Raw genomic sequence first — 52,243 nt, forward strand, 5'->3', positions numbered from 1 at the left:
GCGACTAAGCAGGCTAGCTTTGTATATCAAATATTGAACATTTCCTTTTTGCCTTCTGGAAGTATCATGGTAACTTCTGTTCCAAAACCAAGTTTACTTTTATAAGATACCTTCCCCTTCATTGTTTCGATAATTCTTAAGGATACCGATGTTCCTAAACCTGTTCCCTTATCCTTTGTCGTATAAAACAATGTTCCTATGCGGGCAAGCTGTTCAGGATTCATCCCTTTACCAGTATCGGTAATATAAATATATGCCTGGTGTTCCTTAAGCTTGTAGGTTATGGTTACGTTTCCACCTTCAAGGGTTGCTTCAATCGCATTTTTTATCAAATTCACAAGTGCTTGTTTCAACTGATTCCGGTCAGTCGTAAGGTGAAAATTACTTGGATCAAAGCTGCTTTCTAATTGTACTCCTTGCTTTACAGCAAGAGGTTCAAGAAGAATTTTGACCTCTGATAGCACTTCAACCAAGGGAAATTCCTCTAATTTTTCAAATTGAGGTTTCGCAAAGTTCAAGTAATCGTTTATGAGTGACTCTGCACGGCCCAATTCACTTAATACAAGAGATAAATATTCGTAATTCCTCCCTTTTTCATTCTGCTGCATAAGCTGTAAAAATCCTTTAACAACGGTTAGAGGATTTCGCACCTCATGGGCAATTGAAGCAGCAAGTTCACCTAATGTATTAAGCTTTTCTGCTCTTTGTATTTCTTCCTTCATCCTTACTTTTTCCACTAATCCTTCATTCAGCTTAGCTGCAATCGCAATCGCTATCGTATCGATCATTCCAACGATTAATAAATCTGGAATTTTCGTATTAATGGTAAATGACTGACCTTCGACGCTGTGGAACGCAGTTAAGGATAAAAAGCAAACAAGCAAGGACCAGGCGCCGATTGCTGCGGTGATAAGTACTCTTTTATTTGGGGTGAATTTCCAAAATCTATTCATGATAAAGAAGGGAACAGCTGCAATTAAAACAGTATTCACAAGACCAAATAGAACGGTTTCTCCTCCCATGATGATTCGCGCCGTAAAAACAGTCGTGAAAACCATTCCTCCGGCAACAGGACCTGCATATAAAAAAGCTATGATTAGGGGAACATATCGCAAATCCCAACTAAAACCATAATTAGCATATGAAAAAATCATACAGGTAAGAGCGGATATACTTTGTAATAAGCCGCAAACAACAGGAGAATCGAGTTCTCTTTTATTATCAGTGAGAACACTATAAAGCAGAACTGGTGAGATTGTAATAAGCATATTCAAAAGAAGTTTTTCCGCTAACATTTAATTGCCTCCAAGAAACATCTCTATGATAAAAAATACGACAAAAAACCTCAGTATCCTTCAATCATATTTATATTTCTTGTAATTTTTTATCGATTTTTCCCAGAAAATATTCCATAAAAAACGTAACATCTTCGGTCTTCATCTATCTCTCTTGAGTCAAGTTCAAACTCCATAAATTTACCGTCCTTTTGAAGGTAGATAAAGTCTGAATGAAGCGTAGCCAGTATCTCTTCGTGATCCCAAACATCTTTTCCTTCCAGTAATATAGATCTTGTACCATTCAGTTCCCTGACTTCAAAACCAATATGAGAATAGATCGTATTGGAGGAATCATTGGTGTAGCTTTCTTTTGTTACATACAAAACTGCCGTTCCATCCGGGTCCATAGCAGTTGCGTTTACCGCGTATGTCTCGCCTTCTTTTACGAAGAATTCGCATGTCATTCTTGCCACTGCTTCAACATGAGTAATATTTTGATAATTCCATAAGGCAGGATAGTTTTTTATCTCGTCATCAAGTCGATACTCCAACCTCATTTACCATCCCTCTTTTCTTTTTCTTTTTATCTTACCATTGTTTTCCTGAAATTTACTTTTATAATGTAATTATAACGAAGAAAAGCATAGGCGCCTTGCCCAGGGGCGACAGGCATAAGACGGGCCGGCGAGAAGGTTGGTCTTTACCTTCTTGACGGATTGGCTTATGACCCCGAGCCCCTAGGCGCTGAAGCTAGACATTAAAAAGGAGTGTGAGAAGGTGAAGAAAACCCAATGGTTAATCACTGGCGTTCTTACTTCTCTTATGGCTGGAACCACCTTGTCCGGGTGTTCCCAGGCACAGGACCTACCCCCAGTACCAGAAGACACAGACTGTGCTGATTGGGAATGGGATGATGATGAAGGAGTTTGGCAATGTGATGATACCCGCTCGAGTCACTATGGCCACTTCTTTTACGGGGGATTGTTTTTCCACAGTAGATCGGCATTATTAAATTCGTCTGCTTACAAGTCTTATAAGTCTTCCTCTAGCTTTAAGGGCGGATTTGGGAGCGGATCAAAAGGTGGATTTGGAGGTTAATCACACATGTCCACGTACACAAAGGACCGAAAGCATTTTTACTCCCAATTTCCTGACTTTTGGTCAAACTTATACGGAAGTGAATACAGTCTATACCATGTTTATAGTATTACAGAACAGACACACACCCTTTTGAAGGATGCAACGGAACGAATGGGCAGGGTATTTTTTAAAACAGCAGGTCTCCTGCGCAGTCTTGAAGACGAACAGCTTCTTGAACTTGGTTTTCCTGCCGCAAGTCTTCCATTTCTACGGATAAAAAGTCTTTTTCCTGAATCGGTTATCTCTCGATTTGATTTTGCTTTGACAAGTAATGGTGTAAAAATGCTTGAGTTTAATGCTGACACACCTACTTTTATCGTAGAATGTTTTCAAATCAACGGGAAAGCTTGTTCAGAATTCGGCTTATGTAATCCCAATGAAAATCAAGAACGGCTTCTTGCTTCAGGTATTACAAAGGCTGTCCTTGAATCCGCAAAGGGCTATGAGTCTCCTAATGTGGTGTTCACCGCCCACCGCGACCATATAGAGGATTGGAATACAACGGCGTATCTGAGTCAGTTATGTAATGTTCCTAATCAAATCATTCCCCTATCAAACCTGCATATTACGGACGGTGCACTTTTAGACTCTAATGGTGTACCCATCGATGTTTTATATCGGCAGACCTATCCTCTTGAACATTTACTGGAGGATCGAGATCCAACTTCAGGGGATCTCGTAGGAGTTGAATTATTACGACTTGCGAAGGACCGAAAATTATCAATAGTAAATCCTGTTTCAGCATTTCTGCTGCAGCCAAAATCCATTCAGTGTCTGATATGGGGCTTGGCAGAAAATGATGGATTTTATACGAAGGAAGAACAAGATTGGATAAAAACATATATGCTGCCGACCTATCTCGAAGCAGATGGATTTTCAGGTACTGCTGCCTATGTCCAGAAACCCTCATTCGGCAGGGAGGGAGATACCATTACCATATGGGATACATACAGCAAAGTTGATGCTCAAAATCCCTTCCAAACATACAATCATGAACTGCCTGTTTATCAATCGTATGTACCTCTTCCTGTTGTTGCACTCGAAACGGAAAAAGGTATCGAGGAACTTTCTCTGGTATTTGGTTCGTTCCTTATTGCCGGGAAACCGAGCAGTATTGGAATCCGTGCTGGCGGAAAAATCACAGGCAATGAATCTTATTTCTTACCAGTTGGAATCGAAAAGCGGAGGTGCCTTGTTCAGGGGCGACAGGCATAAGGCGCGCTGGCGAGAAGGTTGTTCTTTAACCTTCTTGACAGATTGTATGACATGTGGAGGCGACTGCCATGGGACGAAGGCATAAGACGACCCCTACAAGAAGGCGCTTTTTGCCTTTTTCAGGGGGATGGCTTATGACTCGAGTCCCAAGGAGCCGCAACTAGACACACTTATGACCCGAGCCCCTAGGCGCCGGAGCTAGACAGTAATCTAAGTTCAAATTGATAGTCCTAATTATTTTTAAAAAGGAGGAGTTTAATTGTTAGATTTCATAATATATTTGGCTGTTTCATTAGCTTTGTTACTGGTTGGACTCTTTTTAATGGAAATCACCACAAAGGTAAAGGAATTCGCCTTAATGGCGAAAGGAAATAAAGCAGCAAGCTATGTACTAGGAGGAAGACTACTTGGACTGGCGATTGTTTTATATTCGGCACTTGCCAACTCCATCTCGCTAGTAGATATGGTCATTTGGGGAGCAGTTGGAATCGCGGCACAGATTATTGTCTTCTATCTTACTGAATGGCTGACCCCCCGCCGTTTTAATGTATCCCAGAGCATTGAAGAAAATAACACGGCAGTCGGTCTTTTTCTCCTATTATTGTCCGTATCTATCGGAATTGTTATTGCTGGTTGTTTGACATATTGAAAAAACGCATCCTCTTAGATGCGTTTTTTCATAGCTTTTGATATGTATTTTTATCACATATGATAAATAATCTAGCTTCCTTTGGGATCGGGTCATTCCATTTCTTGAGGATGTTCAAATCATTCCTGTCAGCTATTAGCTGTGCCCCTTTTTCTTTAAGTTGTTCATATGCCGTGCCATACGTTTTCCACTGAGGACTTACGCTGACTTCCCAAAGATCACTCCCGCCATCTCCATCCTGTCTGCTTAACAATTGCGTAAATAGATGACTGGCTCCCTTCATTTGGGCAGACTTCGCCATTAGGTTAGACACAGACCCATTTGATAAAATAAACTCATCAATCTTAACATGCTTAAAATTATCGACATGCTTTTCGTTTACGATTTCTGCGATCGTATAAATACTTTTTTCCGTTCCGTCATCATAACGTTCAATAGATGAAGCCACTAAAAGAGTCTTTCCATCCACTAAGTCAGGATTAGCAATACCTTCTGCTGCAAACAGTAAAACCGCTTGGGAATTTTCAATTCTTGCCTTTCTTAATGTCTCTGCATCTGTCGGACTTCCTTGAATATAATGAAACCGTTCATGCTCAAAAGGAGTCTTTTCTAATTCATCTATCAATACGATATCCGTTTTTTCATCACATAGTATTAGTTCTTTAATCGTACTCTTACTTTTTGCAGTCCATCCGATGATGACAAAATGATTTTCACCTTTATAAAACAATTTCCCCTCCTCCTTTCTCCTTTTGTACTGTGAGACACCTTCTACAATCACCCCAATGACCGTACCAAATAGTCCGATACCTAATGTATAGACGACAATCATCGCCCAGGTTCTTCCTGCTTCTGTAGTAGGATATACATCACCATAGCCTACCGTAGTCATCGTAGTAAGAATCCACCACACTGCATGCAAGCTGCTTTCAAAGGTCTTAGGTTCTAATACTCGCATAATTTCTGCATTTACAATAATAAAAAGCAAGGTAAACAGAATGATTGTTCGATAACGATAGCGCGAGACTGTATGGAATAATTTTCGAAAAAAGAGCATTTTACCCCTCCCTTCCTTTTCTATCACTATAATTTCTACTTACGGCTCACTATTTCCTTTTTTTGAAAGAAAGGCACTATTATGGTCATGCCAAATTTTCATATTGACATATTACACAACAGGGTGTAATATTATTAATTGTGCTTTAGATTTTATGTAACTTGTAATAGATAGATAACGCAATGTAAGAATTTTTTCTGGCATTCTGCTTATGTTTTAAAAGTAAAACTTATTCACGCTGGATCGGCTTCGGAGCCGTAAGGACGTAAGAGAGGCAGGGCTTACGTCGTTTAGGTATAAAACCATCAGGTGGAAGAGTAACCGCGGCAAATTGGTCTTTTAATACCATTTATTATATATAAATACTTACCTTGCGATGGCTGACAATCAGAAACAACCATTCACAAGTTACAATAGTGGTCCATCTAGGATCAAAGCAAAAGAAGGCAGAGGATATGATTCCTCTGCCTTCGTCCAATTTTATTAATTATAACCTCACTCCCTTAATTTTCCGTACCACTTGATTGATAACTTCTGAAAAAACAAGACCAAATGCGATTGAGCCTGATAATAACGTTACTTTTGCAGCTAATGCCATGGCTTGAAAATAATCGTCCTCGACAAAATTCCTCATTGTATCATATGCCAGACCACCAGGAACTAATGGAATGATTCCCGCAACGCTAAAAATAATGACCGGTGTTTTATAGAATTTAGCTAACTCCTGACTGACTATCCCTACAAAAAGAGTGGCTCCAAGTGTGGCTAAAACAGAATCACCTGTATACTTTTCCGCTATATAATAAATAATCCATCCACCCATTCCAACAAGTCCGCATTTTACTAACGTCTCCTTCGGTGCATTAAAAATGACTCCGAAAGCAGCTGTTGCAATAAAGCTTGTGATTAATTGTCCAATGATATCCACATTAAGCCTCCATTTACAAAAAAGATAACACTACTGCTATTCCCGATCCGATAGCAAATGCTGTTAACAATGCTTCCGCACCTTTAGATAATCCCGAAACTAAATGTCCTGCCATTAAATCTCTTACCGCATTAGTGACTAAAAGACCAGGTACTAACGTCATGACGGACCCGATAATAATTTTATCCAGCTGCTGTCCTGCTCCTATTTTTACAAGGAAAAAGGATAGTAATCCAATAATGAATGAGGCCAAAAATTCCGAGAAAAACTTCACTGGTATGTAGCGGTGAATGTATAAAAAGCCGAAATATCCTACTCCTCCAGATAACATCGCTGGGATAAAATCAATCCACTCACCCATAAACATAATCATAAAACAGCCGCTGGCAATGGAGGCAGCCGCAACCTGAACCATAAACGGAAAGGTAACATTTAAGGCGTCAAGCTCTTTTAGAAGTGTTAAAGCTGATTCGAGATTTAATTCGCCGCTAGTAATCCTTCGTGAAATACTATTTACCATAGCTACCTTTTTCAAGTCAGTAGACCTTGTTGATATTCGTATCAACTTTGTTTTGGTTGGTTCAGTACCTTCAGCTGAAAAAATAATCCCTGTTGGAGTTACATAACTATGTGAATTTTCAATTCCAAAAGCAGCAGCGATCCTCATCATCGTATCCTCTACCCGATAGGTTTCTCCACCGCTTTGGAGCATTATTTTTCCGGCAAGCAAACATACTTCCATTATTTCATATGTACGTGTTTTTTCATTTTCCATCTAACCTTCACCACAATTACTCTTTCTTTTTATGATTTCCTAAGTTTAATCAAAAACTTTATTTTTATCAATAAAATAGACGCCAACCGTATAGGCAGGCGTCTATTTTATGTTATTTTTTATAATGTTCTTTTAACTTCTTCATCCATTCTTCTTCAAAGGCAGTTGATTGACCCCAGCCTGGAATAATATCAGCAAGGTTCACCATATTAACCGGTTCTGTTGACTTTTGAAGGTCTTCTTGTGAGATTAATGACGCTTCAAGATCAAATGTCTGCGGCGTTTCTTCACCTGCTAGTTTCTTTGCTAATAGTCTCATATTAACCGCACCAATGACCTTTGGATCCACTGCAGCAGTATACTTCCAAGCACTGCCTTTTCTTTGAATTTCTTGTAAATCCGCATTCGAAACATCGATACCATAAAGCTTAACTTCTTCTCTTCCAGCTTCCTTAAGTGCACGTGCAGCACCAATCGCAAAAGCATCCCATGTGGCAAAAATCGCATCCAGTTCACCTTTTGGATATTTGTTCAACATAGCCGCAACTGCATTCTGTGTTTGTACGCTTGTGTCAGCAGAAGCAACACCAAAACGCTCCACTTCCTTGATTCCTGGGTTCTTTTCTAAAACATCCTGGTAAACTTTATTCCTGCGAACCATTGGCGGGAATCCATCCACCCATAAATAAGCGATATTGGCTTCACCATTTGTTTCTTTCACTAATTGCTCTAATGCCAGCGTGGCCAACGCTTCATCATCCTGTGAAGTAAGCGTAACTCCATCCACTTTTGTCAGGTTCGCATTGGAGTCAAATGCAACAATGCTTTTTCCAGCATCGACGATTTTTTTGACATCATTGATAGTCGCATCATCGTCACCATGGGAAATAATAAATCCATCATAGTCTTGGTTTAAAGCTTGGTTAATTGCGTCATGAAATTTTGCTGTATCTCCATTCGCCGTAAACACATCTACTTTGAACCCTAGCGCTTCACCCTCTTGCTTGGCACCAGCTAGGAATTGGGCAGTATGATCGTCCCCGCCGATTTTTCGAATTACCTTAATTTTTGGCTGTTCCCCTTTTGCAAAACGCTCCGGAACTCCCTCAATTGTTGTATTTCCAGTTGCTTGCTTTGTTTCTCCTCCAGAAGCACAGCCTGTAAGCAATAGTGTTGCTGCAATCGCAGATACAAATGTGCTCTTAAAAAAATTCTTTTTCATGTTAAAAGCTCCCCTTTTTTGTTTTACGTGCGTTCCTACCAACGTTGCTCCTAGGAGGGTCTTTGAAAAAACAAAAAACCTCTCCAGAAAAGAGAGGTTTCATCACAAAATAAGGACTACTCCTCTCTTATCTCTCAAAACAATTCCTTGTTTTGCAGGATTTAGCACCAATTCCTTCCGGAACGGTTGCTGGGCGTCATCGGGCCAGTCCCTCTGCCACTCTTGATAAGAGAACGTATTATTTACTTGTTTAAAGTATTAAACTAAATTTAATCTCCTATTAACAATTTGTCAATAGTATTATCTAAATATTTTTAATTGAAAAACTTATTGGTAGTCATCACATTATCCTTTCCACTTGCCAAAAGATAGGTGTTTTACTTTCTTTAATTTGAAAATTCGGTATTATTATAGAAAAAAGCAGGGAGCTCCTGCTTTTTTTATTTGCTGATATTATTTTGGAGATTGGAAAAATCCAAATCCTGATAATAACTATTTTTAACTAAAATATTAGGACCAAGACATGACACAGCAGGACAATGACAACTCAATTCCTTAGCAATCGCAGAGGATTGCCAGTTTTCATACGCATCCGTCAGCTTGGTATTTTGAACATTCCCTAATGGCGGGGTATCACCAAAATCCGTTACGATTATATCTCCATTAAAAATGTTAACATTTAGTCGCGAACGGCCATCAGGATCATTTCTTACCGTTACATTTCTACTTTGAAAAAGTCTAGTTAACAGTTCTAAATCCTCTGTTTTATGGCTACATGCATAAAAAGGAAGCGTTCCAAAAAGCATCCATACATTTTCATCACGAACGTCTAATAAATGATGAATAGCTTCCCTAATTTCAATCAGGGATAACGTTTCCAGATTACTTGCAAAATCACTTGGATACATAGGGTGAATCTCATGCCGCTGACAGAGCATCTCATCGACAATTTGGCGATGTATTTTCTCCAGATGAGGTAATGTTCGTTTGTTAAGCATTGTTTCCGCGGATACCATTACACCAGCCTTCACTAATTCCCTGCTGTTTTCTATCATTCTAGTAAAATACTTTTCACGCTGCTTGTAATCAGGCTTGTTTGCCATCCTAGCAAATCCACCCTCAACAAAATCATCTGCCGTTCCCCAATTATGCGAGATATGTAAAACATCTAAATAAGGAATAATTAATTCATAGCGTGCTAAATCGAGTGTTAAATTCGAATTAATTTGCGTCCGAACACCGTTTTCATGAGCATACTTTAATATTGGCACCACGTAATTTTTTATAGAAGACAGGGAAAGCATCGGCTCGCCGCCTGTGATACTAAGCGACCGGAGGGTTGGAATTTCATTTAACCTATGCAAAAGCAAATCCACCGGAAGTGCTTCGGGGTCTTTTGTTTGAAGGGTGTACCCTACTGCACAATGCTCACAGCGCATATTACATAAGGTTGTAGTCGTGAATTCAATATTGGTAAGCTGAGGTTTTCCGTATTGCTTTATATCATTATAAGCTTCCCACGGATCATTTTCAGGGGTTATTTTTTTCAAATCGGACATAGTAAACTCCTTAAAATCAGTATTAGAAAAACCACTTCATTATAGCTGAAATATGGATATTATGGTAATTTAAAGTCTTTCAGAAAAACTTATGTTATTATTTAATCTATTATTCTATTCATGCATAATTTACTGTTCCTTTATTAAAGCTAAAGAGATAGTATTTTTTAAACAGTGGATGGTGATGTACATATGGAAATGCCACTCTTAAGTGAAGTCGAAAAGCTGGCTTTAAAGAAGGTAAAAGTCTTTAGACAAAGCCTGTTACGGTATATTTTAAGAGCTATGCTTGCAAGTATGTTTATCGGTTTTGGTGTAATTGTTGCTTTTAAGACTGGTAACTACTTTTATTTGGAACATTCCCCTTTTGCCTACCCGATGGCTGCCCTCACCTTTGGGTCTGCGATTATATTAATTGCCTACGGCGGAGGAGATTTGTTTACTGGTAATACCTTTTATTACACCTATGCAGCACTAAGAGGCAAAATGGCCTGGTTAGTAGTTACCCAGCTCTGGGTTAGCAGCTACATTGGAAATATTTTAGGGGCAGCAGTTTTCGCACTTTTAATTTTTACAACAGGTCTTTATGAAGAATCATCGGTTAACGGCTTTTTATTGAGTGTTGTGGAAAAGAAAATGCAAGTTCCCACAATGGAATTGTTCTTTCGAGCAATTCTATGTAATTGGCTCGTTTGTCTAGCTTTCTTTATCCCAATGGGTCTAAAAGGCGACGGACCAAAAATGTTTTCGATGATGCTTTTTGTGTTCTGTTTTTTCATTTCCGGCTATGAGCACAGCATTGCCAATATGTGTACATTTGCCATTGCGTTAGTGTTAAATCATCCAGGCACCATCTCCTGGGACGGCGTTGTCCATAACCTAGTTCCCGTTACAATTGGTAACTTGATTGGCGGAGGTATATTAATGGCCTGGATGTATCATTTTGTGAATAAACCTTTTTTGGATGAGTATAAGGAATAATAACAGCCGTATGATTTTCATACGGCTGTTTCTTTATCGACAAATTCCCGGGAAATATCAACAAATTAACACGGCAGACGACAATTTATATAACTATTTTCTTTTACTTAAAAAATATAGATAACCCTTAATCATAAAATAACTTATTTCCTCAGGTAATTGTTCTTTAATTGGTTTTAAACGATCTCTGCCCGCCTCTTCAACTGCTGTATGCAGCAATGGAATGTACTCCGCCGGAATAAGACGGGTGAAATCTACTTCCATTCCTTGTTGAGCACATTGAATTAAATGATTCTCAACTGTGCTAAGCGCCAACTCTCGTTTTTCGGCTATTTCCTCTATGGATAAGTTTTGCTGGTGCAACTGAAAAGTCTCTAAGTGTGAATCGCCAACAGCCTTTTTTGAGATTTTTTTGGGGGCAGCTGCTATATTCCTCTCTGGCTTTCGGTCAGGGTTTGTTTCGCAAAAAGAACGAATTGCTTTTATAAAATCAAGCCCATATTTTTTTAATTTGTGTTCCCCAACACCGCTTACCGTTAGAAATTCTTCATTTGTTGTTGGCAATTTGGCACACATGTCCTTAAGAGCAGCATCAGAAAAAATCACAAAAGGCGGCACATTTTCCGTTTCCGCGATTGCTCTTCTTACCTCTCGTAAGGCTTCAAATAACGGGTCATCCTTTGAAATTTCTCTGACTTTAACCGTTTCCCTGCGATGAACAGTGTCCTTTCCCAGCAAAACGTCTTTCCCTTTAGGAGAAACATATAAGGTTGGGAATTGTCCTTGTTCAATCGCGATTATTTCTTGTGAGATTAAGAACTCAATAAAGTCACTGACTTCTTTCGTACTTTTTTCCTTCATGATTCCATAAGTGGTTAATTTATCAAAACCCATTTCCGTAACTTTTTTATTTTTTGAACCGGTTAATACTTGAGCTGTAAGTGTTTTACCAAATCGCTGTCCCATCCGGATCAGACAAGACATCACCATTTGTGCTTCTTTCGTTACGTCGATGCTCGAGCGCGAATCAAGGCAATTACCGCACCGTCCGCATGACTCTGTTTCTATTTCACCAAAATATTTTAAAATAAACTCTTGTAAACAGTTTTCTGTATGGCAATAATCAACCATCTGCTGCAGCTTCTCTAATTCAGCATGAATGCGTGACCGGTCGCTGGATTGATCAATTAAGAAGCGCTGTACCTGCACATCCTGGGAGGAATAAAGGAGAAAACATTCACTATCAAGTCCGTCTCGTCCCGCACGCCCTGCCTCTTGATAATAGCTCTCCATATTTTTCGGAAGTTGAAAATGGAGGACATATCGAATGTTTGACTTATCTATTCCCATCCCAAAAGCTGATGTTGCAACCATAACAGAGGCTTCATCTTTTAAAAATCGATCCTGCTCACGAATCCTCTCGGCGTCCCCCATTCCTGCATGATAACGGGCGACATTGATATTTTCTTTTTTAAGTCTTTCATAAAGCTGGTCAACGTTCTTCCGAGTCGCTGCATATATGATGCCTGCTTCTCTTTCATTCTTTTTCAAATAATCCCTTATAAAGTGAAGCCTGTCTTGACCTTTAATCACAGCAAAAGTTAGATTCTCTCGTTCGAAACCAGTTATGATTGAATTTTCTTCATCGATATCAAGTGTTGCGCAGATATCATCTCGAACCCTTGGTGTTGCGGTTGCAGTTAGCGCTAATACATTGGGTTTTTGCGGAAGACTATCAACCATGTGCTGGATATGGCGGTAGCTTGGGCGAAAATCATGTCCCCATTGTGAAATACAATGAGCTTCATCGACTGCAACCAATGGAATGTCCATTTGTTTTAGATCCTCGATAAATTCACGTGATTCTAATCTCTCTGGGGCTATGTAAAGGAGCTTGTACATTCCTTGTTTTGCTTCACGAATTCGTTCATTTGCTTCGTTGTAACTTAGTGAACTATTGATAAAAGCTGCTGGAATTCCTACTTGTACGAGGGCATCGACTTGATCCTTCATCAGTGAGATTAACGGGGATATGACAATCGTGGTACCTGGTAAAACAAGTGCAGGAATTTGATAACAGATCGATTTTCCTCCGCCAGTTGGCATAACACAAATTGTATTTTCTCCAGCTAAAACGGATTGGATGGCACGCTCCTGCCCATTTCGAAAGGATGAATAACCAAAATGAGATTCTAATAATCGTTGAGCTTTTTCAAACAACAAATATGTCTCCCCCTTCTACTATTTAGTCTTCTATCATTATACCTCTTTTTAGATGTATCCGAGAGTATTTTCTGTTATCCGCAACTAATCTCCGCTATCAGCAACTAATCTCCGCTATCAGCAACTAATCTCCGCTATCAGCAACTAATCTCCGCCATCCGCTAGTATTTCTCGCCATCCGCCAGTATTTCCCGCCATCCGCCAGTAAATTGCAAAGAAAAGGCCGCTGAGGTAAACTCTACGACCTTTTTTCATTATCATCCCTGTGTAAACAGCTCTTCTAACTGCTTCCGCAATACAAATTTTTGAATCTTCCCGCTTGCATTTCTCGGCAAGGCTTCACAAAATACATATTTACGCGGGCGTTTATAGTTTGCAAGACTATCACTGTTTTTACAATAGTCTTCAAGGTCCTGCTCAGTCAGCTGAGGGTCTTTTTTCACCACGAAAGCGGTAACTGTTTCACCCCAGCGGTCATCTGGCTGGCCGACGATCGCCACATCCAATACACCTTCATGTGCATGTAGTACATCCTCGACCTCACGCGGATAAATATTCTCTCCTCCGCTGATGATCATGTCATCCACTCGGTCATTGACATAGAGGAAGCCCTCTTCGTCTAGATAACCGATATCGCCTGAATGATACCATCCTTTATACATCGATTTTTCTGTCGCCTCTTCACGATTAAAGTAGCCAATCATCATACATGGACCTTTAACAATAATCTCCCCTGTCTCCCCAACTGGTACTAAGTCATCCGGATCTGATGGTCCATCCTCTCTGGTACGAACTACGCGAATATCATGATTAAAAGCAGCTTGCCCAGCTGATCCTGCCTTTCTAAGCTGATCCTTCTCAGATAAGAAGGTGATAGCAGGGCCCATTTCTGTCATCCCATAGGCCTGAACCAGTCCGATACCGAATCGGTCATGGAGAGCGCGAACAAGGGACGGCGCCATTGGAGCAGCACCATATAAACCTAGCTTTAGACTTTCCGTATTAAACTGGCTTAAATCTTCTTGCAATAGCATGTTCCACATAGTTGGCGCGGCAAAAAATTTCGTAATTTTCTCTTGCTGAATTAATTGTAAGATGACTTTTGGATTAAATTGATGAAGTATGACGTTTCGTGCTCCAGCCTGAATTCTTGGCAAAAAGGCACAGTGAAGCTCGGCACAATGGAACATTGGTGCGGTAACAAGTCCAACATCCTCCGGATCCAGCTTTTGAGCAGCAATACACAGCATACTTTGGTCGACCATATTTCGGTGACTATGCATGACGCCTTTTGGTCTGCCAGTGGTCCCGCTTGTATAAATAAACGCATAAATGTCATTTTCGTTTACTTCAACTTGAATGTCTCCGCATGAAGCTGAAGCTATTTTTTCCTGATAACTCGCTGCATAGGCTGGTGTTTCCTCGTCAATGAACCAAAAGGAAGTGGTATTAAAACGATTTTCTATCGCCGAGATTACAGATTCCAGCGCCTTTTCAAAAAGAACGACCTTAGGCGTCGCATCTGAAATAATAAAGGCCACTTCCTCAGGTGTTAAGCGGAAGTTGATCGGATTGAAGATTGCACCAAGTTTTGCACAGGCAAAGAATGCTGTCCCTAATTCTTCAGTATTAAACATGAATGTGGAAACACGGTCGCCTTTTTTGACGCCTTCCTTCACCAACGCATTAGCAAGTCTGTTTACCTGCTCGCTCCACTCTTTGTACGTATAGCGGACATTTTTCCTAACATCATAAATCGCTTCCTTGTTCGGGTATCTTTTTACCGTTAAGTCAAAAATTTGTCCGATAGTAGTTGTCATCGTATCTCCTCCATTTATAACCCAAGATTTTTAGCAATAATTGTTTTCATAATTTCATTCGTACCAGCGTAAATACTTGAAACCTGAATATCGCGGAATCTTCTCGCAATCTCGTATTCTTCCATATATCCATAGCCGCCATGAAGCTGCAGGCATTCTCCCGCAATTTTCTTAGCGGTATCAGTCAGCCTCCATTTCGCCATCGAAACCTTTGTTACCACATTTTGACCGTCCATATGTTCAGCTATTAGCTGATCTAAAAACGCTCTCCCCATTTCTACCTCGGTAGCCATTTCTGCAATTTTAAACTGTGTATTTTGAAATTGGCTTATAGGTTTTCCGAAGGCTTCACGACTTTTCACATAGTCAATCGTCACCTGAAGCATTACCTCTGCTGCTATTTGTGCCGCAATCGCAACAACGAGCCGCTCCTGCTGGAGTTTATCCATCATATACAAGAAGCCTTTGCCTTCTTCACCAAGCAGATTCTCCTTTGGAACTCTGCAATCTTCAAAAATTAGCTCAGCTGTATCCTGACTATGAAGCCCCACTTTGTTCAGCTTCCTTCCTCTTGAAAAACCTGGAGTATCCCGTTCAACGAGGAGCAGGCTCACCCCTTTATGCTTTGGGACTGCATTAGGGTCTGTTTTACAAGCTACAAGGATTAGGTCTGATTGTATTCCATTAGTTATAAAGGTTTTTTGCCCATTCACTATATAGTGGTCTCCCTCAAGCTTTGCTGTGGTTTTAATATTAGCAAGGTCAGATCCAGTGCCAGGTTCGGTCATAGCAATGGCGGTAATCAATTCACCTGTAACACATCTAGGCAGCCAGCGCTGTTTTTGTACCTCCGAGCCGAAAGAATTGATATAAGGAACAACAATATCATTGTGCAGACCCATTCCTACTAGACCAGAACCTACTCTCTCTAACTCTTCATTAATAACAACAGAAAACCCCCAGTCGACACCACTGCCGCCATATTTCTCATCTAAATCTGGACAAAGGAAACCCTGGGCCCCCATTTTTCTCCATAAGGAGCGGGGAATCATTCTCTCCTCCTCCCATTTCTCATAATGAGGTACAGCCTCTTTCTCTAAAAATTTTCTTATTGATTTACGAAAAATTTCATGGTCTTCAGTTAAATATAGATGTTGTTTCATTGTGAACGCCTCACTTTCTACTAGTAACCAAATCCTAAGCTTTCACTTGATTCAATTTTTGACGAAGCCGATATTTTAATATTTTCCCAGAAGCATTTCTTGGTAATTGCTGTTCAAAAAAGATTCTTCTTGGAACCTTGTAGCCTGCGAGCTTCTGACGGCAAAAGATTTTCAACTCCTCTTCATTAATGACAGCCCCTTCTTTTGGAACAATAATGGCGCATACCGCTTCACCCCATGTTTCGTCAGGCAGTCCAATAATGGCCGCATCTAATACAGCTGGATGCTCAAAAAGAACACCTTCGACTTCAACAGAATAAACATTTTCACCGCCAGTAATAATCATGTCCTTTTTACGATCAACAAGGGTAATATAGCCTTCCTCATCAATGGTTGCTAAATCGCCTGTATAGAGCCAGCCATTTTTTATTGTGCTTTTCGTTTCTTCTGGTTTTTTATAGTACTCTTTCATAACCATCGGGCTATTAATAATGAATTCACCGACGACACCTGGTTTAACGTCATTTCCTTGTTCGTTGACCACACGTGTCTCTGTTAGAAAAATGGGCTTTCCTCCCTTGCCAAGATGGAGCTTATGCCCCTCTGGATCAAGTAGAATTCCTCCAGGTCCCCCTTCGGTCAAGCCGCAAAGATTATAGAACTGATCGGTTTTAAATAATTGAATACTCTTTTTTACTAACTCTGGTGCCATCGGTGCCGCACCATATCCACATCTTCGGATGGAGGATAAATCGTATTCTGCTGCATTGGGAACCTGTAGTATGAAATTAAACATAGCTGGAACACCAAAGAAGTGAGTAATTTTATGTTCTTGAATGGTTTGAAGTGTTTTAACTGGATGAAAATCACGATGGATGATATGCGCTGCCCCTAAAGCAACACCTGAAATTAGGAAAAGATTTAACTGTGCAGAGTGGAAAAGTGGAGCTACATGAAGGATACGCTCATGTGGACGCAATCCCATATTAATTGTTACAGATATTGCTACATTAAAAATCCTTTTATGGTCAAACAATGCTCCTTTTGGCCGTCCTGTTGTCCCTGAAGTATACAGGATTTCCAAATCATCTTCTTCAGAAACTTCAATTTCGGGTTCAGTTTTATCGCCAGATAAAGCGCTTTCATATGATCGGTAGCCTAATGTTCTTGGTTCGCCGATGGTAATCACGGTCCCAACATCACCATCCTCTTTAGCGGTGGTGATGATTTCTTCAAACTCAAGGTCACAAACAACAAGCTTTGCTTCTGATTGCTTTAGTATGTAGTGAACTTCGGAGGAGGTTAATCGAAAATTAACGGGTACTGCAACTGCACCGATTTTAGCGATTGCAAAAAAGGTGAAAACAAAATGATCCGAATTTTTCATCATCAAGGCAATTTTATCGCCCTTCGTTATCCCCATTTTTAGCAGACTATGAGCAAGTCTATTTACTTCCTCATTAAATTGACGGTAGGTATAACTGCGGCCTTCACATTCAATGGCTAACAACTCAGGGAACTTCCTGGCATTTTGAGATAAAAGACTCCCAATATTCATTCTTGTTTTCCTCCTTTTTTTAAAAAAATCACCCCAACTTATTGTAACAAAAATATAGAATATTTAGAATATTTTAGTAAAAAATTATTTACTACTTTCATTCAAATAAAAAGGTCAGCCCCTCTTTCGCTTGAGGACTGACCTTTTGTTTATGATACAATTCTTTCCTTCGGTGTAACTCTTTTTTTCCTGACTTCCAACATAGTTAAAACGATGGCCATGATTAAAAATAGACTACTTATCCGGAAGAGATTTGCTGTATCAGTGAATTGGGCTATTGTTCCGAAGATAAGACCGCTTAATCCGATTCCTAGATCGATTGATGAAAAGAACATTCCATTCGCCACACCTCTTCGATTTTCGGGTGTCATGGACAAGGTCCAGGATTGTAAGGTTGGTAAGGCACAGCCAAAACCGAGTCCAAACAAACCGCCTGCTACAGCAAGCATGAAATTGGTTTGTGCAAAGGAAAGGACCCACAACCCAACAAAGGTAGCTGCAATACAGAAGTAGACCATGGCAATCGGACCTTTTTCATCAAACCACTTTCCTGCAAACGGTCTAGCCGCTGTAGCAACAATTGCATTAAGAATATAGAATAAAAAGATTTGGTCAATGCCTCTTTCTTCCCCATAGATGACGATAAAGGTTGAGACTGAACCATAACCAAGACAAATAATGATCGTAATAAAAGATGGGTACCAGCTTGATTTCTCCACTAGCGAACCCAGATAGGAAAATTTAAGATTTTCCTTCTTTGTCTTTAATACCGCTTCAGGTGTTTTGTAGCTTACAAGGGCAAGCAGGACTACAGAAATAAATCCTAGTATGCCTGAAATAATAATGAGATTGGTAAAAGAGGTAACATTATATAAAAAGATTCCTAGACTAGGAGCAATAATGAAACCAATAGTGGTTGAAAGCCCAAAATAGCCCATTCCTTCACCCAGCCGTGAAAATGGAATAACATCGACTGCAGCTGTTCCATTCACCGTTGTTGACCAGCCCCACGCAAGACCATGAATAAAACGGATAAACAAGAATATCACGACAATTCTTGAAATTGGATATAGGACGGTAATGATTAATAAAATAACTGCTCCTATTAATACAAGCGCCTTCCTTTGCTTGTATTCGAGCATGTAACCAATAAACGGTCTTATGAGCACAGCACCAATCGAAAACAATGCCGTAACAAGTCCAATTTCCAGCCCGGATGCACCTATAGATTTTATGTAAGGCGGTAAGGTTGGAATAAGCATTTGGAAGGACATAAATACAAAAAGATTCCCAACCATCAACATAATAAAAGATTTCGTCCACAAACGTTCTTTCAAAGAAACACCCCTGTCTAGAGGAAAATTAGTTTATTTCGTATCACTAAATAATAGCACAGAACCTTAGAAAATAAAAATAAGAAATTATTCATTTTCGCTATTTTTCTTGTGTAATCGTTATCCTTTCTCAGTAAATTCAGGTATCATAAATATAAGTAATTGAGAAATAATGGAGGAAAAATATGCAAAAGAGAAAAATCGTTATTACCAATACTTTGAACCAAGATCTAATTGAACAAATAAAAGAAATCATCCCCGATTGGACGATCATTGTGGGTAAAGATAGGGATATTTGGCAGGAGCATTTACACGATGCGGAAATTATTGCAGGCTGGAAAAAGGGGATAGAAAAAGAGTGTCTTGCTCCCCAATCAAAGCTTAAGTGGCTCCAAACCTGGAGTGCAGGAGTGGATAGCTTGCCGCTTGAATCCTTGGAATCCAAGAATATTATTGTAACCAGTGCGAATGGCGTGCATGCTTATCCAATATCGGAAAGTATCTTTGCATTAATGCTTGGCTTAACGAGAAAAATCCATACATATGTGAAAAATCAACAAGAAAAGAAATGGCACCATTCCGGCATAAAGCTGGAAATGCATGGAAAAACGATTGGAATTATAGGAATCGGAGCCATTGGCAAGGAAACTGCAAAAATTGCTAAAGCCTTTGGTATGAAGGTCCTTGGTGTTCGCCATTCTGGAAAACAACAGGAAAATGTCGATGAAATGTACACGACTGAACAACTAGACATGGTGCTCCCCAGCTGTGATTATGTAGTTGTCACACTGCCACTAACCAAAGACACCAAACACTTATTTGATTCTAAAAAATTCAATCTTATGAAACCTTCTGCTTTCTTTATCAATATTGGGCGTGGTGAAATTGTAGTTGAAGATGACTTGATTACTGCATTACAAAACGTAGCCATAGCCGGTGCAGGTTTAGATGTGTTTGAACAAGAACCATTAAGTGTTGATAGTCCATTATGGGAAATGGAAAATGTGATTATTACCCCGCACACTGCAGGTTCAACAGAACATTATAATCAAAGAGTAATTGAAAATATCCTAATACCTAACCTAAGAAACTATATTTCTGGCACCCTCCCTTCTGTTAATCCTGTTGATTTTTCTAAAGGCTATTAGTAGAGGAGCATTATTATGCAGCACGTTACAATAGAAAAAACGAGGAGAAAGAAAACAGTACTTCTATCTTTAAAAATGATAGTTGCAGCTATTGTAATTGTCCTGTTAGTCATTAATTTATTTCCAGTCAAACAAATCAAACAGAAAAGCTTTTTTAATCATAATCGCCCATTAGTCATTGCCCACCAAGGCGGTGAGTTGTTGGCACCTTCTAATACCATGGCTTCCTTTGAGAATGCTGCTAACATGAGAGTGGATGTCCTTGAAACGGATATACATATTACCAAGGACGGTCATTTAGTTACGATCCATGACCCAAGTGTTGACCGGACAACCAATGGAAAGGGCAATGTTGCAGACCTTACTTTAGCAGAACTTCAAGCACTTGATGCTGGTTATCATTTTAAAAACTTAGATGGCAGCTATAGTTTCCGTGGTAAGGGTGTCTATATCCCAACGGTCGAAGAGTTGTTTCAAAGATTCGATGACATGAAAATAGAGATAGAAATAAAAGATGATAACCCGCCTGAAAGAATAGAGGAAATTGCTTCGAAATTGTGGAAACTGATTGAAAAATATCAGATGGAAGAAAAAATAATAATCGGTTCATTCGACCAAAAGATTCTCCAAACGTTTGAAAAGTATGCAAAAGGCCGTGTTGCCATTACAGCTGGAAGACAAGAGGTTAAAAGCTTTGTTGTCTTTCATAAATTCTTTTTACGAAATCTTTATGTACCAAAAGTCGATGCCTTCCAAATCCCTGTTGAGGACAGCGGCTTTGATTTAACAGACCAAAGGTTAATTGACGGGGCACACCGTCTTGGAATGAAAATTCATTACTGGACGATTGATGACCCAAAAACCATGGAAAAACTGATTGACGCAGGTGCTGACGGCATATTGACAAACCGGCCAGATTTATTGCTCAAATTGCTTGAGGAAAAAGGTTTGTAAATACTTGGCTGCACTATTGCTGCTAGCAGCCCTGCCTTTTGAGAAATTTCTATAAGAGTTTTGTTTTAATAAAAATATCATGATATAATTCACCAAAAATAGGAAAACAAAAGGGGTAATTGGATTGGATTTCACAAATATAAGTATATTAGCCATCATTCTAGCCGTTGCAGCCAATATGGTGATTGGAGCACTCTGGTATTCTCCTATTCTTTTCTCTAACATTTGGGTAAAAGCTCTAGGTAAGAAAATGGAGGACATTGACCCAAAAGGGGCCTATGTGGGATATGGATTAACCACACTCGGAGGAATTTTCACTGCAGTTGTTCTTTCCCTTTTTATTCAGTTATTGGATACGGTGACCATTTTAGATGGAGCTTTATTCGGATTTCTGATTGGTTTAATTGCTGCATTTAGAGAATTATCCCCTACTTTCTTTGAGAGTCGTAACTACACTCTATTCTTCATTAGTGCAGGCTATCATGTGGTGGCATTGACGATTATGGGAATCATTATAGCGGCTTTTGTTTAAAAGTAAAGGGTGCCCCGCTGTGAGGCACCCTTCATTTATTAATAAATCGTTTGTACACCCTTGCCAGCTATTGTAGCCCATTCAAATTGACGTAATCTAACTTCAAATAGTGTCAATGGATCACGGAACATTTCTGGGTTCGTATTCATCTTTTTCAAGATATCTTGGTTTGTCGATATTTGAGAAAGTGATTCTTCGATCGCTTCATTAAGGGTCTTCAATGGCTGTCTAAAGAACAAGGTAATGTCTCTTTCCAGTGATTTTTCAAATAGCTCAAACTGTTGGAAAAAACGTTCAATAACAATCTCAGTTGGTTCAGAATAGCTATCATTTTTCACAAAGGCTTTGTATTTATTATAAAGCATCGCTTTATTTTGAGATAATGCCCCAAAAAGCTTCCCTGCACTTTTTAATAAAAATTGTGATGGAGTGTTGCGAAGTAAGATATTTACCTTTTCTAATTGGAATCGGCTCGTCATTCGATCCGTATCCCGATGCCAATCATCAAGTACTTTAAAATCACATTCTGTCTTAATTCGTTCTTCCCCATATAAGCTATTTAAACCTTCAGCCATCTCATTTAGAAATTCTTGTCCTTGCTCGAATTCCGCTTTACTGCTGCTAATCCATTCTTGAAGTGATGTATAATATTTCGGCATAACACTTCGCTCTAGGTAATCTTGTATTCTATTGTTCATCACATCATTCAGTTCTAAATGAATCGTACTTATGTTGCTGTCTTCTTTGATTAACTCCGAGCATTCCTGAAGTATTTTCGGTACTTCAATAGAAATTTCATTTTGAATGGATTCCTTAATGGAACGGTAAGATCTAGTGATGGCTTTTATTTTTTGCGCCTCAGCGTCCTTTAATTGATTAAGAGCTCCATTTAACTTCATTACCACTTCTTCATTCCAGCGGACCGACTCAATTAATTGATTCTCAACATCAATTCTCTTTTGCAGCAGCCTGGAAATAGTAGTCCGTATGAAGAATAAAAGCTTAGCTAAGCGCTTGTCTGCTATGTTTCTAGTATCCTTGATTGATTGGATAAAGCCCTTTAATTCGACTAATTGCTGTCCCCTTTCATACTGGGAGGAGTAGGCAAATACCTGTGCCTCAGGTAAATAAGACTGAATCTTCGACCTTGTTTCATCGAAAATCCTGATTGCATCCTGCTCATTCACAATCGTATCCATCTTATTTAAGAGAAAGTGGACAGGAATATCAGGTGCAAGCTCATTAATTTGTGATAGAACACCCTTCTCTATCTCGGTAAAAGGTGCATTTGCATCTAAAACAAATAATAACGTATCGGCCATTTGGACATTCTGCAGTATTTCATATCGATCTTGACGGCTGCCTTTTAATCCTGGCGTTTCAACTAATGCGAGCTTCTGCTCATATAAAAATGGAAATGGCTGTTGAAATTCGATAATCGACTCATAAGCATTCCGGCGTCGATCCATACGCTCTTGAAAATGCGTAAAATCCTCGAGTTGAACGGTTTCCTGATCAGTTATTTCATAAATATTCAGGTCTTCAAAGTCTTTAAACATTACGAGTGATGACGTTGGGCTATCCTGAATTTCTTCACCTAGAATTGAATTAATGAAAGCAGACTTTCCACTTCCGCTTAAGCCAGTAATGAATAGGTGATGGATGTCAAAATCATTCAACTGCTGAACCATCCATTTTAAGTGGTTATTTTCACCCATATCATTTGTTTTTGCCCAGCTAATGATTGCCTCGAAGAGACTTAAACACTCCTCCAACTCGTCAATATTACTTTCTGTTTCACTAATAAGATTTTCAGCATCACTGACAATCGACATACTTATACTTGTTGGAAACAGCTCATTCCATGACAATACTGCCGATGATACTAAGACTGTATGCTTTGGTGCAGATAATCTCAGCCAATTTGTTAAAAGGTCTGGTACTAGATCTTCCAGGGTTTTAATGGAATAGTCTCCATTGATTAAACTAAAATAAGTTTGATAATGAAGCTCTGAAAGGTGTTCAAAGTTAAGGTCTCGGCTAATATCAAGATTAAATAGCAGATGATTTACCTCTCTCAGCCATGTAAAATATGAATCTTCATCTTTGTAACTTTTCCAAAGGGAAATTGTAAGCTCTTCAAACTTATCCTTGTCTAAACTATACAATTCAAAGATTGCTTGTATAAAATAATTTGGACTCAAGCCTTTTGTAAGGTCTTTCTTTACATAAGAATTCACAGTCTCAAACCAATCGATTGAACCTGTCCGCTTCGCTTCATTTACTGCCAGCTCTATGGCATTATCCCAATCCTGCTGATCCTCAAAATAGGAACGTGCAATATCTGTGACATTTGGGTAATCTGGGTTTGTATCAATCGTTCTTTTGATTATCTCAACTGCTTCCTCACGCTTTCCCCGATCAATGTAGAGTGAAAAAAGCTGAAGAGCCACTTCTGTCTTGAATGTAAGATTATTGGTTTCAATCGAAAGATAAAGATCCTCTGCGTTTGAAAGCAGACCTGATTCATAATAAGCATCGGCAATATTTTTTCTTGCCCATATTTCGAGTTCCCCAGAAATATTTTCCCATTTAAAAATCGCTGCTTCAAAATCACGGTTATGAAAATAAATTTCACCTTGGGCAAAGCGAATAGATGTTAAATCGGGCAGGTCCTTCTGGAGTTCTTCCTGGTAAGCGTCACCTAATACACGAATTGGCTCCACGTTCTCATGTTCATTTATATACATTTGATAATACGATTTATTAATTAACTGACTCTCTAACGTCATGACTGTCCCTCCAATTACCACCGCTTCTATGTCATTCATATGGAAAAGAGGCAGAATTATTCCTTTATATAATACGAACTGCGCTCTCATTTTAAGTCCCAAATTATATCAATTTTATCAAACCATTTTTTTATTCTGGTTTCAGTTATATTTCATTTAGGATACAATACTTTTAATTAGACTTCTACTTTTTGCCAATCGACAACAAGGAGCATTCACTTTGAAAAAGATTGAAGCTGTATTTTTAACAGATTTAATTAAAAATTCAAGTACTTCCAAATATGATATTAAAATAATGGAAACAGTTAATGGAACATTACTTGGTTTTCATCAATGGACAAATGGTAAACAAACCGTGGCTGGATTTGAGATTACTCGTGTCGATAGCGATACTAGCTACTATTTTCTATTCATCGATTGGCACCGCAATGACAACTATTATTTAGTCATATACCTGCATAATAAATCCACCACAGCAGCTGAACTGAGGGTCATCGAAGAAATTGAAGGAATCCCGCATATCGTGTGGATGTACAATCCTTTAAAACGTGACGGGAAAAACGATCAAAGAAAAGCCTATTTCAAGCAAATGTTTGGTTCAAGAAAGGTACATATCGAATTTCCTGCCTCCACTTTAGACATTGAAAGATTCTTTGACCAACTATTTAGACTCTGCCAAAATCGTATAAAAGCAGATAAGGTAGTCGAAGTATTTGATTTTGAAAAATGAAGTGTAAAAAAAATCGGGAGGCACCTGCCTTCCGATTTTATAAAACCTTACTCAAGAAGGCTTTTGTTCTCTCTTCTTTTGGATGATCAAATAATTCATTTGGATTATTTTCTTCGACAATTAATCCGCCATCCATAAATATTACGCGATCCCCTACTTCCTTTGCAAAACCCATTTCATGGGTGACGACCACCATGGTCATCCCCTCTTTAGCGAGTTGTTTCATGACCTCTAGAACCTCTCCAACCATTTCAGGGTCAAGCGCTGAGGTTGGTTCATCAAACAGCATAATCTTCGGTTCCATGGCGAGTGCTCTGGCAATCGCAACACGCTGCTTTTGCCCGCCTGATAAGGAATCAGGATACGCCTCAGCCTTATCCTCTAATCCTACTTTTCTTAGAAGCTCTAAACCTTTTTTTCTTGCCTGCTCTGCAGATATATTTCTAACCTTCATTGGGGCGAGCATAATATTTTCGATGACCTTTTTATGTGGGAATAGATTAAACTGCTGAAAAACCATCCCCACTTCCGTCCTTACTTTATTGATGTCTGTCTTTTTGTCGGTAATATCCGTTCCTTCAATATAAACATGTCCATCCGTAATCGTCTCTAAAAGATTTATACAGCGCAGGAATGTAGATTTACCTGAACCGGATGGACCAATCACCACTACCACCTCTTGCGGTTTAACGGTTACATTAATATCCTTAAGGACAACATTTGTTCCAAATGATTTTTTTAATTTTTTCACTTCGATCATTCTGTTGCCAACCTCCTTTCAAGACGGCTTAATAAGTAGCTTAAAGAAAGGGTTAATACAAGGTAAATAAGTGCCGCTGTGATATATGGCTCCCATACGCGGAAATATTGACCTTGCATCGCTTGTCCCCAATACATGAGCTCTGGAGCTGCGACGATTGAAGCAAGTGATGATTCTTTAATCAAGACAATAAATTCATTACCTAGTGGTGGAATCATTCGTTTAGACGCTTGTGGAAGGATAACATAACGCATAGCTTGTACATGTGTCATGCCGAGAGAGCGGGCCGCTTCCATTTGCCCCTTATCAATCGATTGGATTCCTGCACGAAAGATTTCGGCAATGTATGCTGCAGAATTTAATGACAGCGTCAGAATCGTTGCAGCAATAGCATTCGTTCCTCCAGTAAACAGTGGTACTACCGCAAAATGAATTAACATAATCTGTACCAGCATTGGTGTACCACGGAAAATAGTGATATAAATACCAAACGGCAAGGATAAGTATTTATTTTTCATCATTTTCCCTAATCCGATAAACAATCCAAGGACTGTCCCTAATAAAATACCAGCTAACGATAGTCCAATTGTCAGCAGCGTCCCCTTTAGAAAAAAGGGTGCGTATTCTGCTAAAATATCCCACTGAATATCCATAAATACTCCTCCTAATGATACATTGCATCTCTGTTAAATTATGTAAGACTAGGTATAAAACCAAAAATTGCGTAACTTCTAGTTTTCAAGAGTTACGCAATTTTCATGATTATTGTTGGTCTTTTAGTAGTTGTATGTCTGGATCTACCTTAAACCATTCATTGTAAATTTTTGCATATGTTCCGTTATCGAATACTTCGTTTAGCGCTTTATCAAAATCAGCTTTTAACTTGCTTCCCTTTGGAAACATTAATCCGTAGAACTCTTGAGCAAAGGCATCCACATCTTTAATAACTACAAATTTGTCGTTTGGATTATTTTTTACATATTCTTCAATAACGGTGTTATCCGCAACAACTGCATCGGCACCGCCATTCTTAAGTTCTAAAATGGCTAAGTTATTATTTTTAAACTTTTTAATTTGGCTGCTGTTTTTACCAAGTAATCCTTCAACAGCTTCCTGACCTGTAGTTGCATTTTGAACTGCGACGGTTTTATCTTTCAAATCTTCAGCACTCTTAATATCGCTGCCTTCTGGAACAAGAATCATATTAGTAGATAAGAAGTATGGTACAGAAAAATCATACGTTTTCTTTCTATCATCATTAATGGTAATAGACGAAATACCAATATCAGCAATTTTTTTCTCTAATTCTACAAATAATGGATCCCAGCCTGTGTGAGCAATATCAATTTCGTATCCTGCTTCTTTAGCAACCGCTTTAATTAAATCAATATCAAATCCTACAATTTCACCCTTATCCTGATACTCAAATGGTGCATAGGCTGCGTCTGTTACAACGCGGAGTGTTTTCTTTTCTTCACCAGAATCCGAGCCATTCCCACTTGTTTCACTTGAGCCGCAAGCGGTTAGAATTAACATAAAAGCCATGACCATAAACGTTACTAAATATTTTGCCTTCTTCATTTTTGACCCCCAAATATTTTTTTAATAAACCAATCTTTGAAACATTTAAAATTTTTAGAATATAAGTGATTATAACTTTTTTTGTTGACTTATTCAATATTTTATTGGCAAAACTTTATTAGTTTACTATTTTAATTCGGTAAAAAAGTAATATAAAAATAGTATTAAAAAGATAATTGTCTTACTCAATTGATTTTTCATTATTGGCCGTGCATTTTTCTAGGCACCTGCCCACACTCCCCGCAGATGACTACATAATCTATATGGTATTAATTTAAAAAAGGGAGAGTTGCCCAATGTATCCTTATGGCTATTATCAAGTACCACCAACACAGTATGACTACAATTCATATGAACAGTTCGATCCGTATGCCCAACAAGACCAGTATGACCCGTATGATCCAGATAGACAACCACAACAACTGGAGCGCAGAGTCACTCGACTAGAAAGAGAAAATGAGCGTCAGCAAAGGGAAATCAATCAACTTCAACGAAGACTTCAACGAGTTAATCAACGCCTGCGTCAAGTGGAAAGACGTTTCAACTTCCCATTCACACCATTCGATGGCGAATATTAAAAAGTATGTATGAACCAGGCAGTTAACGCCTGGTTTTTTTAAATTGTGAGATTTCCTCATACAAACGCAAAAATCTTGTCAGTTTTTCTAACACAAATCCTGACAAATTCAAATTATTTAGTTAACTTTTAGGATACATACTGTTTAGATAAGGGGAGATTGCGATGTATAGGACGAATGATATTGAATTAGCTGAAAAGATTCTTCAGCTAGATAAACAAAGGGATGAATTGTATGAAGAGCTTATGATAAAACTAGGCTCACGTGCACATGAGCTGATTAGAGCACTTCAAAATCGATAATCAGGGAGGGAAGGAGCATGACAAATCGATTGCGTAAAGGAGTCGAAACACTTAAACTATTTTACATTAATAGATTAATTGAATCTGGTCTTTATAACGCTGCTGATGATGATCTACATTCCCTCACTTTAAGTGAACTACAAAATATTTTCAAAAAGACATTCCCCCCAAAAAATAAACTAAACAACTGAATTACCAAGTACTGAAATCCAATCAATGTAAGGAAAATTAACATAAATTATGGTATATATCCTATTCACAGTAGAGCGTGGTGAGATCAAAAATGGCGAATGATTCTTCTTATAAAGATAAAAAGGTGATTACGATTGGGATTGTAAGGGACCTAACCGGTCTTTCAGAGCGGCAAATACGGTATTATGAGGAACGTAAATTAATTTTCCCAGAAAGATCCCCTGGCGGGAGCAGAAAATATTCCTTTGCAGACGTTGAGTTATTAGTAGAAATTGCCAACAAAATTGAAGATGGCGTTCAAACTCATGAAATTAGAAAAGAAATGCTTCGAGCTCAGAAAAAGCAAAATCAGAATGATGTTACACGAAAGATGATACAAGGACAATTGAATGCACAATTCGGTTTACGAAAAGGACCATCTTCTTAATCTAGAGGATGGATTTTTTTGTTAAGCTGTGTTAATGGGGCCTGTTGATTTCCGCTCCACTAAGGAAAGCTTCTTTGAATAATCATCGCAGTGACAGGCGGTCTTTGCCTGTCACTAGGCACTTCGCTTTCCGCGAGCGTGCCGGGGAGCCTCCTCGGCGCTTAAGCGCCTGTGGGGTCTCCCCAGCCCCGTACTCCCGCAGGACATTGAATTTCTTCCTCGAATCCGCCCACGCACGAAGAAAATGCGATAGCATTTCCGAGGAGTCTTCGTGCCTTCCGCTCCAATCAACAGGGTGCAAAATCAACAATTAGCTTAAACACAGCCTTGTGTTAAAACTCCACATAAACACCGGTAATCTTCCTTTCCCCCTTCCAAATACTCATGAAAACTTTACATTTTTTACTTAGCCTTTCAAAAACTATGTTAGGAAACCTTACACGTTTGTAGAATCCACTTCAAATCCATGTAAAAATACAAATACATCGAATGTTAAGAAAATTAACATGAACTTGAGGGGGAGAAATAATGGATACTTTATTCTTAATGAACAGTCTATGGGTAATGGTTGGGGCAGTACTTGTCATCCTTATGATGGGAGGTTTCATTCTTCTAGAAACAGGATCAACGCGAATGAAAAATGCAGGCCATATTGCAGGAAAAACGATACTTACGTTTGGCATCTCTTCTATCGTATTTTGGGCAGTAGGTTATGGTTTAATATTCGGAGAAGGGAACCCACTCATTGGACTATCAGACTTCTTCTATTCAGGATATGACATAGAAGGCTTAGCACTTTCCGGCCCCGTATTCGTTTTATTCCAATTAGCTTTTGCTGGAATTTCATTAACTATTGCATTTGGCGGCTTTGCAGAACGAGCAAAATTAGGAGCATACCTTGTATTTGCTGTACTTTTCTCCATTATCGTTTATCCGCCAATCGCTCACTGGATTTGGGGCGGCGGCTGGTTAGCAGAACATGGGAAACAAGATTTTGCAGGTTCGACTGTTGTTCACTTAACAGGAGCGATGGCAGCTTTCGCGGCTACTTTAATCCTAAAACCTCGTATTGGAAAATACAATAAAGATGGTTCAGCAAATAATCTTGCAGGACACAACCAAGTATTTACAGCCTTAAGCGTATTACTCTTATGGGTTGGGTGGTTTGGATTTAACGCAGGAAGTACTGTTTCTGTTGACGGCGCATTCTTTGGTTTCGTAGCACTAAATACAAACTTAGCTGCTGGTGCCGGCGTCATCGCAGCAATGATTATCTCTTGGATTGTAATGGGTAAAGCAGATGTTCCAATGATGTTAAATGGTGCCTTAGCAGGTTTAGTAGCAATCACAGCCTCCTGTGCATTTGTTGATACATGGGCTGCAGTTCTAATTGGTTTTATTGCAGGTTTCCTAGTATTTTATAGCATTCGATTCTTTGAAAGCAAAGGAATTGACGATCCAATCGCAGCATTGTCTGTACACGGTGCAGCAGGGATTTGGGGAACATTATCAACAGGTTTTTTTGCAACACCAGAATTAGCAACAGTCGGAGAGCCAGGGTTGTTTTACGGAGGCGGCTTACACCAACTTGGAGTTCAGGCATTAGGAGTTGTAAGCAGTGGTGCTTTTGCTTTCATCGTCTCCTTTATCCTATTAACCATTATGAAGGCCGTTATGAATGGCTTGCGCGTTACAGAAGAAGAAGAAATTATCGGTCTTGACATGAGTGAGCATGGAAGCTATGGTTACCCTGAAATGGTAAAGACAGAAAAAGCCATAATTAGTTCTGATTCAAAGCTAAATGCCTAATAAAAAGCCTCCATCCCCTTTCATGGGGGATGGAATTATATTTTTTGAAAAGGAGGCAGCTTAATGGATGACCGGCTACTTAGAGATTAGAAGGTTCCGTGATGACCAAATCATTTGGGTTTCTCGCAATCATTTACAGTTAAATCTGCTTCATGATGAAATCATCCATCGCGTCATTTCTGTTTCAGTTAAACAAACGGAAAGAAAATACGGCTCCCTTCCCTGCCCCTTCACCTTTTTTATGATGGGCAGTGCTGGACGGTTTGAGCAATCCGTATGGAGCGATCAGGATCACGGCATTATTTATCAACACCAAGGGAAAGCAATAAACGATTATTTTTTGGCATTAGGGAAAGAAATCTCACAAGGTCTCAAGCTTGCTGGATATGAGTATTGTGATGGCGATGTTATGGCAAGTAATCCTTTATGGTGTAAATCACTTTCTGAATGGAGGCAGCAATTAGTAAATTGGTCCAACAATTCCAACTGGGAATGTATCCGCCATTTATTGATCTTTATTGATGGACGTTCCCTTTACGGTGACGCAAGCCTTCTAGAAAACTTAAAAATAGAAGTATATCAGACTATCCATAAAGAGAACCTTTTTAAAAAAGTGCTTAATAATACGCTATACCTAAAAAAAGGAATTGGTGTACTAGGTCAAATACTTGTGGAAACACACGGACCACATACAGGATCCTTAAATATAAAAGAAAAAGCGCTCTTTCCATATGTAAACGCAGTTCGTTTATTGGCTATTAAAGGGAATATCCTTGAAACCTCTACACTTTTAAGGCTGGAAAAGCTGTCACAAGTTGAACTCCCTTCTATTATGAGAGAATTATATAAACAACAGTTCTTAAAATTACTAAACTTTCGTCTATCACTATCAAAACGAGACAATTATGAAAATAGCCACTATCTGCCCATCTCCACTCTCTCAAAAACGCAAAGAGAAGAAGTAAAAGAAATACTGAAAAATGGAGCGTCACTGTACCGTTATGTAAGGAAATTAATAGAAAAGGAGGATTACTAATGGGAATGAATGATATGATTCAATTTTTCAGACAGATGTCTGGCAGACTTGGTTCCAATATTTATGCCGGTGTGCAAGGGCAAACCAATATGCAGAATATTTCTTTCATCCGACAGCTGCAAAAAGAAATGAAAGAAAACAACTGCCTCGACACACCACTAAAGGAATTACAGGTTGTTGTATTTGATTTAGAAACTACTGGTTTCTATCCTGAAAAAGGAGATCGAGTCATCTCAATCGGCGCGATCAAAATGACCGGCCACCAACTATTGAAAACAGAAACTTTTTATTCCCTGGTACATTCTCCACAAACTATTTCAGACGAAATATCCACCTTAACCAATATTACCAATGAGGAATTACAGTCTGCACCTTTTGTATCCGAAGTGTTATTGGAATTTTACAAATTCGTTAAGAATCATACACTTGTGGCCCACCACGCCAAGCATGAACAGTCTTTTATGCAAAAACTAACATGGGATTTATTAAAAACTAGATTCGAACACAGAATTATTGATACCTCCTTCTTACTGCGCTTATCCAATCCTCTGATTAAATCCATTCCACTAGAAGAGGCTTGCGAGCAATGTGGAATCGAAGTAATCAATCGGCACCATGCCCTAGAGGATGCGAAACTGACAGCACATATTTGGAGTCATTATTTACTGCTTGCCCAGTCCATGGGTTATAAAAATCTTCGTGAAGTATATGAATATCTTGCGAAAATTAGATAGAAGCAAAAGTGAAAAACAAATATAGTAATAAACTAATGTTCGTTCGTTTCGTATGGTTTGAGCATAGTTACCCAAGCTGTTTTTTAAGTTGACAATAGTAGAATCCCCGTATGAAATTGCCTCATTTCACTCTTCTTTTTCAACCTCAAAAAAAATTTTTTTAATATTTTTATTTCCCTCCAACCTTAATCTGACAAGAATGAAAACGCTAACAATATTTTTGATTTATTTGAATTGTCAGATTTTTGTGTTGACCAAGATTTAGATTGGGTGTAAGATTACTGAAAATATATTTTGTATTAAATATTCTAACAAATGAACATACCTTCAAATCATCCTCACAATTAGGAGATAAGGCATGGGAATTTTTTTACAACAGGTTTTAATTATCTAAAGCGTTGTATGACTAAAAGGAGTGGTTAGGTTGGGAAGTCAATGGATATTCCTTGGCGGAGAGTTCGTCAAGAAAGAGGATGCTGTAGTTTCAGTTTTTGACCATGGATTTTTATATGGAGATGGAGTATTTGAAGGCATTCGTGTTTATAGCGGAAACGTCTTTAGACTCGATGCCCACCTAAAAAGACTGTTCGAATCAGCACAATCCATTATGTTGAAAATTCCTTATACACAGGAAGAAATGACACAATTAATTGTGGATACGATCAGAAAAAATGAATTAGACAGCGCCTATATTCGTGTTGTTGTTTCACGAGGTAAAGGAAATCTCGGACTGGACCCTTCCTCCTGCCCAATGCCAAACGTCATTATTATAGCTGAACAATTAGCTTTATATCCGAAAGAATTTTATGAGCGGGGAATCAAAATTGCTTCAGTAGCGAGCAGACGAAATCGTCCGGATGTACTAAGTCCACAAGTAAAATCACTTAACTATTTAAATAATATTCTTGTTAAATTAGAAGCCAATCAGGCTGGCGTACAAGAAGCTTTAATGCTCAATGATCAAGGATATGTAACAGAAGGTTCCGCTGACAATATCTTCATTGTAAAAAATGGAGTTATTTATACCCCTCCTGTTTACTTGGGGGCATTAGAAGGTATTACCCGCAACGCTATTATTGATGTTGCAAAAGCGAAAGGTTATGAGGTTAGAGAATCTCCATTCACCCGGCACGATGTTTATGTCGCTGATGAAGTGTTCCTAACCGGTACCGCTGTTGAAGTCATTGCTGTTATTTCAGTCGATGGCCGAGAAATTAGCGGCGGTAAACCAGGAAACGTTACAAACGACCTTTTAGAAGAATTTAGAAAAATCGTAACAACAGACGGAGTGGCTTGTTACCCTGAATCAGCAAACCACGCCATTGTCAGTTAGGAGATAAAAAATGCGAAGCGATATGATTAAAAAGGGGATTGACCGTGCTCCCCACCGCAGCCTATTATACGCAACTGGGGTAACTGTTAGGGACTTAGATAAACCATTTATCGGTGTCTGTAACTCATTTATTGAAATTATCCCTGGACATAAACATCTTAATCGTTTCGGTGAGATTGTGAAAGAAGCGATTCGTGAAGCTGGCGGAATACCTTTTGAATTTAACACGATCGGTGTTGATGATGGAATTGCAATGGGCCATATTGGAATGCGTTACTCGCTTCCAAGCCGTGAAATTATCGCTGATAGTGCAGAAACTGTCATTAATGCCCATTGGTTCGACGGCGTCTTCTATATTCCGAACTGCGACAAAATCACACCTGGAATGTTAATGGCAGCAGCTAGAACCAATGTCCCTTCTGTTTTTGTATCAGGAGGTCCCATGGAAGCAGGAGTTTCTCCAACCACTGGAAAGAATCTTTCTCTTACTTCCGTATTTGAGGGCGTTGGTGCATACCATAGTGGTTCAATGACTGAGCAACAATTACTGGAGATTGAAACCAATGCTTGTCCTACCTGCGGCTCATGCTCAGGAATGTTCACAGCAAACTCGATGAATTGTCTAATGGAAGTATTAGGGATGACAGTTCCAGGTAACGGAACGATTGTCGCAACTTCAGAAGAAAGACATGAACTGATTCGCCAAGCCGCAAGACATCTTGTTGAATTAGTAAAAAATGATATTCGTCCACGCGACATTATCACAAGAGAAGCGATTGACAACGCATTTGCTTTAGATATGGCTATGGGGGGATCAACGAACACTGTTCTACATACCCTTGCCATCGCTCATGAAGCAGGTATTGATTATGATTTACGAGATATTAACAAAATTGCTGAAAAAGTCCCATATTTGGCCAAAATTATGCCTGCGTCTGATTATTCTATGGAAGATATTCATCATGCTGGCGGAGTTAGTGCAATTATTAATGAGCTTTATAAAGTTGAAGGAGCACTCCATAAGGACTGCTTAACCATTACTGGAAAAACCCTTCAAGAAAATGTGAAGGATGCAGCAATAACGAATGAGAATGTCATCCGGACCAAAGACAATCCATATAGTCCTGTTGGTGGACTATCCATCCTATATGGAAATATTGCTCCAGATGGCAGTGTAATCAAAGTCGGTGCAGTTGACCCATCAATTCAAACCTTCCTTGGTGAAGCAATCGTTTTTGAATCTCAGGAAGAAGCACAAGAAAATATAAATAATGGTACTGTTCAGGCAGGACACGTTGTCGTTATACGATACGAAGGTCCAAAAGGCGGTCCAGGAATGCCAGAAATGCTTGCCCCTACGTCCGCTATTATGGGTCGTGGATTAGGTAAAGAAGTTGCACTTATCACGGATGGCCGCTTCTCAGGTGCCAGTCGCGGAATTTCAATTGGACACATATCACCTGAGGCCGCTGAAGGCGGACCTATTGCTCTAATTGAAAATGGTGACAAAATCCTCATCGATCTGCCTGCTCGTTCCATTGAATTGCTTGTGGATGACGAAGTTTTAGCAGAACGAAGACGCTTATGGCAAAAGCCAGAGCCAAAAATCAAAACCGGCTACCTAGCCAAATATGCAAAGTTGGTAACATCCGCCAATACTGGCGGGATAATGAAAATATAAATAAGAATTATCAGTTGCTGTCGCTTTAACCTACTCAGGGTTTAGGCTCCCTATTAATCGCCGAGGTTAAAGACATTTCAGTTGATTTGAAAAATTTATAGAAAAAATCGATGACGGGAATAAAGGAATAAGAAAATGTATTTTCAGAGAGCTGGGGTTGCTGGAAGCCCAGTAATACACCTTATTCCGACATCATCCCTGAGTATTGAGCTGAACAGTCCTACCTTATTAGGCTCAATCAGGTGTTCTTATAGGGCACCTGTTACCAAAAGAAGCGGTTATGATTCTTTTACCGCTTCAAAAGGCAGTATTCGTGAGGATGCTGTAAAACCGGGTGGTACCGAGAAATGGAAGGCCATTTCTCCCCGAAATATTCTGCTGTTATCTTTGTAACCTGCAGTTTATTCGGAGAGAAAATGGCCTTTTTTATTATACAGGTACGATATCTATACCGGTTCACTTTTTAAAGATTTGAACATTCACAAGGAGGGAATACGAGGTGAAAGTAGAAGCAAAGCCGGATTTCCAAACAAGTACGGCACCTAAAACTGGTGCAGACCTGCTCATTGACTTATTAATTAATGAAGGTGTTGATACGCTTTTTGGGTATCCGGGTGGTGCCGTTCTGCCAATATATGACGCGATTTATCGTGCGAGAGGCACCATTAAGCACGTCCTCTTCCGTCACGAGCAAGGAAGCATTCATGCTGCTGAGGGTTATGCACGTATAACAGGAAAACCCGGGGTTGTAATAGCGACTTCTGGTCCTGGTGCCACCAACCTAGTGACTGGAATTACCGACGCAATGATGGATTCCTTACCTCTAGTGATTTTCACTGGTCAGGTAGCAAGAGGTGTGATTGGAACCGACGCATTTCAGGAAGCCGATGTCATGGCGATTACCACACCTATCACAAAACATAATTATCAGGTGCAAAACATTGGCGACTTACCACGGATTGTAAAAGAAGCCTTTCATATTGCATCAACAGGCCGTCCAGGTCCGGTGTTAATCGATATTCCAAAGGATATCTCGGCAGGAGAATTATTAGAGATACCTGAAGAAGGAACGATCCACCTGCCTGGTTACCAGCCAACGACGAAGCCAAATCCGCTGCAAATCAAAAAACTTGCTGACGCGATTGCAAAGTCAAAAAAGCCGGTTATTCTCGCCGGTGCTGGTATTCTTCACGGAAAAGCTTCTACAGAGTTAACAGCTTTTGCTGAAAAGCACAAGATTCCAGTCGTAACCACTCTTCTTGGTCTTGGAACTTTCCCAGCAAACAATCCTCTCTCTCTAGGGATGGGTGGTATGCATGGAACATATGCAGCTAACATGGCAATGTATGAATCTGATTTACTAATCAATATCGGCGCTCGCTTTGATGATCGTCTAACAGGCAATTTAAAGCACTTCGCTCCAACTGCGAAAGTGGCACATATTGATATCGATCCTGCTGAGATTGGCAAAAATGTTCCAACAAATATTCCAATTGTTTCTGATTCAAAGGAAGCTTTGACTGAATTAATCAATCAGACAGCAGCAACACCCGAAAATGAAGAATGGTTAGAAACACTAAATAAGTATAAAGAAGAATTCCCATTATGGTATAAACACAGTCCAAATGGAATGTCTCCACAATGGCTGATTGAAGCTATTCATAAAGTAACCAATGGGGAAGCTGTTGTTACGACGGACGTTGGCCAGCACCAAATGTGGGCTGCTCAGTATTACAACTTTGAAAAACCGCATCGCTGGGTTACATCCGGTGGACTTGGAACGATGGGCTTTGGCTTCCCTGCAGCAATTGGAGCACAAATGGCTTCTCCAGGAAGCACTGTAGTAGCCATTGTTGGTGACGCTGGTTTCCAAATGACCTTGCAAGAGTTATCTGTAATCTATGAACAGAACCTGCCTGTAAAGATCATCATTGTCAATAACGGTGCCCTAGGTATGGTTCGACAATGGCAGGAATTATTACATGGTAACCGCATTTCAGAGTCCATCCTTCATTCGCAGCCTGATTTTGTGAAGCTGGCAGAAAGCTATCATATCAGAGGGTTAAAGATTGAAAGCCAAGAAGAATTAATCACCAAGCTTCCTGAAGTGTTTGCTTATGACGGTCCTGTTTTAATGGACTGCCGAGTGCTCCAGCAGGAAAAAGTATTCCCAATGATTGCTCCTGGCAAAGGTATACATGAAATGATTGGGGTGAAACCATCATGAAACGGATTATATCCTTAACCGTTCAGGACCGAAGTGGTGTTTTAAATCGAGTCACGGGTCTTTTGCAAAGACGGCAATTTAATATTTCAAGCATCTCAGTCGGGCCAACTGAAACCGAAGGCATTTCAAAAATGACCTTGGTGGTTGAAGTCGAAGATGAGCAGCGCCTTGAACAAGTTACCAAACAACTAAACAAGCAAATTGATGTGTTAAAAGTTTCAGATATTACAGATAAGGCGATTGTCGCACGTGAACTGGCTTTAATTAAAGTAGCAGGCAGCTCACAGCTCCGCAGTGAAATTAACGGGATCATTGACCCTTTCCGTGCCTTGATCATTGACGTTAGTAAAGATAGCTTAACGATACAGATTACAGGCCGGCCAGACAAAATTGACGCGTTGATTGACTTACTTCGCCCATATGGAATTAAAGAGATTGCTAGAACAGGACTAACCGCTTTCTTACGCGGACATCAACCACAGGTTAACGAGTTAACTACCTACTCTCAAATAAAATAAACATTTTCGAAGGGATGATTATAATGGCAAAAGTATTATATAACGGAGATATTCAAGAGGCAGTATTACAAGGAAAGAAGATCGCAGTAATCGGTTATGGATCACAAGGTCATGCACATGCATTAAACCTTAAAGAAAGCGGATTTGACGTTGTTGTTGGTTTAAGAGAAGGAAAATCATGGGATAAAGCGGTTGAAGATGGTGTTGAAGTAACATCTGTTGCAGAAGCAACTCGTCAAGCAGATGTTGTAATGGTTTTACTTCCAGATGAAATGCAGCCTAAAGTATACGAAGAAAGCATCAAACCAAACCTTGAAGCTGGGAATGCACTAGTATTTGCCCATGGTTTCAACGTTCATTTCACACAAATCGTACCTCCAGCTGATGTTGACGTATTCCTAGTTGCACCTAAAGGACCAGGACATTTAGTTCGACGCACTTATACAGAAGGCGCTGGTGTTCCAGCACTATACGCAGTTTACCAAGACTACACTGGCCAAGCGCGTGACTTAGCTCTAGCTTATGCTAAAGGTGTCGGTTCTGCTCGTGCAGGTGTATTGGAAACTTCTTTCCAAGAAGAAACAGAAACCGATTTATTCGGAGAACAGGCAGTTCTTTGCGGCGGTACTACTGCCTTAATCAAAGCTGGTTTCGAAACTCTAGTAGAAGCTGGTTATCAACCTGAAGTTGCATACTTTGAGTGTTTACACGAATTAAAATTAATCGTTGACCTTCTATATGAAGGAGGATTAGAAAACATGCGTTATTCTATCTCTGACACAGCTCAATGGGGAGATTTCGTTTCTGGACCACGTGTTGTTAACGAAGATACAAAAGCCCGCATGAAAGATGTGTTAACAGATATCCAAACTGGTGCATTTGCGAAGGGCTGGATCTTGGAGAACCAAGCAAACCGTCCACAATTTAACGCAATCAACCGCAGCGAAAACAATCACCAAATTGAGGTTGTCGGCCGTGAGCTTCGTGAATTAATGCCATTTATTAAAAAACCTGTAAACCAAAAGAAAGAAGCTGTGGTAAATGGTTCACGTTAACATCTTTGATACGACACTGCGTGATGGTGAACAATCTCCTGGTGTAAATTTAAACCAGCTTGAAAAACTGGAAATCGCTAGACAACTAGAAAAGTTTGGCGTTGATATTATGGAGGCCGGGTTTCCGGCTTCCTCCCAAGGGGATTTCGAGGCAGTAAGAGCAATTGCCCGGAGTATTAAAAACAGTTCTGTGACTGGCCTGGCAAGAGCAACCAAATCGGACATTGACATTGCGTGGGACGCGTTAAAGGATGCTGCAGAACCAAGGTTGCATGTTTTCCTTGCTACCTCCCCTATTCATATGAAATATAAATTGTTCAAAACACCTGAGGAAGTCATTCAAACCTCTGTCGATATGGTGGCATATGCAAAACAAAGATTCCCTCATATCGAATGGTCTGCTGAAGACGCATCTCGTTCAGATCTTGATTTTCTTGTCAAAATCATTACGAAGGTTATCGACGCAGGAGCAACTGTCATTAACCTCCCTGATACGGTAGGGTATGCCACTCCAGCAGAATATGGTTACATGTTCCGTTATATTCGAGAAAACGTTCCAAATATCCATAAGGCCTCATTATCCTGTCATTGCCATGATGATTTAGGAATGGCTGTTGCCAATACACTAGCAGCCATTGAAAATGGAGTTACCCAGGTCGAGGGAACAATTAACGGTATTGGAGAGCGTGCCGGGAACGCCTCACTAGAGGAAGTCGCAGTAGCACTAAATATTAGAAAAGATAAATACCCTTATACCACGAATCTTGTTTTAAAAGAAATCAAGCGCACAAGCGACCTTGTCAGCCGCTTTACAGGAATGATTGTTCCCGGTAATAAGGCTGTAGTAGGAAAAAATGCTTTTGCTCATGAGTCTGGTATTCATCAGGATGGTGTATTAAAAAATACCTTAACCTATGAGATTATCACTCCTGAGATGGTTGGTATTCAATCAAATGATTTAGTTCTTGGTAAGCATTCAGGACGTCATGCATTTAAGGATAAAATTGAAAATATGGGCTTCACCTTATCAGCTGAAAAGCTTCAAGAAGCATTTACAGCTTTTAAACAGCTCACCGATCGTAAAAAAGAAGTTACCGATGAAGATTTGTTCACCATTTTAACAGACATCCAAACAGCCGTCGCGGATATTAAAAAATATGAGCTAGTGGCTTTCCAGGTTCATTATGGTTCAGCCAACCTCCCTACTGCTACAGTTGCACTGAACACGCCAGAAGGTGTTCGAGTAGAAACGGCACGTACAGGTTCAGGAAGTGTTGAAGCTCTAATGAATACCTTAGAAGCTCTAATTAAAGAAGAAATTCATCTTACTGATTATAAATTAAATTCCGTTGGTCAAGGGCGTGACGCATTAGCTGAAGTACATGTTAAAATGACGGTTGATGGTACACAAGTAAGTGGCCGCGGATCAGCTCAGGACGTATTAGAAGCTTCTGCTAAAGCGTTCTTAAATACTGTAAACCGTGTATTATTCAACACAAAAGCTGTTGCTCAAGCTCAAGCTGAACTAGCTCAAGCATAAAAACCTTTCCTAAGGCGATATAAAAAATGACGAGGAGGTTGCTTCGAATGAAAAAACGTATTGTATTACTACCTGGTGATGGGATTGGCAAGGAAGTTATTAATTCTGCACAAGATGTATTGAACGCTATTGCTGAAGAATTTAACCACAGTTTTACCTTCGAAACCCATGAAATCGGAGGGGCAGCCATTGACCTTTACGGAACTCCCCTGCCGGAAACAACAGTCGACGCCTGTAAGCAGGCGGATGCAGTATTATTAGGTGCGGTTGGCGGCCCAAAATGGGATAACAACCCCTCCCATTTACGCCCTGAAAGAGGATTACTCGGTATTCGTAAGGCACTAGATTTATATGCAAATTTAAGACCGATCAAAGGCTTTAAAAATTTGCTTCATGCTTCTCCATTAAAAGAAGAGGTTGTGGCAGGCAGTGACTTATTGATTGTCCGTGAACTAACAGGCGGTATTTACTTTGGTACTCCAAGTGAACGCCGTGACAACGGTCAAACTGTCGTTGATACACTTGCTTATACTCGTAAAGAGATTGAAAGAATCGTAGACAAAGCCTTTCAAGCAGCACAAGGACGGAGTGGACACCTTACTTCTGTTGATAAAGCAAACGTATTGGAATCCAGTAAAATGTGGCGCGAAATTGTAGAAGAGAAAAAAGCTCAGTATCCAGACGTGGTTGTTGAGCATGTATTGGTTGACGCCGCTGCAATGAAATTGATTACAAATCCTACTAAGTTTGATGTCATTGTGACAGAGAACATGTTTGGTGACATTCTTAGTGATGAAGCCTCTGTTTTAACAGGATCACTTGGAATGCTAGCTTCCGCGTCCTTGAGCGAAGATGGTGTTGGTTTATATGAACCAGTTCATGGCTCAGCACCAGACATTGCCGGCAAAGGGATTGCCAATCCATCTGCAATGATTTTATCAGCTGCATTAATGCTGCGTTACTCTTTCCAACTAAATGATGAGGCAACATTAATTGAAGATGCTGTTCAGTCCGTGTTGGACAGTGGATTCCACACAGCCGACCTTCATATTCCTGGAGGAAGACAAGTGGGCACAGAGGAAATGACTCGTCTAATTGTTGATTATATTAAGTCCCAAAACGCATCAAAATGTATCATGAGCTGTTACGTATAATTGGTTGCAGCTGGGCTCATCAGTCCAGCTGCTTCTCCCTATCTAGGAACCTATTTTTGATGAACTATCACTGAAATATGTTCAGAATCGGAGTTATATATGAATTTAAAAAAACGGGGCGACATCCCTCTTTTACAAAATCTATAAACGTGAGGAAGGACACTATGCAAAAACCAAAAAATATAATTCAAAAAGTTTGGGAGCAGCATGTTGTATATCAAGAAGCAGGAAAACCTGATTTACTTTATATCGATTTGCACCTAGTTCATGAAGTAACCTCTCCTCAAGCATTCGAAGGATTACGAATGAACGGCCGAAAAGTGCGCCGCCCAGATTTAACATATGCGACAATGGATCACAACGTTTCCACACGTGATCGAAATGTAATCAAAGATCCTATCTCAAAGAAACAAATTGACACCTTAAAAGAGAACTGCCAGGAATTTGGCGTTGAACTTTCAGATCGTCAACACCCTGATAATGGGATCGTTCATGTAATCGGTCCTGAGCTTGGCCTTACACAGCCAGGAAAAACAATCGTCTGTGGGGATAGTCATACTTCTACACATGGTGCGTTTGGTGCCCTAGCGTTCGGAATTGGGACAAGTGAAGTGGAGCATGTCCTAGCAACACAAACACTTTGGCAAGCACCTCCTAAAACAATGAATGTGAAGGTAAATGGAAAGCTTGGAACAGGCGTAACAGCGAAGGATTTAATCCTAGCGATTATCGGTAAATTTGGGGTTCAATTTGGAACTGGTTATGTAATGGAATATACAGGTGAGGCAATCCGCTCCCTTTCAATGGAAGAACGTATGACTGTTTGTAATATGTCGATTGAGGCTGGTGCACGCGCAGGCTTGATTTCTCCTGATGAAACCACTTTTGAATACCTTAAAGGACGCAGGCATGTTCCTAAGGGTGAAGCATTCGAGAAAGCTGTAGCAAATTGGCGTGCGCTTGCCACTGATGAAGGTGCACAATACGACGCGGTGGTTGAAATTGAGGCTTCTGAAGTTGAACCGCAGGTTACATGGGGAACAAACCCGGGCATGTGTATCCCAATTACAGCTTCGGTTCCAAATCCGGATAATGAAGAAAAAGCGAATAAAAAAGATGAAATTTCTCGTGCCCTTCAATATATGGGACTTGAAGCAGGTCAGCCGATATCAAATGTCGAGATTGATCATGTCTTTATTGGATCTTGTACCAATTCACGGTTAAGTGATTTACGAAAAGCGGCGGATGTCGTTCGCGGTCACAAGGTTAATCCTAAGGTAAAAGCAATTGTAGTACCAGGATCTTTTAGCGTAAAATTGGCTGCTGAAAAAGAAGGCATCGACCAAATTTTCAAAGAAGCAGGCTTTGAATGGCGTGAAGCTGGCTGCAGTATGTGCTTGGCAATGAATGATGACATTGTTCCTCCAGGCGGACGCTGTGCCTCTACTTCCAACCGTAATTTTGAAGGCCGTCAAGGGAACGGATCTCGTACCCACCTTGTAAGTCCTGAAATGGCTGCTGCTGCTGCGGTTGCAGGTCACTTCGTCGATGTCCGCAAGTTCACTGCTCAGGAGGTATTATAATGGAACCATTACGCATTCATACAGGAATCGTTTGCCCATTAAATCGAAGTAATGTTGATACAGACCAGATTATTCCGAAGCAATTCCTAAAGAGGATTGAGCGAAGCGGCTTTGGACAATTTTTATTTTATCACTGGCGCTTTGATGATGATGGTAAACTGCGAAAGGATTTTTCAATGAATCATCCTAAGTATCAGGGAGCTTCTATTCTAGTAACAGGCGAAAACTTTGGCTGTGGATCTTCTCGTGAACATGCACCATGGGCGATTCAGGACTATGGCTTTAAAGTGGTTATTGCCCAAAGCTATGCAGATATTTTTAAAAATAACTGTGTGAAAAATGGTATCCTCACCATTCAGGCAAGTGAAGAACAGGTTCAAAGTATTATGCGTAATGCTGAGAATGAGGAGTACTCCCTTACTGTGAATCTAGAAGATCAAGTGGTTACCGATAATCAAGGGTTGGAGTTTACTTTTGATATTGCACCATATCCGAAAGAAATGCTGCTTAACGGCTGGGATGAAATTGGTGTAACTTTGAACTATGAAGATAAAATTTCACAATATGAACTTGCCAAATAAATAAATAAATAAAATGAGCTTGGACATCCAAGCTCATTTTCATTGTCTTGGAGCCAATAAGATCACCAAAACACCAATTAAACATATTCCTCCGCCAATCCAGTCATATAAATCTGGAGTCTTTTTATCGATGCCCCACCCCCACAAAAGCGAAAGTACAATGAATACTCCTCCGTAAGCGGCATAAACTCGTCCGAATGATGGAAAGGCCTGAAAGGTAGCTATCACGCCGTACAAAGCCAACACCACTCCTCCAATTAGTCCCAAGTAGGATGGCTTCCCTTCCCTCAGCCATTGCCAGATAAGATAACCCCCTCCTATCTCAGCTAAACCTGCAAGGATAAATAACATTGTTGCTTGTAACACTGTGTCCACGTCCTTTTGTTAAGTAGAAGCCTATATAAAAAAATCCATATGGTTCCCTAATACCTTGAAATTAGCCAACGGGGAATCAGACGCTCTGGTTCCCTTAATAAATAGATATCCGCCGTAAAACGGAAATCAGACGATTTATCTGAGTCCATTATAACTAAGGAACTGGTTAAATTCCTTCTTAAATAGTTCAGATTCCTCTAGAAATGGGTAATGATTGCTATGATTAAAAACAACTAGTTTTGAATACGGTATTAATTCATTCATTTCTAACGAGTATGTAAGTGGGCATTGTACATCATATTTTCCACACATAATTAAGGTTGGGGATGAAATGAGCTTTAATTTTTTCGTAACATCAAAAATTTGAATTTCGCGGTTAAAAAAATTCAACCGTGCTGCCGATATTTTCTTCCTAATATTTAAATTGAAGAGTTCATTAAATTTGTCTGGATCATTTAATGATAATTTTGTACGTTCACTGGAAAGCTCATGGCTCTTTTCTGATGATAAATGTACCTGTTTCAATAATTCCATCAGTTCTTGCATCCGTTTATATTTTGGATGATTTTTATTATAAATACAATCTGGAGAAAATGTAGTAAATTCTCTTGCAGCAGCTCCGACTATCACATTAAACTTCAAGCTGCTGGAAAAGTAAATTCCATAAACGATTCCTAACATTCCTCCAGTAGAGTGGCCTGCAAAACCCCATTTATCAAAACCTAATTCTTCACGAATCGCTTCTAAGTCAAATATGGTTTCCAGCATGCTAAGATGGTACGGTTCTACTGCCTTAGCTGAATTTCCTGCTTCACGTAAGTTAACTAAGTAAACTTGGTGTGTCTTCGTAAAGGATTCAGCAAAATAATCACCAGTCTCATTAAATTCGGAATAGTGGTGAGTTACACAAATAGGTTCTCCCTCACCTTTACTAAATACTTCAAACGTTCCACGAGAGGTTTCTACTAACCTCTGATTCCAACAGTTCATGTATAATACTCCTTATTTTCTTCAACCTATTTTAAAGTGATTTTTTATATCATCATTTTTCGTAACAATTAAAATTTTATCATGATAAACGGCAAATTTATTGAAGAAATTTGGTTTTCCTACCTCTTCAAAATACCTATTCCATTTAAACATTTTCAAAAAAATTTTCAGCGTGGGATTATAATTTGATTTCTCCACACCAAGCTTTTGTAAAACAAATCTCTTAATAATTCTATACGTTCTTATTGCGTAATTTGTATCTAAAAAGATGATTAGTTCCGCATTTTGAAAACTATTTTTCACCCAGTCTTCATTATGAACACCCTCCACAATCCAACCTTCAGAATGTATGATTGTATTCAAAAATACCTCTCTGTCATCCTCCGTTCTTCTTATATCACCAGATTTATGCCTTTTCCAAACAACATTATCCAATTCATAATAGGGAATTTGTAACTTTACTGACAGCTCTTTTGCTAAGGTTGTTTTGCCACTTCCAACCGAGCCGATTATATGTATTTTTCTAGGAACTCCTTTTTTCAAATAAATCCCTACTTTTTAATTTAATCTAAGTTCAACATTATTCTATTTATGAATCAATATCTCCTCCTACTTTTATAAGAAAATAAAGAATGAAAAAATGATTAGGGTTTGATAATAAGTATCAAAAAGGAGGGATTACGATGGATGGAAAATATAATACAAGCGACGACGCAAATGTGGAAATGAAGAAGGCTCTTAGCAAAACAACACCTAGAAAGAATCCAAATATGAGTGAAGCCGAGTTTAAGATGAAATACCAAGGTAAGAAAGAAATCTAATATAGCAGGGGCAGATATTTCCTGCCCCTTGCATGTGCCCAGCTATTAACTCAAGAACTCCGGCATTAATACTTTAAGGTTTTATTGCGTCAATGATGAGAGATGGAAATAATAGTTTGTCGTTGTTCCTTGGGTCAAACTTTTTTGAACGAAAAATAACTCCATCTTCTGGATTCCAATCATTGAAATGAAAATTACCTTCGTCATCACAATATTCAAGTAAATTAACCCTATATCCTGCATCTTCAAACATTTTCGATAATGTATGATAGTTATGTACAATCTTATGACTTGCAGCAGGATGATCTTTTGGCCCAGGTCCGCCGATTTTCACTATATTTTGATATTCCTCATCGGGAAAATACCCATCTGGAACCGCGCAGCGAATATAACCAGAAGGCTTAAGGTATTTAAAACATAGCATTGCAGCAGCTATTCCTTCTTCATAGGTTAAGTGCTCCCAAACGTGTTCAGCTAGAATGGCTAATATGGAGTTATGAGCAAACCTTTTATCCCAATTGGTCTCATCAAGTAAATTTAGCTCCTCTTCCTGAGTTTGTACCCATCCGGGATTGTTATTGTACTCCCCTGCTCCAATAACCACTTTGATTTCCTTTTCAATTACCACCAGTTTCCCCCCAAATGACATATTAAGTTTCTATCCAGAATCTTTTTATTATATTTCCATCTTCCTCAATAAAGTCGGAATCTGGTATCCCTCCATTATTAATGATCGTTTTATAGGAACCGGTATTATCTTCATCACATACAACCAGAGCTTTTTTAATTCCTAACTCATTGGCTTTTTCGAGCGACAATGACAGCAATTTAGTCGCAAATCCTTTCCTTCTCTCTGAAGGACGGATACCGTAACCAATGTGTCCGCCACGATTGAAAAGATCTTGTGTTAATTGATGCCTTATATTAACCACCCCAAGTATCCTTTTGTCTTGGTTTATTAACCAAAATGTTGAATCAGGCACCCAGCCTTCTGGAAGATTACTACCTTCCTCATTATCTTTTAAAAATTGGATCATCGCCTCAAAGTCTGATGGGTCTTTTTTAATCACCCAAGGTACCATATCTTCTTTGCTTACTACCCATTCTTTATAGTATGACAGGTATTCATCCCTCAACGCCACGGTTGGTTTAATCAAGGATAGTTGATGGCCCGATTCCATTAACACTCTTTCGAATGTTACGGTTTCGTTCTCTATCTTCAAAAGGAACACTTCCGGATTACGTAAACCCTTCCATTCTTCAAAACCGAAATGACAATTATAATGATTTAAAAGTAAAAACAGTAAATTTCCATGTGTAACAATGAGTGTATTTTGGGGTTCACTGTTCATAACCTCCTCCATTACACTTAGTATTCGATCCTTTGCTTCATTACTAGACTCTCCACCTTCGAATTTCAATTCGAAATCATCAAATGTTGCTCTTAGTTTTTCAAGCCAATCGGTCAGGTTTTGGGAACTAAGAATACGTTCTGTTAATAGATCGTTTTTCTCAATCTCAAGGTTTCTGCTTTTTGCAAGTGGTTCTGCCGTTTGAACAGCACGCTTATAAGGACTAGAGATAATGCGGTCTATAGGCATATCTCTAAAGAATTTTGATAAACGGTTAGCTTGTTGAAAGCCATTGTCTGTTAGTGACGCTTCCGCAGGCTGCCCTTCAGCCTCACAATGCCTGATAAGATAAATCTTCTTCATCACTTTCACTCCTATTCGTCAATGGTCTTTCTGAATCCGTAAAATGGACGATAGCCCTGATCTTCATAAAAAGTATGAGAGGTACTAGTAGCAAGTAGTTCCATTCTCGTTCTTGGATATTTAGTATGAATGTATCGAAGTAACTCCCTTCCGATACCTTTACCACGATACTTTTTGTCAATTAATAATTCACAAATATAAAGAGTAATTACCGTGTCGGTAAAACCTCTAATATATCCGACTATTCCATCGACTTCTGCCTCCGCTACCAACGATACATTTGAATGCTTCCATGCCACTTTTGTATCTTCGTTCTTTTCTACTAAATTATTCCAGCCCTCTTGCTGGTTTAACTCTTGAATTCTATTAAAATCTTTTTCTTGGTACTGTCGAATACGAATGTGCTCCATTGGCTACAACTCTCCATTATATGATACAAAATGATTATCTTTTAAAATCGGAACCGTTTGATAAACATTTAACCTGCTGCAATGTTCTACATCCGCTGCAAATCCTCGTTCACGCAATTCTCGACTGCTTCCACTATCCCAAATCAGTGCGTCTAATTTTGGCTCCGCCTGCAGGAATGCACCCATACATACTTCTGCTTCTGGTGATTTCTCACCTTCCAAATAAGATAAAATAGCGCCGGCGCCTAAATAATCCTCCATAGCAGGACGAAGAGTCTCTTCCTCTTCTCTCCCATTACTCCATTGCTCACCACAAGGTATTACTGTAATGTTTGCTTTAGTTTTTAATCTTAATTGTTTAGCTGCGGAAGCCACTGCAGCGGCATTTAATAGAGATCCAATAAAAAGTGCTTGTGACTTTGAGGCAATCCAAGTGCAAAAAGCTCCATTTAGTGAGGAAAGTACATACCTCTTATTTGAATGTTCTTCATTAAAGGAAACAGGGGATAATGTTGCTTTCCCCGCCTTTGCTGCCTCCGCTCTGCCCAAAATATATTCAGCATTTACTTCTTTCGCGTATTGTTTCCCGTTACCATACGGGGGATAAGGATAAATCACTGCACCCAAATGTAATGCAGATACGACAGTGGATGAAAAACTTAAGATATCGACTATAATAATAATATCACCGCGTTCTGCTGCTTCTCTAGCGCCACGTCTGCCCCATTCCATTCGACATACATAGGGAGATTGACTGAACAATACAACCGCCACCTTTATATAATTTTTGTAATAGATTTGAAAGGAAGGATATTATGCTAAAAAAACTCACTTTAAAATCAAATACCCGTGATCAAATGATGGAAATCACCCAACAGGTTCAGGACTTCATTACTGAAAATAACGTGCGAGAAGGATCTGCTATCGTATATTGCCCACACACAACAGCAGGCATTACTATTAATGAGAATGCTGACCCAGATGTGAAACGAGACATGATTCGGCGCTTTGACGAGGTTTATCCATGGCACCATGAACTTGATCGGCATATGGAAGGCAATACTGCAGCCCATATGAAAGCAAGTACAGTCGGGGCTTCACAATATGTTATTATTGCAAACGGACAATTGCTGTTAGGTACGTGGCAGGGAGTCTATTTCTGCGAGTTTGATGGACCGCGCACACGAACTTTTTATGTAAAAATCCTCTAACCTTAAAATTATTTAGCCGAAATAGTTAATTCTTTATTAGGTAGTTCTTTTCCTTCTAATGTTATCAAGATTGCAGGAAGTTTTGGTTTAAATCTACTGGATAAAGGAAATATAAAAGGAGCATTTGGAATCCGAACAAGTTCAGTTTTTAAAAAGGAAAGGGATTTACGAGAATGATTATACTGGAACGGAAACAAAGCTTTCTTATGGTAACTCAGAATGACCACGCACAAATTGCAGGTGTAATCGCTCAGAATTGCAAAAAGGATTATTTTTTTGATGAAAACCGTACTCAAGAAGTACTGCTGGCAATTAAAGAACATGACCGAGGCTGGATTGAAATGGATTCGTCCCCGGTATGGAATGATAAAACGGAGAAACCGTACTCTTTTATTGATTATCCACTATCCCTCAAAATTACTTTTTATAAAAAGGGGTTAGACGAAGTAGAAAAACTAAGCAAGTATGCAGGACTTTTATGCAGCTTGCACTACTCATCGTTCATTCAAGATTCAAGCGAGCCTGCTGTCAGGGAATTTTGGAAAGAAGAAAAGCAAAGACAGGAACAGCTTTCAAAGGAATTGCAATTAACGGGAGATAAGCATAAACAAGAAACCCTAATGTACCACTTAGATTTACTAAAATTTTGTGATTATCTCTCCCTGTTTATCGGTCTAAATGAACCTGGCGATAATAAAGGGATTCACCCATTTTTTCGCAATGGGTTTCCACAGTTATTTCCGTTTGTTACGGACAAGCCAATTGTTGCTCATTGGGAAAACCAAGAAACGGTTTCGCTTTCCTTCTCCCCTTTAAAGGGGGAATTAGAAGTAAATATGCCTTATAAGGCTGTAATGAAAGAGCAAATTGTAGAGCATGGTATATTACAAGCACACAAGGATACCCCTGTTTCTATGAGAAGGGTTACCTTTTTACAGGAAGGCTAATCTGTTAATCCCGCTAAAAACAAAAGGTGCTTTACCCCATATTGGAGTAAAGCTTTTTGTTATAAATTATCTAAGATATTCTGATTTTGAGGTTCTTCGTTAAAGGTCAAAACCTCTTCAACTGGTTGGTAGGACTCGCCATAAAAGTGTTGATCTTTATAGGTATGAATCTTATTATATGTCTTTCTCATGGCTTCATATATTAGTTCTTCAGACTCTTTATTTGGAGCCCAATAAAGAATTTCCATTTTATTAATCTCATTTGTTGCCAACGACCTTCGCTCATATCCGATTGAATTAGCGTGCTCAAAACCTTCCCGTTTATAAAAATGTAGTCTTTTTCCTGTATCACTGTCTTGATAGTTTACGGGTTCAACTTCAAGAATAATAGGCTTTCCTTTTTGTTTCATTTTTTCGATCAACTTATGTCCAAGTCCCTGCCCGCGCGCATCTTTTGAAACAAAAAGGTAATCAATAAATACAAAATCATCTAACTCAGCATACATCAACACATGATTTGGACCCTCATCCTTATGATAGATGTCAGAACGCTCTTTTAATAAAGTTTCCATATGCTCTCTAGACTTCATTTCTTCAATCGGAAAATATTGATTTAGCTTCTCATACCAATGCATTACATTACTCCTCTGTTTTAAGTCTAATGAGGAAAGTATGTGTAAAATTTCCCCAATATATGTAATCACCATATTTTTGACTTTAAGCTCAGTATGATACAAACAGTTTTATTAACTGGAGGTATAGAAATTGAAAACTAAAAAAGAGAAAATGATAGCTGGTGATCTTTATGATCCAGCTGATATTGAATTGTTGCAAGGACGTTTAAATGCCCGTGGCCTCACCAGATTATACAATCAAACAATTGAAACCGATGACGAAAAAAGGACGGCTCTTTTAAAAGAATTATTCGGTTCAACTGGAAAGAATATATACATAGAACCAACTATCCGCTGCGATTATGGTTACAACATTCATGTAGGCGAGAATTTCTATGCGAATTTTGATTGTGTCTTTTTGGATGTATGTGAGATTCGTATTGGAGATAATTGTTTTATTGCTCCTGGAGTACACATTTACACTGCGACACATCCCCTTGACCCCAATGAAAGAATATCGGGTAAAGAGTATGGAAAACCAGTTACCATTGGTCATAACGTATGGATTGGCGGAAGAGCTGTTATTAATCCAGGTGTCAACATTGGAAATAATGTCGTAATTGCTTCAGGCGCAGTTGTGACAAAAGATGTACCTGATAATGTTGTGGCAGGTGGAAATCCAGCAAAAATCATAAAATCAATCCAAGGATAACGGCAGGTACCTACTGGAATATAATTTGATTCGGACTACCGGCGATGATTTCTTGCTTCGCCTGTCCAAATAGACCCTTGATTCTGACAACGCAGCGGCTTTTCTTGCTTCACCTGTCCAAATAGACCCTTGATTCTGACAACGCACCAGGTTTTCTTGCTTCGCCTGTCCGAATAGACCCTTGATTCTGACAACGCATCGGCTTTTCTTGCTTCGCCTGTCCAAATAGACCCTTGATTCTGACAACGCAGCGGCTTTTCTTGCTTCACCTGTCCAAATAGACCCTTGATTCTGACAACG

Annotated in this window: 53 protein-coding genes, 2 pseudogenes and 1 riboswitch; of the genes and pseudogenes, 29 read left to right on the forward strand and 26 right to left on the reverse strand. The window is 39.4% G+C overall.

Going from position 1 to position 52,243, the window contains the following annotated elements:
- Nucleotides 1-26 precede the first annotated feature (26 nt).
- On the reverse strand, nt 27-1,295 hold the full coding sequence (locus ACIQAA_RS05730; protein ID WP_402616165.1) for an ATP-binding protein: 1,269 nt from the start codon (nt 1,293-1,295) through the stop codon (nt 27-29).
- A gap of 89 nt (nt 1,296-1,384) precedes the next feature.
- Nucleotides 1,385-1,834, reverse strand: a complete 450-nt coding sequence (locus tag ACIQAA_RS05735) for a hypothetical protein (RefSeq protein WP_402616168.1) — start codon at nt 1,832-1,834, stop codon at nt 1,385-1,387.
- Between the two features lie 265 nt (nt 1,835-2,099).
- Between ACIQAA_RS05735 and ACIQAA_RS05740 the strand changes: the two genes are divergently transcribed.
- The 3 genes from ACIQAA_RS05740 (at nt 2,100) to ACIQAA_RS05750 (ending at nt 4,281) form a co-directional block, all read left to right on the forward strand.
- A complete protein-coding gene (locus ACIQAA_RS05740) occupies nt 2,100-2,375 on the forward strand; it encodes a hypothetical protein (protein WP_402617089.1) in 276 nt (91 codons plus the stop codon).
- Between the two features lie 6 nt (nt 2,376-2,381).
- Nucleotides 2,382-3,632, forward strand: a complete 1,251-nt coding sequence (locus ACIQAA_RS05745; protein WP_402616171.1) for a glutathionylspermidine synthase family protein — start codon at nt 2,382-2,384, stop codon at nt 3,630-3,632.
- A gap of 259 nt (nt 3,633-3,891) precedes the next feature.
- Nucleotides 3,892-4,281 (forward strand): DUF350 domain-containing protein, encoded by a 390-nt coding sequence (locus tag ACIQAA_RS05750; protein WP_402616174.1) that lies wholly within the window; start codon nt 3,892-3,894, stop codon nt 4,279-4,281.
- Between the two features lie 28 nt (nt 4,282-4,309).
- Here the strand turns inward: ACIQAA_RS05750 and ACIQAA_RS05755 are convergent, their stop codons facing one another.
- The 5 genes from ACIQAA_RS05755 to yfkAB all read right to left on the reverse strand — a co-directional run bounded on the left by ACIQAA_RS05755 (nt 4,310) and on the right by yfkAB (nt 9,822).
- Complete coding sequence (locus ACIQAA_RS05755) at nt 4,310-5,338, reverse strand: ion channel (RefSeq protein ID WP_402616176.1); 1,029 nt, start codon at nt 5,336-5,338, stop codon at nt 4,310-4,312.
- Between the two features lie 487 nt (nt 5,339-5,825).
- Nucleotides 5,826-6,266 (reverse strand): threonine/serine exporter family protein, encoded by a 441-nt coding sequence (locus ACIQAA_RS05760; RefSeq protein WP_402616179.1) that lies wholly within the window; start codon nt 6,264-6,266, stop codon nt 5,826-5,828.
- Between the two features lie 13 nt (nt 6,267-6,279).
- Nucleotides 6,280-7,041 carry a threonine/serine exporter family protein gene (locus ACIQAA_RS05765; protein ID WP_402616182.1) on the reverse strand — a complete coding sequence of 254 codons (762 nt, stop codon included), beginning with the start codon at nt 7,039-7,041 and terminating at the stop codon, nt 6,280-6,282.
- Between the two features lie 112 nt (nt 7,042-7,153).
- Complete coding sequence (locus tag ACIQAA_RS05770) at nt 7,154-8,263, reverse strand: sugar ABC transporter substrate-binding protein (RefSeq protein WP_402616185.1); 1,110 nt, start codon at nt 8,261-8,263, stop codon at nt 7,154-7,156.
- A 124-nt stretch (nt 8,264-8,387) separates the two neighbouring features.
- Nucleotides 8,388-8,495, reverse strand: a riboswitch (SAM riboswitch).
- A 208-nt stretch (nt 8,496-8,703) separates the two neighbouring features.
- Nucleotides 8,704-9,822, reverse strand: a complete 1,119-nt coding sequence (gene yfkAB / locus ACIQAA_RS05775; RefSeq protein WP_402616188.1) for a radical SAM/CxCxxxxC motif protein YfkAB — start codon at nt 9,820-9,822, stop codon at nt 8,704-8,706.
- 192 nt (nt 9,823-10,014) lie between these two features.
- Between yfkAB and ACIQAA_RS05780 the strand changes: the two genes are divergently transcribed.
- Nucleotides 10,015-10,803, forward strand: a complete 789-nt coding sequence (locus tag ACIQAA_RS05780) for a formate/nitrite transporter family protein (protein ID WP_402616191.1) — start codon at nt 10,015-10,017, stop codon at nt 10,801-10,803.
- Nucleotides 10,804-10,896: 93 nt separating this feature from the next.
- On the opposite strand, the gene recQ is transcribed toward ACIQAA_RS05780, so the two are convergent.
- The 5 genes from recQ to ACIQAA_RS05805 all read right to left on the reverse strand — a co-directional run bounded on the left by recQ (nt 10,897) and on the right by ACIQAA_RS05805 (nt 18,904).
- A complete protein-coding gene (gene recQ, locus ACIQAA_RS05785; RefSeq protein WP_402617091.1) occupies nt 10,897-13,023 on the reverse strand; it encodes a DNA helicase RecQ in 2,127 nt (708 codons plus the stop codon).
- A 260-nt stretch (nt 13,024-13,283) separates the two neighbouring features.
- Entirely contained in the window at nt 13,284-14,846 is a 1,563-nt protein-coding gene (locus ACIQAA_RS05790; protein WP_402616194.1) for a fatty acid--CoA ligase, read from the reverse strand.
- A gap of 14 nt (nt 14,847-14,860) precedes the next feature.
- Nucleotides 14,861-16,009 (reverse strand): acyl-CoA dehydrogenase family protein, encoded by a 1,149-nt coding sequence (locus tag ACIQAA_RS05795; protein ID WP_402616197.1) that lies wholly within the window; start codon nt 16,007-16,009, stop codon nt 14,861-14,863.
- Between the two features lie 34 nt (nt 16,010-16,043).
- On the reverse strand, nt 16,044-17,567 hold the full coding sequence (locus ACIQAA_RS05800; protein WP_402616200.1) for a class I adenylate-forming enzyme family protein: 1,524 nt from the start codon (nt 17,565-17,567) through the stop codon (nt 16,044-16,046).
- A 149-nt stretch (nt 17,568-17,716) separates the two neighbouring features.
- Entirely contained in the window at nt 17,717-18,904 is a 1,188-nt protein-coding gene (locus ACIQAA_RS05805; protein WP_402616203.1) for an MFS transporter, read from the reverse strand.
- Between the two features lie 182 nt (nt 18,905-19,086).
- On the opposite strand from ACIQAA_RS05805, the gene ACIQAA_RS05810 reads away from it, so the two are divergent.
- From ACIQAA_RS05810 to ACIQAA_RS05820, 3 genes are all read left to right on the forward strand, one after another.
- The gene (locus tag ACIQAA_RS05810) at nt 19,087-20,049 is read left to right on the forward strand and encodes a D-2-hydroxyacid dehydrogenase (protein ID WP_402616206.1); all 963 of its coding nucleotides are present in this window, start codon (nt 19,087-19,089) and stop codon (nt 20,047-20,049) included.
- Between the two features lie 15 nt (nt 20,050-20,064).
- Nucleotides 20,065-21,003 carry a glycerophosphodiester phosphodiesterase family protein gene (locus ACIQAA_RS05815; RefSeq protein WP_402616209.1) on the forward strand — a complete coding sequence of 313 codons (939 nt, stop codon included), beginning with the start codon at nt 20,065-20,067 and terminating at the stop codon, nt 21,001-21,003.
- A 124-nt stretch (nt 21,004-21,127) separates the two neighbouring features.
- Entirely contained in the window at nt 21,128-21,535 is a 408-nt protein-coding gene (locus ACIQAA_RS05820; RefSeq protein WP_402616211.1) for a DUF1761 domain-containing protein, read from the forward strand.
- A 38-nt stretch (nt 21,536-21,573) separates the two neighbouring features.
- On the opposite strand, the gene ACIQAA_RS05825 is transcribed toward ACIQAA_RS05820, so the two are convergent.
- A complete protein-coding gene (locus tag ACIQAA_RS05825; RefSeq protein WP_402616214.1) occupies nt 21,574-24,327 on the reverse strand; it encodes a dynamin family protein in 2,754 nt (917 codons plus the stop codon).
- 220 nt (nt 24,328-24,547) lie between these two features.
- Between ACIQAA_RS05825 and ACIQAA_RS05830 the strand changes: the two genes are divergently transcribed.
- Complete coding sequence (locus ACIQAA_RS05830) at nt 24,548-25,057, forward strand: hypothetical protein (RefSeq protein ID WP_402616217.1); 510 nt, start codon at nt 24,548-24,550, stop codon at nt 25,055-25,057.
- A 37-nt stretch (nt 25,058-25,094) separates the two neighbouring features.
- Here the strand turns inward: ACIQAA_RS05830 and ACIQAA_RS05835 are convergent, their stop codons facing one another.
- From ACIQAA_RS05835 to ACIQAA_RS05845, 3 genes are all read right to left on the reverse strand, one after another.
- Nucleotides 25,095-25,817 (reverse strand): amino acid ABC transporter ATP-binding protein, encoded by a 723-nt coding sequence (locus ACIQAA_RS05835; protein WP_402616220.1) that lies wholly within the window; start codon nt 25,815-25,817, stop codon nt 25,095-25,097.
- On the reverse strand, nt 25,814-26,470 hold the full coding sequence (locus ACIQAA_RS05840) for an amino acid ABC transporter permease (RefSeq protein ID WP_402616222.1): 657 nt from the start codon (nt 26,468-26,470) through the stop codon (nt 25,814-25,816). Before ACIQAA_RS05840 ends, ACIQAA_RS05835 begins: the two co-directional genes overlap by 4 nt.
- Before the next feature lie 109 nt (nt 26,471-26,579).
- Nucleotides 26,580-27,398 (reverse strand): basic amino acid ABC transporter substrate-binding protein, encoded by an 819-nt coding sequence (locus ACIQAA_RS05845; protein ID WP_402616225.1) that lies wholly within the window; start codon nt 27,396-27,398, stop codon nt 26,580-26,582.
- A gap of 296 nt (nt 27,399-27,694) precedes the next feature.
- On the opposite strand from ACIQAA_RS05845, the gene ACIQAA_RS05850 reads away from it, so the two are divergent.
- The 17 genes from ACIQAA_RS05850 (at nt 27,695) to leuD (ending at nt 44,148) form a co-directional block, all read left to right on the forward strand.
- Nucleotides 27,695-27,976 (forward strand): hypothetical protein, encoded by a 282-nt coding sequence (locus ACIQAA_RS05850; protein ID WP_402616228.1) that lies wholly within the window; start codon nt 27,695-27,697, stop codon nt 27,974-27,976.
- A 164-nt stretch (nt 27,977-28,140) separates the two neighbouring features.
- Nucleotides 28,141-28,278, forward strand: a complete 138-nt coding sequence (locus ACIQAA_RS05855; protein WP_402616231.1) for a hypothetical protein — start codon at nt 28,141-28,143, stop codon at nt 28,276-28,278.
- Between the two features lie 17 nt (nt 28,279-28,295).
- The gene (locus ACIQAA_RS05860) at nt 28,296-28,469 is read left to right on the forward strand and encodes a Fur-regulated basic protein FbpA (protein WP_402616235.1); all 174 of its coding nucleotides are present in this window, start codon (nt 28,296-28,298) and stop codon (nt 28,467-28,469) included.
- 92 nt (nt 28,470-28,561) lie between these two features.
- Nucleotides 28,562-28,897, forward strand: a complete 336-nt coding sequence (locus ACIQAA_RS05865) for a MerR family transcriptional regulator (protein WP_402616237.1) — start codon at nt 28,562-28,564, stop codon at nt 28,895-28,897.
- A gap of 528 nt (nt 28,898-29,425) precedes the next feature.
- Entirely contained in the window at nt 29,426-30,706 is a 1,281-nt protein-coding gene (locus ACIQAA_RS05870) for an ammonium transporter (RefSeq protein ID WP_402616240.1), read from the forward strand.
- A gap of 67 nt (nt 30,707-30,773) precedes the next feature.
- Nucleotides 30,774-31,742, forward strand: coding sequence for a DUF294 nucleotidyltransferase-like domain-containing protein (locus ACIQAA_RS05875; protein ID WP_402616243.1), 969 nt, complete (start codon nt 30,774-30,776; stop codon nt 31,740-31,742).
- On the forward strand, nt 31,742-32,476 hold the full coding sequence (locus ACIQAA_RS05880; protein ID WP_402616246.1) for an exonuclease domain-containing protein: 735 nt from the start codon (nt 31,742-31,744) through the stop codon (nt 32,474-32,476). The genes ACIQAA_RS05875 and ACIQAA_RS05880 overlap by 1 nt, the downstream gene beginning before the upstream one ends.
- Nucleotides 32,477-32,900: 424 nt before the next feature.
- Nucleotides 32,901-33,809 carry a branched-chain-amino-acid transaminase gene (ilvE, locus tag ACIQAA_RS05885; protein WP_402616249.1) on the forward strand — a complete coding sequence of 303 codons (909 nt, stop codon included), beginning with the start codon at nt 32,901-32,903 and terminating at the stop codon, nt 33,807-33,809.
- A gap of 10 nt (nt 33,810-33,819) precedes the next feature.
- The gene (gene ilvD, locus ACIQAA_RS05890) at nt 33,820-35,490 is read left to right on the forward strand and encodes a dihydroxy-acid dehydratase (protein ID WP_402616252.1); all 1,671 of its coding nucleotides are present in this window, start codon (nt 33,820-33,822) and stop codon (nt 35,488-35,490) included.
- 135 nt (nt 35,491-35,625) lie between these two features.
- Entirely contained in the window at nt 35,626-35,883 is a 258-nt protein-coding gene (locus tag ACIQAA_RS05895) for a hypothetical protein (RefSeq protein ID WP_402616254.1), read from the forward strand.
- A 106-nt stretch (nt 35,884-35,989) separates the two neighbouring features.
- Entirely contained in the window at nt 35,990-37,717 is a 1,728-nt protein-coding gene (ilvB, locus tag ACIQAA_RS05900) for an acetolactate synthase large subunit (RefSeq protein ID WP_402616256.1), read from the forward strand.
- Nucleotides 37,714-38,235 carry an acetolactate synthase small subunit gene (gene ilvN / locus ACIQAA_RS05905; protein WP_034677413.1) on the forward strand — a complete coding sequence of 174 codons (522 nt, stop codon included), beginning with the start codon at nt 37,714-37,716 and terminating at the stop codon, nt 38,233-38,235. The genes ilvB and ilvN overlap by 4 nt, the downstream gene beginning before the upstream one ends.
- Before the next feature lie 23 nt (nt 38,236-38,258).
- On the forward strand, nt 38,259-39,290 hold the full coding sequence (gene ilvC, locus ACIQAA_RS05910) for a ketol-acid reductoisomerase (RefSeq protein WP_402616260.1): 1,032 nt from the start codon (nt 38,259-38,261) through the stop codon (nt 39,288-39,290).
- Nucleotides 39,277-40,830: a 2-isopropylmalate synthase gene (locus ACIQAA_RS05915; protein WP_402616262.1), complete on the forward strand. Its 1,554-nt coding sequence runs from the start codon at nt 39,277-39,279 to the stop codon at nt 40,828-40,830. Before ilvC ends, ACIQAA_RS05915 begins: the two co-directional genes overlap by 14 nt.
- Nucleotides 40,831-40,877: 47 nt before the next feature.
- Nucleotides 40,878-41,984: a 3-isopropylmalate dehydrogenase gene (gene leuB / locus ACIQAA_RS05920; RefSeq protein ID WP_402616265.1), complete on the forward strand. Its 1,107-nt coding sequence runs from the start codon at nt 40,878-40,880 to the stop codon at nt 41,982-41,984.
- 164 nt (nt 41,985-42,148) lie between these two features.
- On the forward strand, nt 42,149-43,567 hold the full coding sequence (gene leuC, locus ACIQAA_RS05925) for a 3-isopropylmalate dehydratase large subunit (RefSeq protein WP_402616268.1): 1,419 nt from the start codon (nt 42,149-42,151) through the stop codon (nt 43,565-43,567).
- Complete coding sequence (gene leuD / locus ACIQAA_RS05930) at nt 43,567-44,148, forward strand: 3-isopropylmalate dehydratase small subunit (protein WP_402616271.1); 582 nt, start codon at nt 43,567-43,569, stop codon at nt 44,146-44,148. The genes leuC and leuD overlap by 1 nt, the downstream gene beginning before the upstream one ends.
- A 39-nt stretch (nt 44,149-44,187) precedes the next feature.
- Here the strand turns inward: leuD and ACIQAA_RS05935 are convergent, their stop codons facing one another.
- The 3 genes from ACIQAA_RS05935 to ACIQAA_RS05945 all read right to left on the reverse strand — a co-directional run bounded on the left by ACIQAA_RS05935 (nt 44,188) and on the right by ACIQAA_RS05945 (nt 46,056).
- Nucleotides 44,188-44,523, reverse strand: a complete 336-nt coding sequence (locus ACIQAA_RS05935; protein WP_402616274.1) for a YnfA family protein — start codon at nt 44,521-44,523, stop codon at nt 44,188-44,190.
- Between the two features lie 135 nt (nt 44,524-44,658).
- Entirely contained in the window at nt 44,659-45,513 is an 855-nt protein-coding gene (locus ACIQAA_RS05940) for an alpha/beta fold hydrolase (RefSeq protein WP_402616277.1), read from the reverse strand.
- Nucleotides 45,514-45,534: 21 nt separating this feature from the next.
- On the reverse strand, nt 45,535-46,056 hold the full coding sequence (locus tag ACIQAA_RS05945; protein ID WP_402616280.1) for a P-loop NTPase family protein: 522 nt from the start codon (nt 46,054-46,056) through the stop codon (nt 45,535-45,537).
- A 140-nt stretch (nt 46,057-46,196) separates the two neighbouring features.
- Here ACIQAA_RS05945 and ACIQAA_RS05950 point away from each other — a divergent pair, with 140 nt between their 5' ends.
- Nucleotides 46,197-46,334: a hypothetical protein gene (locus ACIQAA_RS05950; RefSeq protein ID WP_402616283.1), complete on the forward strand. Its 138-nt coding sequence runs from the start codon at nt 46,197-46,199 to the stop codon at nt 46,332-46,334.
- Between the two features lie 73 nt (nt 46,335-46,407).
- Here the strand turns inward: ACIQAA_RS05950 and ACIQAA_RS05955 are convergent, their stop codons facing one another.
- The 5 genes and pseudogenes from ACIQAA_RS05955 to ACIQAA_RS05975 all read right to left on the reverse strand — a co-directional run bounded on the left by ACIQAA_RS05955 (nt 46,408) and on the right by ACIQAA_RS05975 (nt 49,221).
- A complete protein-coding gene (locus tag ACIQAA_RS05955) occupies nt 46,408-46,983 on the reverse strand; it encodes a class I SAM-dependent methyltransferase (protein WP_402616286.1) in 576 nt (191 codons plus the stop codon).
- A 1-nt stretch (nt 46,984) separates the two neighbouring features.
- Nucleotides 46,985-47,515, reverse strand: a complete 531-nt coding sequence (locus tag ACIQAA_RS05960; RefSeq protein WP_402617094.1) for a GNAT family N-acetyltransferase — start codon at nt 47,513-47,515, stop codon at nt 46,985-46,987.
- Between the two features lie 21 nt (nt 47,516-47,536).
- Nucleotides 47,537-48,049: pseudogene (locus ACIQAA_RS05965) on the reverse strand (histidine phosphatase family protein); the annotation flags it as partial.
- A gap of 11 nt (nt 48,050-48,060) precedes the next feature.
- A complete protein-coding gene (locus ACIQAA_RS05970) occupies nt 48,061-48,459 on the reverse strand; it encodes a GNAT family N-acetyltransferase (protein ID WP_402616289.1) in 399 nt (132 codons plus the stop codon).
- A gap of 3 nt (nt 48,460-48,462) precedes the next feature.
- Nucleotides 48,463-49,221 (reverse strand): 2-phosphosulfolactate phosphatase, encoded by a 759-nt coding sequence (locus ACIQAA_RS05975; protein ID WP_402616291.1) that lies wholly within the window; start codon nt 49,219-49,221, stop codon nt 48,463-48,465.
- 53 nt (nt 49,222-49,274) lie between these two features.
- On the opposite strand from ACIQAA_RS05975, the gene ACIQAA_RS05980 reads away from it, so the two are divergent.
- Complete coding sequence (locus tag ACIQAA_RS05980) at nt 49,275-49,670, forward strand: secondary thiamine-phosphate synthase enzyme YjbQ (RefSeq protein ID WP_402616294.1); 396 nt, start codon at nt 49,275-49,277, stop codon at nt 49,668-49,670.
- Between the two features lie 173 nt (nt 49,671-49,843).
- Complete coding sequence (locus tag ACIQAA_RS05985; protein WP_402616296.1) at nt 49,844-50,617, forward strand: DUF3891 family protein; 774 nt, start codon at nt 49,844-49,846, stop codon at nt 50,615-50,617.
- A 59-nt stretch (nt 50,618-50,676) separates the two neighbouring features.
- On the opposite strand, the gene ACIQAA_RS05990 is transcribed toward ACIQAA_RS05985, so the two are convergent.
- Nucleotides 50,677-51,252, reverse strand: a complete 576-nt coding sequence (locus ACIQAA_RS05990) for a GNAT family N-acetyltransferase (protein ID WP_402616299.1) — start codon at nt 51,250-51,252, stop codon at nt 50,677-50,679.
- 130 nt (nt 51,253-51,382) lie between these two features.
- Here ACIQAA_RS05990 and ACIQAA_RS05995 point away from each other — a divergent pair, with 130 nt between their 5' ends.
- Nucleotides 51,383-51,943, forward strand: coding sequence for a sugar O-acetyltransferase (locus tag ACIQAA_RS05995; protein WP_402616302.1), 561 nt, complete (start codon nt 51,383-51,385; stop codon nt 51,941-51,943).
- Nucleotides 51,944-51,978: 35 nt separating this feature from the next.
- On the opposite strand, the pseudogene ACIQAA_RS06000 reads toward ACIQAA_RS05995, so the two are convergent.
- Nucleotides 51,979-52,243: pseudogene (locus ACIQAA_RS06000) on the reverse strand (hypothetical protein); the annotation flags it as partial.

This window comes from Neobacillus sp. NPDC093182 (genome assembly GCF_044754045.1).

Excerpts from the sequence above, each read along its gene's own strand:
- yfkAB (WP_402616188.1), bottom strand. The coding sequence starts at position 9,822 with ATGTCCGATTTGAAAAAAATAACCCCTGAAAATGATCCGTGGGAAGCT.
- ACIQAA_RS05755 (WP_402616176.1), bottom strand. The coding sequence starts at position 5,338 with ATGCTCTTTTTTCGAAAATTATTCCATACAGTCTCGCGCTATCGTTAT.
- ACIQAA_RS05880 (WP_402616246.1), top strand. The coding sequence starts at position 31,742 with ATGGGAATGAATGATATGATTCAATTTTTCAGACAGATGTCTGGCAGA.
- ACIQAA_RS05745 (WP_402616171.1), top strand. The coding sequence starts at position 2,382 with ATGTCCACGTACACAAAGGACCGAAAGCATTTTTACTCCCAATTTCCT.
- ACIQAA_RS05855 (WP_402616231.1), top strand. The coding sequence starts at position 28,141 with ATGTATAGGACGAATGATATTGAATTAGCTGAAAAGATTCTTCAGCTA.
- ACIQAA_RS05765 (WP_402616182.1), bottom strand. The coding sequence starts at position 7,041 with ATGGAAAATGAAAAAACACGTACATATGAAATAATGGAAGTATGTTTG.
- ACIQAA_RS05840 (WP_402616222.1), bottom strand. The coding sequence starts at position 26,470 with ATGGATATTCAGTGGGATATTTTAGCAGAATACGCACCCTTTTTTCTA.
- ACIQAA_RS05730 (WP_402616165.1), bottom strand. The coding sequence starts at position 1,295 with ATGTTAGCGGAAAAACTTCTTTTGAATATGCTTATTACAATCTCACCA.
- ACIQAA_RS05740 (WP_402617089.1), top strand. The coding sequence starts at position 2,100 with ATGGCTGGAACCACCTTGTCCGGGTGTTCCCAGGCACAGGACCTACCC.
- ACIQAA_RS05875 (WP_402616243.1), top strand. The coding sequence starts at position 30,774 with ATGACCGGCTACTTAGAGATTAGAAGGTTCCGTGATGACCAAATCATT.
- ACIQAA_RS05850 (WP_402616228.1), top strand. The coding sequence starts at position 27,695 with ATGTATCCTTATGGCTATTATCAAGTACCACCAACACAGTATGACTAC.
- leuB (WP_402616265.1), top strand. The coding sequence starts at position 40,878 with ATGAAAAAACGTATTGTATTACTACCTGGTGATGGGATTGGCAAGGAA.
- ACIQAA_RS05950 (WP_402616283.1), top strand. The coding sequence starts at position 46,197 with ATGGATGGAAAATATAATACAAGCGACGACGCAAATGTGGAAATGAAG.
- ACIQAA_RS05940 (WP_402616277.1), bottom strand. The coding sequence starts at position 45,513 with ATGAACTGTTGGAATCAGAGGTTAGTAGAAACCTCTCGTGGAACGTTT.
- ACIQAA_RS05780 (WP_402616191.1), top strand. The coding sequence starts at position 10,015 with ATGGAAATGCCACTCTTAAGTGAAGTCGAAAAGCTGGCTTTAAAGAAG.
- ACIQAA_RS05770 (WP_402616185.1), bottom strand. The coding sequence starts at position 8,263 with ATGAAAAAGAATTTTTTTAAGAGCACATTTGTATCTGCGATTGCAGCA.
- ACIQAA_RS05980 (WP_402616294.1), top strand. The coding sequence starts at position 49,275 with ATGCTAAAAAAACTCACTTTAAAATCAAATACCCGTGATCAAATGATG.
- ACIQAA_RS05870 (WP_402616240.1), top strand. The coding sequence starts at position 29,426 with ATGGATACTTTATTCTTAATGAACAGTCTATGGGTAATGGTTGGGGCA.
- ACIQAA_RS05860 (WP_402616235.1), top strand. The coding sequence starts at position 28,296 with ATGACAAATCGATTGCGTAAAGGAGTCGAAACACTTAAACTATTTTAC.
- ACIQAA_RS05955 (WP_402616286.1), bottom strand. The coding sequence starts at position 46,983 with ATGTCATTTGGGGGGAAACTGGTGGTAATTGAAAAGGAAATCAAAGTG.
- leuD (WP_402616271.1), top strand. The coding sequence starts at position 43,567 with ATGGAACCATTACGCATTCATACAGGAATCGTTTGCCCATTAAATCGA.
- ACIQAA_RS05810 (WP_402616206.1), top strand. The coding sequence starts at position 19,087 with ATGCAAAAGAGAAAAATCGTTATTACCAATACTTTGAACCAAGATCTA.
- ACIQAA_RS05985 (WP_402616296.1), top strand. The coding sequence starts at position 49,844 with ATGATTATACTGGAACGGAAACAAAGCTTTCTTATGGTAACTCAGAAT.
- ACIQAA_RS05835 (WP_402616220.1), bottom strand. The coding sequence starts at position 25,817 with ATGATCGAAGTGAAAAAATTAAAAAAATCATTTGGAACAAATGTTGTC.
- ACIQAA_RS05970 (WP_402616289.1), bottom strand. The coding sequence starts at position 48,459 with ATGGAGCACATTCGTATTCGACAGTACCAAGAAAAAGATTTTAATAGA.
- ilvN (WP_034677413.1), top strand. The coding sequence starts at position 37,714 with ATGAAACGGATTATATCCTTAACCGTTCAGGACCGAAGTGGTGTTTTA.
- ACIQAA_RS05865 (WP_402616237.1), top strand. The coding sequence starts at position 28,562 with ATGGCGAATGATTCTTCTTATAAAGATAAAAAGGTGATTACGATTGGG.
- leuC (WP_402616268.1), top strand. The coding sequence starts at position 42,149 with ATGCAAAAACCAAAAAATATAATTCAAAAAGTTTGGGAGCAGCATGTT.
- ACIQAA_RS05790 (WP_402616194.1), bottom strand. The coding sequence starts at position 14,846 with ATGACAACTACTATCGGACAAATTTTTGACTTAACGGTAAAAAGATAC.
- ACIQAA_RS05795 (WP_402616197.1), bottom strand. The coding sequence starts at position 16,009 with ATGAAACAACATCTATATTTAACTGAAGACCATGAAATTTTTCGTAAA.
- ACIQAA_RS05815 (WP_402616209.1), top strand. The coding sequence starts at position 20,065 with ATGCAGCACGTTACAATAGAAAAAACGAGGAGAAAGAAAACAGTACTT.
- ACIQAA_RS05735 (WP_402616168.1), bottom strand. The coding sequence starts at position 1,834 with ATGAGGTTGGAGTATCGACTTGATGACGAGATAAAAAACTATCCTGCC.
- ACIQAA_RS05960 (WP_402617094.1), bottom strand. The coding sequence starts at position 47,515 with ATGGAATCGGGCCATCAACTATCCTTGATTAAACCAACCGTGGCGTTG.
- ACIQAA_RS05825 (WP_402616214.1), bottom strand. The coding sequence starts at position 24,327 with ATGACGTTAGAGAGTCAGTTAATTAATAAATCGTATTATCAAATGTAT.
- ACIQAA_RS05895 (WP_402616254.1), top strand. The coding sequence starts at position 35,626 with ATGTATTTTCAGAGAGCTGGGGTTGCTGGAAGCCCAGTAATACACCTT.
- ACIQAA_RS05845 (WP_402616225.1), bottom strand. The coding sequence starts at position 27,398 with ATGAAGAAGGCAAAATATTTAGTAACGTTTATGGTCATGGCTTTTATG.
- ACIQAA_RS05915 (WP_402616262.1), top strand. The coding sequence starts at position 39,277 with ATGGTTCACGTTAACATCTTTGATACGACACTGCGTGATGGTGAACAA.
- ACIQAA_RS05990 (WP_402616299.1), bottom strand. The coding sequence starts at position 51,252 with ATGCATTGGTATGAGAAGCTAAATCAATATTTTCCGATTGAAGAAATG.
- ACIQAA_RS05800 (WP_402616200.1), bottom strand. The coding sequence starts at position 17,567 with ATGAATATTGGGAGTCTTTTATCTCAAAATGCCAGGAAGTTCCCTGAG.
- ilvC (WP_402616260.1), top strand. The coding sequence starts at position 38,259 with ATGGCAAAAGTATTATATAACGGAGATATTCAAGAGGCAGTATTACAA.
- ilvD (WP_402616252.1), top strand. The coding sequence starts at position 33,820 with ATGCGAAGCGATATGATTAAAAAGGGGATTGACCGTGCTCCCCACCGC.